The 57,671-nt window shown below is 67.7% G+C and carries 49 protein-coding genes and 1 pseudogene (2 of these 50 cut by a window edge); 29 read left to right on the forward strand and 21 right to left on the reverse strand.

Translation table 11 applies throughout. The features are described 5' to 3' along the window. Nucleotides 1-134, reverse strand: the beginning of a protein-coding gene (locus tag LX16_RS26160) for a RecB family exonuclease (protein ID WP_147144655.1). It extends 727 nt beyond the left edge of the window; the window shows 134 of its 861 coding nt (coding positions 1-134); the start codon lies at nucleotides 132-134; its stop codon lies beyond the left edge, outside the window. A gap of 92 nt (nucleotides 135-226) precedes the next feature. On the opposite strand from LX16_RS26160, the gene LX16_RS26165 reads away from it, so the two are divergent. Then, nucleotides 227-1,429, forward strand: coding sequence for a site-2 protease family protein (locus LX16_RS26165; RefSeq protein ID WP_147144656.1), 1,203 nt, complete (start codon nucleotides 227-229; stop codon nucleotides 1,427-1,429). Beyond that, nucleotides 1,426-2,301: a tRNA (adenine-N1)-methyltransferase gene (locus LX16_RS26170; RefSeq protein ID WP_147144657.1), complete on the forward strand. Its 876-nt coding sequence runs from the start codon at nucleotides 1,426-1,428 to the stop codon at nucleotides 2,299-2,301. The genes LX16_RS26165 and LX16_RS26170 overlap by 4 nt, the downstream gene beginning before the upstream one ends. A gap of 30 nt (nucleotides 2,302-2,331) precedes the next feature. Here LX16_RS26170 and LX16_RS26175 read toward each other — a convergent pair whose 3' ends face one another. Beyond that, complete coding sequence (locus LX16_RS26175; protein WP_147144658.1) at nucleotides 2,332-2,622, reverse strand: ferredoxin; 291 nt, start codon at nucleotides 2,620-2,622, stop codon at nucleotides 2,332-2,334. A 266-nt stretch (nucleotides 2,623-2,888) separates the two neighbouring features. On the opposite strand from LX16_RS26175, the gene arc reads away from it, so the two are divergent. Together arc and LX16_RS26185 are read left to right on the forward strand one after the other, a co-directional pair. Continuing rightward, entirely contained in the window at nucleotides 2,889-4,682 is a 1,794-nt protein-coding gene (gene arc / locus LX16_RS26180) for a proteasome ATPase (RefSeq protein WP_147144659.1), read from the forward strand. Nucleotides 4,683-4,800: 118 nt separating this feature from the next. Next, on the forward strand, nucleotides 4,801-5,538 hold the full coding sequence (locus LX16_RS26185; RefSeq protein ID WP_244615986.1) for a type 1 glutamine amidotransferase: 738 nt from the start codon (nucleotides 4,801-4,803) through the stop codon (nucleotides 5,536-5,538). Between the two features lie 99 nt (nucleotides 5,539-5,637). Here the strand turns inward: LX16_RS26185 and LX16_RS26190 are convergent, their stop codons facing one another. Then, nucleotides 5,638-6,414 (reverse strand): pyridoxamine 5'-phosphate oxidase family protein, encoded by a 777-nt coding sequence (locus LX16_RS26190; protein ID WP_147144660.1) that lies wholly within the window; start codon nucleotides 6,412-6,414, stop codon nucleotides 5,638-5,640. Nucleotides 6,415-6,524: 110 nt separating this feature from the next. Here LX16_RS26190 and LX16_RS26195 point away from each other — a divergent pair, with 110 nt between their 5' ends. Next, complete coding sequence (locus LX16_RS26195; RefSeq protein WP_147144661.1) at nucleotides 6,525-8,264, forward strand: carbon starvation CstA family protein; 1,740 nt, start codon at nucleotides 6,525-6,527, stop codon at nucleotides 8,262-8,264. A 185-nt stretch (nucleotides 8,265-8,449) separates the two neighbouring features. After that, nucleotides 8,450-8,791 (forward strand): hypothetical protein, encoded by a 342-nt coding sequence (locus LX16_RS26200; protein ID WP_147144662.1) that lies wholly within the window; start codon nucleotides 8,450-8,452, stop codon nucleotides 8,789-8,791. On the opposite strand, the gene LX16_RS26205 is transcribed toward LX16_RS26200, so the two are convergent. Next, entirely contained in the window at nucleotides 8,724-9,566 is an 843-nt protein-coding gene (locus LX16_RS26205; RefSeq protein ID WP_147144663.1) for a DUF4352 domain-containing protein, read from the reverse strand. The genes LX16_RS26200 and LX16_RS26205 overlap by 68 nt on opposite strands. A gap of 124 nt (nucleotides 9,567-9,690) precedes the next feature. Between LX16_RS26205 and LX16_RS26210 the strand changes: the two genes are divergently transcribed. Continuing rightward, nucleotides 9,691-10,707: an enoyl-CoA hydratase/isomerase family protein gene (locus LX16_RS26210; RefSeq protein ID WP_244615987.1), complete on the forward strand. Its 1,017-nt coding sequence runs from the start codon at nucleotides 9,691-9,693 to the stop codon at nucleotides 10,705-10,707. Nucleotides 10,708-10,764: 57 nt separating this feature from the next. Here LX16_RS26210 and LX16_RS26215 read toward each other — a convergent pair whose 3' ends face one another. From LX16_RS26215 to LX16_RS26225, 3 genes are all read right to left on the reverse strand, one after another. Continuing rightward, entirely contained in the window at nucleotides 10,765-12,099 is a 1,335-nt protein-coding gene (locus LX16_RS26215) for an ATP-binding protein (protein WP_211354789.1), read from the reverse strand. Nucleotides 12,100-12,229: 130 nt separating this feature from the next. After that, nucleotides 12,230-13,453: a lanthionine synthetase LanC family protein gene (locus LX16_RS26220; RefSeq protein WP_147144665.1), complete on the reverse strand. Its 1,224-nt coding sequence runs from the start codon at nucleotides 13,451-13,453 to the stop codon at nucleotides 12,230-12,232. Continuing rightward, nucleotides 13,450-16,365 carry a lantibiotic dehydratase gene (locus LX16_RS26225; protein WP_147144666.1) on the reverse strand — a complete coding sequence of 972 codons (2,916 nt, stop codon included), beginning with the start codon at nucleotides 16,363-16,365 and terminating at the stop codon, nucleotides 13,450-13,452. The genes LX16_RS26220 and LX16_RS26225 overlap by 4 nt, the downstream gene beginning before the upstream one ends. Before the next feature lie 107 nt (nucleotides 16,366-16,472). Between LX16_RS26225 and LX16_RS26230 the strand changes: the two genes are divergently transcribed. Both LX16_RS26230 and LX16_RS26235 read left to right on the forward strand, forming a co-directional pair. Continuing rightward, complete coding sequence (locus LX16_RS26230; RefSeq protein WP_147144667.1) at nucleotides 16,473-16,661, forward strand: hypothetical protein; 189 nt, start codon at nucleotides 16,473-16,475, stop codon at nucleotides 16,659-16,661. A gap of 115 nt (nucleotides 16,662-16,776) precedes the next feature. Beyond that, a complete protein-coding gene (locus LX16_RS26235) occupies nucleotides 16,777-17,985 on the forward strand; it encodes a cytochrome P450 family protein (RefSeq protein WP_147144668.1) in 1,209 nt (402 codons plus the stop codon). Between the two features lie 24 nt (nucleotides 17,986-18,009). Here the strand turns inward: LX16_RS26235 and LX16_RS26240 are convergent, their stop codons facing one another. The 5 genes from LX16_RS26240 to LX16_RS26255 form a co-directional block, all read right to left on the reverse strand. Further along, complete coding sequence (locus LX16_RS26240; protein ID WP_147144669.1) at nucleotides 18,010-19,530, reverse strand: hypothetical protein; 1,521 nt, start codon at nucleotides 19,528-19,530, stop codon at nucleotides 18,010-18,012. A gap of 276 nt (nucleotides 19,531-19,806) precedes the next feature. Next, nucleotides 19,807-19,980, reverse strand: a complete 174-nt coding sequence (locus LX16_RS26825) for a hypothetical protein (RefSeq protein ID WP_158645751.1) — start codon at nucleotides 19,978-19,980, stop codon at nucleotides 19,807-19,809. Between the two features lie 115 nt (nucleotides 19,981-20,095). Beyond that, nucleotides 20,096-20,290 carry a ferredoxin gene (locus tag LX16_RS26245; RefSeq protein ID WP_147144670.1) on the reverse strand — a complete coding sequence of 65 codons (195 nt, stop codon included), beginning with the start codon at nucleotides 20,288-20,290 and terminating at the stop codon, nucleotides 20,096-20,098. Between the two features lie 5 nt (nucleotides 20,291-20,295). Continuing rightward, nucleotides 20,296-21,501, reverse strand: coding sequence for a cytochrome P450 (locus tag LX16_RS26250; RefSeq protein WP_147144671.1), 1,206 nt, complete (start codon nucleotides 21,499-21,501; stop codon nucleotides 20,296-20,298). Nucleotides 21,502-21,550: 49 nt separating this feature from the next. Beyond that, the gene (locus LX16_RS26255; protein ID WP_147144672.1) at nucleotides 21,551-22,042 is read right to left on the reverse strand and encodes a GbsR/MarR family transcriptional regulator; all 492 of its coding nucleotides are present in this window, start codon (nucleotides 22,040-22,042) and stop codon (nucleotides 21,551-21,553) included. A 587-nt stretch (nucleotides 22,043-22,629) separates the two neighbouring features. On the opposite strand from LX16_RS26255, the gene LX16_RS26260 reads away from it, so the two are divergent. Beyond that, nucleotides 22,630-23,064: a hypothetical protein gene (locus LX16_RS26260; RefSeq protein ID WP_147144673.1), complete on the forward strand. Its 435-nt coding sequence runs from the start codon at nucleotides 22,630-22,632 to the stop codon at nucleotides 23,062-23,064. 35 nt (nucleotides 23,065-23,099) lie between these two features. Here the strand turns inward: LX16_RS26260 and LX16_RS26265 are convergent, their stop codons facing one another. Further along, a complete protein-coding gene (locus LX16_RS26265) occupies nucleotides 23,100-25,196 on the reverse strand; it encodes an AIPR family protein (RefSeq protein WP_147144674.1) in 2,097 nt (698 codons plus the stop codon). A gap of 245 nt (nucleotides 25,197-25,441) precedes the next feature. Between LX16_RS26265 and LX16_RS26270 the strand changes: the two genes are divergently transcribed. From LX16_RS26270 to LX16_RS26280, 3 genes are read left to right on the forward strand one after another with little or no spacing between them, the layout of a single operon-like run. Then, on the forward strand, nucleotides 25,442-28,981 hold the full coding sequence (locus LX16_RS26270; protein WP_211354790.1) for a type I restriction endonuclease subunit R: 3,540 nt from the start codon (nucleotides 25,442-25,444) through the stop codon (nucleotides 28,979-28,981). Beyond that, nucleotides 28,978-30,309, forward strand: coding sequence for a restriction endonuclease subunit S (locus LX16_RS26275; protein ID WP_147144675.1), 1,332 nt, complete (start codon nucleotides 28,978-28,980; stop codon nucleotides 30,307-30,309). The genes LX16_RS26270 and LX16_RS26275 overlap by 4 nt, the downstream gene beginning before the upstream one ends. Continuing rightward, nucleotides 30,306-31,817 carry a type I restriction-modification system subunit M gene (locus LX16_RS26280; RefSeq protein ID WP_147144676.1) on the forward strand — a complete coding sequence of 504 codons (1,512 nt, stop codon included), beginning with the start codon at nucleotides 30,306-30,308 and terminating at the stop codon, nucleotides 31,815-31,817. Before LX16_RS26275 ends, LX16_RS26280 begins: the two co-directional genes overlap by 4 nt. A gap of 62 nt (nucleotides 31,818-31,879) precedes the next feature. Here the strand turns inward: LX16_RS26280 and LX16_RS26285 are convergent, their stop codons facing one another. Then, entirely contained in the window at nucleotides 31,880-32,194 is a 315-nt protein-coding gene (locus LX16_RS26285) for a hypothetical protein (RefSeq protein ID WP_147144677.1), read from the reverse strand. Nucleotides 32,195-32,346: 152 nt separating this feature from the next. On the opposite strand from LX16_RS26285, the gene LX16_RS26290 reads away from it, so the two are divergent. The 6 genes from LX16_RS26290 to LX16_RS26315 all read left to right on the forward strand — a co-directional run bounded on the left by LX16_RS26290 (nucleotide 32,347) and on the right by LX16_RS26315 (nucleotide 35,466). Then, nucleotides 32,347-33,198, forward strand: a complete 852-nt coding sequence (locus LX16_RS26290; protein WP_158645752.1) for a helix-turn-helix domain-containing protein — start codon at nucleotides 32,347-32,349, stop codon at nucleotides 33,196-33,198. Beyond that, nucleotides 33,195-33,392, forward strand: coding sequence for a DUF397 domain-containing protein (locus LX16_RS26295; protein ID WP_211354791.1), 198 nt, complete (start codon nucleotides 33,195-33,197; stop codon nucleotides 33,390-33,392). The genes LX16_RS26290 and LX16_RS26295 overlap by 4 nt, the downstream gene beginning before the upstream one ends. Nucleotides 33,393-33,472: 80 nt before the next feature. After that, nucleotides 33,473-33,898, forward strand: a complete 426-nt coding sequence (locus LX16_RS26300; protein WP_147144679.1) for a hypothetical protein — start codon at nucleotides 33,473-33,475, stop codon at nucleotides 33,896-33,898. Between the two features lie 51 nt (nucleotides 33,899-33,949). Further along, nucleotides 33,950-34,156, forward strand: coding sequence for a hypothetical protein (locus tag LX16_RS26305; protein WP_147144680.1), 207 nt, complete (start codon nucleotides 33,950-33,952; stop codon nucleotides 34,154-34,156). A gap of 19 nt (nucleotides 34,157-34,175) precedes the next feature. Beyond that, on the forward strand, nucleotides 34,176-34,580 hold the full coding sequence (locus tag LX16_RS26310) for a hypothetical protein (RefSeq protein WP_147144681.1): 405 nt from the start codon (nucleotides 34,176-34,178) through the stop codon (nucleotides 34,578-34,580). A gap of 226 nt (nucleotides 34,581-34,806) precedes the next feature. Continuing rightward, entirely contained in the window at nucleotides 34,807-35,466 is a 660-nt protein-coding gene (locus LX16_RS26315) for a hypothetical protein (RefSeq protein WP_147144682.1), read from the forward strand. 27 nt (nucleotides 35,467-35,493) lie between these two features. Here the strand turns inward: LX16_RS26315 and LX16_RS26320 are convergent, their stop codons facing one another. Continuing rightward, the gene (locus LX16_RS26320; RefSeq protein ID WP_147144683.1) at nucleotides 35,494-37,716 is read right to left on the reverse strand and encodes a DEAD/DEAH box helicase; all 2,223 of its coding nucleotides are present in this window, start codon (nucleotides 37,714-37,716) and stop codon (nucleotides 35,494-35,496) included. Nucleotides 37,717-37,855: 139 nt separating this feature from the next. Between LX16_RS26320 and LX16_RS26325 the strand changes: the two genes are divergently transcribed. The 3 genes from LX16_RS26325 (at nucleotide 37,856) to LX16_RS26335 (ending at nucleotide 40,394) form a co-directional block, all read left to right on the forward strand. Next, complete coding sequence (locus LX16_RS26325) at nucleotides 37,856-38,260, forward strand: hypothetical protein (RefSeq protein WP_147144684.1); 405 nt, start codon at nucleotides 37,856-37,858, stop codon at nucleotides 38,258-38,260. 407 nt (nucleotides 38,261-38,667) lie between these two features. Further along, nucleotides 38,668-39,525 carry an ABC transporter ATP-binding protein gene (locus LX16_RS26330; RefSeq protein ID WP_147144685.1) on the forward strand — a complete coding sequence of 286 codons (858 nt, stop codon included), beginning with the start codon at nucleotides 38,668-38,670 and terminating at the stop codon, nucleotides 39,523-39,525. Beyond that, on the forward strand, nucleotides 39,522-40,394 hold the full coding sequence (locus tag LX16_RS26335) for a hypothetical protein (protein ID WP_147144686.1): 873 nt from the start codon (nucleotides 39,522-39,524) through the stop codon (nucleotides 40,392-40,394). Before LX16_RS26330 ends, LX16_RS26335 begins: the two co-directional genes overlap by 4 nt. A gap of 83 nt (nucleotides 40,395-40,477) precedes the next feature. Here LX16_RS26335 and LX16_RS26340 read toward each other — a convergent pair whose 3' ends face one another. The 3 genes from LX16_RS26340 to LX16_RS26350 form a co-directional block, all read right to left on the reverse strand. Then, nucleotides 40,478-40,984, reverse strand: coding sequence for a helix-hairpin-helix domain-containing protein (locus tag LX16_RS26340; protein ID WP_147144687.1), 507 nt, complete (start codon nucleotides 40,982-40,984; stop codon nucleotides 40,478-40,480). An 84-nt stretch (nucleotides 40,985-41,068) separates the two neighbouring features. Then, nucleotides 41,069-43,228: a hypothetical protein gene (locus LX16_RS26345; RefSeq protein WP_147144688.1), complete on the reverse strand. Its 2,160-nt coding sequence runs from the start codon at nucleotides 43,226-43,228 to the stop codon at nucleotides 41,069-41,071. Nucleotides 43,229-43,239: 11 nt separating this feature from the next. Then, the gene (locus LX16_RS26350) at nucleotides 43,240-43,536 is read right to left on the reverse strand and encodes a hypothetical protein (RefSeq protein WP_147144689.1); all 297 of its coding nucleotides are present in this window, start codon (nucleotides 43,534-43,536) and stop codon (nucleotides 43,240-43,242) included. 166 nt (nucleotides 43,537-43,702) lie between these two features. Here LX16_RS26350 and LX16_RS26355 point away from each other — a divergent pair, with 166 nt between their 5' ends. Both LX16_RS26355 and LX16_RS26360 read left to right on the forward strand, forming a co-directional pair. Then, on the forward strand, nucleotides 43,703-47,590 hold the full coding sequence (locus LX16_RS26355; RefSeq protein ID WP_147144690.1) for a hypothetical protein: 3,888 nt from the start codon (nucleotides 43,703-43,705) through the stop codon (nucleotides 47,588-47,590). A 46-nt stretch (nucleotides 47,591-47,636) separates the two neighbouring features. After that, nucleotides 47,637-48,140: a hypothetical protein gene (locus tag LX16_RS26360; protein WP_147144691.1), complete on the forward strand. Its 504-nt coding sequence runs from the start codon at nucleotides 47,637-47,639 to the stop codon at nucleotides 48,138-48,140. On the opposite strand, the gene LX16_RS26365 is transcribed toward LX16_RS26360, so the two are convergent. Both LX16_RS26365 and galE read right to left on the reverse strand, forming a co-directional pair. Continuing rightward, complete coding sequence (locus tag LX16_RS26365; RefSeq protein WP_147144692.1) at nucleotides 48,137-48,481, reverse strand: nucleotide pyrophosphohydrolase; 345 nt, start codon at nucleotides 48,479-48,481, stop codon at nucleotides 48,137-48,139. The genes LX16_RS26360 and LX16_RS26365 overlap by 4 nt on opposite strands. A gap of 70 nt (nucleotides 48,482-48,551) precedes the next feature. Then, nucleotides 48,552-49,517 carry a UDP-glucose 4-epimerase GalE gene (gene galE / locus LX16_RS26370; protein WP_147144693.1) on the reverse strand — a complete coding sequence of 322 codons (966 nt, stop codon included), beginning with the start codon at nucleotides 49,515-49,517 and terminating at the stop codon, nucleotides 48,552-48,554. Between the two features lie 149 nt (nucleotides 49,518-49,666). On the opposite strand from galE, the gene dop reads away from it, so the two are divergent. The 5 genes from dop (at nucleotide 49,667) to pafA (ending at nucleotide 55,022) form a co-directional block, all read left to right on the forward strand. After that, nucleotides 49,667-51,187: a depupylase/deamidase Dop gene (gene dop / locus LX16_RS26375; RefSeq protein WP_147144694.1), complete on the forward strand. Its 1,521-nt coding sequence runs from the start codon at nucleotides 49,667-49,669 to the stop codon at nucleotides 51,185-51,187. Nucleotides 51,188-51,436: 249 nt separating this feature from the next. Continuing rightward, entirely contained in the window at nucleotides 51,437-51,652 is a 216-nt protein-coding gene (locus LX16_RS26380; protein ID WP_147144695.1) for a ubiquitin-like protein Pup, read from the forward strand. A 94-nt stretch (nucleotides 51,653-51,746) separates the two neighbouring features. After that, nucleotides 51,747-52,604 (forward strand): proteasome subunit beta, encoded by an 858-nt coding sequence (prcB, locus tag LX16_RS26385; protein WP_147144696.1) that lies wholly within the window; start codon nucleotides 51,747-51,749, stop codon nucleotides 52,602-52,604. Nucleotides 52,605-52,654: 50 nt separating this feature from the next. Continuing rightward, entirely contained in the window at nucleotides 52,655-53,491 is an 837-nt protein-coding gene (gene prcA / locus LX16_RS26390; RefSeq protein WP_147144697.1) for a proteasome subunit alpha, read from the forward strand. A 172-nt stretch (nucleotides 53,492-53,663) separates the two neighbouring features. Then, nucleotides 53,664-55,022 (forward strand): Pup--protein ligase, encoded by a 1,359-nt coding sequence (gene pafA, locus LX16_RS26395; RefSeq protein WP_147144698.1) that lies wholly within the window; start codon nucleotides 53,664-53,666, stop codon nucleotides 55,020-55,022. Nucleotides 55,023-55,599: 577 nt separating this feature from the next. Here the strand turns inward: pafA and LX16_RS26400 are convergent. After that, nucleotides 55,600-57,671 (reverse strand): annotated as a pseudogene (locus LX16_RS26400) (bifunctional glycosyltransferase/CDP-glycerol:glycerophosphate glycerophosphotransferase) (its annotated part continues 58 nt past the right edge of the window); the annotation flags it as partial.

A 57,671-nucleotide genomic window follows, 5' to 3' on the forward strand; every position in this document is an offset into this window, starting at 1 on the left:
TTCATCATCGCGGGCGTGGTCGGTTCCGGGAGCCGGTCGATCGCCCGGAAACGGTACAGCAGCGGGCACGTCTTGAAGTCCGCCGCGCGCGACGGCGACAGTGTGGTGGGGACGCGAGCCGGGGAGGACGACATCCCGACACGATATCGACGCACTGTGACACGACCGCCCCTCGGGCGGCTCCGTCACGGCAGGCCGTCGTGACGCTACCCGTACCATCGAATCGATGAATGAGGAAACGTCCTCGACCAGGCGACCGGGGTTGCGCATCGGGCGGGTCTTCGGCGTGCCCGTCATAGTCAGTCCGACCTGGCTGATCCTCGCCGTGCTCGTCACCGTCATCTACTCCGACATCGTCCAGGCCGCCGTTCCCGGCATATCCGGCGGGCTGGTCTACGTCGTCAGTTTCGGATTCGTGGTGACCCTCTGCGTCTCGGTGTTCCTGCACGAACTGGGACACGCACTGGTCAGCCGTCACTATGGAATCGAGGTCCGCAGCATCACCCTGGAGATGCTCGGCGGTCACACCGAGATGGCCTCCGAGGCCCAGTCGCCCAAGGTGGAGGCCGCGGTCGCGCTGGCGGGTCCGCTGGTGTCGGCCGTGCTCGGAGTCGCCGGCGTGGCGGCACTGGCGTTGACCCCACCGGGCGGCCTGGCGACCCAGTTCGCGTTCCAGATCGCGGCGAGCAACATCATCGTGGCGGTGTACAACGCACTGCCCGGGATGCCGCTGGACGGCGGACGCGCCCTGCGGGCACTGGTGTGGGCGATCAAGGGCGACCGGCACCTGGCGTCACGCGTCGCCGGATGGACCGGCCGCGCCGTCGCGGTCGCGACCGGGCTGGGCGGCGCGTTGCTGTACTTCTGCGGTGTCGTCACCACCATCGGGATCGTCTTCGCGCTCCTGATCGCCGGCGTGCTGTGGCTCGGCGCGACCCGATCCATCCAGATCGGTCAACTCGGCGCCCGGTTCCACCTGCTCGACGTCCGGTCACTCCTGCGGCCCGCCGCGCCCGTCACCACCGGGACCCCGTTGGCGGAGGCGCTGCGCAGGATGCGGGAGGCCGAGGCCGTCAGCGTCGTCGTGGTCGGTTCCAACGGTGAACCGCTCGCCCTGCTGTCCGGTCCGGCAGCGCGCGCGGTCCCGGAACACCGCCGACCGTGGATACCCGTCGACGACGTGTCGCGCGCCATCACACCCGAGACGGCGTGGGATCCGCGCTGGCGTGGCGACGAGGTCGTGGACGCGATGCGCCGTCACCACGCCCCGGAGTACGCGGTAATGTTCGGCGGCCGGTTCGAGGGCTTGGTCAGGGCGTCCGACATCGCCGACGTCCTCGACCCCCGGCGCCCGGTGCCCACGACCGGCACCGCCGCACCCGCCGACACCGGCACGGTTCCGCATCGACAGGAGGACGACCAGACATGACGGCGCGCAGCGGCCCGTTCACGGCGGGGGACAGGGTGCAACTCACCGACCCCAAGGGCCGGATGCACACCGTGGTCCTGGAGCCGGGCAAGACCTTCCACACCCATCGCGGCGGCATCTCCCACGACGCCCTGATCGGCCTGCCCGAAGGCAGCGTCGTCACCTCCGCCGCGAACACGCAGTACCTGGCGCTGCGGCCGCTGCTGTCGGACTTCGTGCTGTCGATGCCGCGCGGCGCCCAGGTGATCTACCCCAAGGACGCCGCGCAGATCGTCGCCATGGGCGACGTCTTCCCCGGCGCGAAGGTCGTCGAGGCGGGCGCGGGTTCGGGCGCGCTCACCTGTTCCCTGCTGCGCGCCGTCGGCGACACCGGGCAGGTCCACTCGTTCGAACTGCGTGACGACTTCGCCGCCATCGCCCGCGACAACGTCGAGGCGTTCTTCGGCGGACCGCCCAAGCAGTGGACCCTCAGCACCGGGGACGTCGCCGACTGCACCGAGTCCGACGTCGACCGCATCGTCCTGGACATGTTGTCGCCGTGGGAGGTGCTCGACATGGTGGAACGGGTCCTCATCCCCGGTGGCGTCCTCGTCGGTTACGTCGCCACGACCACCCAGATGTCGGAGCTGGTGGAGCGGCTGCGTGAACGCGGCGGCTTCACGGAGCCGCGGGCGTTCGAGACGCTGGTCCGGGACTGGCACCTGGAGGGGCTCGCGGTGCGGCCCGACCACCGGATGGTCGCCCACACGGCGTTCCTCGTCACGACGAGGAGGCTGGCGCCGGGTACGGTCGCGCCGACGCGGCAGCGCAAACCGAGCAAGGGCGCGCAGGCGTACGCGGCGCGGAAGGCCGCCATCGCCGAGCAGGGATAGCCGGAGCCGGGTCTGTCGGAATTCCGACACTCACACCTCGGCCGCGAGCGGTCCCGCCACCGCGCGCCCCGCCCCGTCGGTGACGTGTATGCACTCCCCGGGGCAGTCCTTCGCGGCGTCGAGGACGTCCAGGCGCAGCCGCGCCGGCACCGGTACCCGCGCTCCGGGAGCGGTGCGCAACTCACCGTCCGCCGCCTTCACGTACGCCAATCCGTCGATGTCGAACTCGAAGACCGCGGGCGCGTACTGCACGCACAGGCCGTCGCCGGTGCACAGGTCCTGGTCGATGTGAACGTCGAGTCCGTCGTCGTGGGAGGTCATGCACCCCACCCTATGGGCCGCCTCCCGGCGCGTCCGAGGCGAGCGGTGGCGGATCGGGCCGTCGCGGCGGCCGAGGAGGGCGGGCGTCCCGGCGTCGCGCGCCGGACCTGCGGCGACGCCGAGCCGCGCCGATCGGGCGACGCGCAGTGGGGCGGCGACAGCCCTAAGCGACGACGCGCTGGCGAAACGTCGGTGTCGCGGCTTATCCTGTTCGCTCACAACCGGCTACGGTTAAGGCAGGATCCTCTAGTGAGAGGTGGGACGAAATGCCACGTAACGACGACGAGCAAGCCCGCGGCAGCCGTTGGGAGCGGGAAAGCCAAGACCTCTCCACCCAGGTCGCGTACTTGCAGGAGGAACTGGCGCTCGCGCGCCGGAAACTGACCGAGACGCCGCGTCACGTCCGCCTGTTGGAGGAGCGTCTGGCAGCCACCCAGGCGCAGATCGAGAAGATGTCCGAGCAGAACGAGCGGCTGGTCGCCACCCTGCGGGACGCGCGTGAGCAGATTGTGACCCTCAAGGAGGAGATCGACCGCCTTGCCCAGCCGCCCAGCGGGTACGGCGTGTTCATCGAGATGCGCGAGGACGGCACGGTCGACGTCTTCACCGGTGGCAGGAAGATGCGTGTCGCACTGTCGCCGTCCATCGACCCGGACAGCCTGCGCCGTGGCCAGGAGGTGCTGCTCAACGACGCGCTCAACGTCGTGGAGAACCTCGGGTTCGAGCGCGCCGGCGACGTCGTGACCTTGAAGGAACTGTTGGAGAACGACGAGGGCCACCCCGACCGGGCGCTGGTCACCTCGCACGCCGACGAGGAACGGGTGGTCTTCCTGGCCGACTCGCTCGTCAACGCGCCGCTGCGCGCCGGCGACTCGCTGCTTGTGGAACCCCGCGCCGGTTACGCCTACGAGCGGATCCAGAAGAGCGAGGTCGAGGAACTGGTCCTGGAGGAGGTGCCCGACGTCGACTACGAGTCGATCGGCGGCCTCGACGGCCAGATCGAGTTGATCCGCGACGCGGTGGAACTCCCGTTCCTGCACGCCGAGCTGTTCGCCGAGTACCGGTTGCGTCCGCCCAAGGGCATCCTGTTGTACGGGCCGCCCGGTTGCGGCAAGACCCTCATCGCCAAGGCGGTCGCCAACTCGCTGGCCAAGAAGGTCGCCGAGGCGCGTGGCGACGAGCAGAACGCCGACACGCGGGGGAAGAGCTACTTCCTCAACATCAAGGGCCCCGAACTGCTCAACAAGTACGTCGGTGAGACCGAACGACACATCCGTCTGGTGTTCCAGCGGGCCCGTGAGAAGGCCAGCGAGGGGCAGCCGGTCATCGTGTTCTTCGACGAGATGGACTCGGTGTTCCGCACCCGCGGCTCGGGCGTGTCATCCGATGTGGAGAACACGATCGTTCCGCAGCTGTTGTCCGAGATCGACGGTGTCGAGGGCCTGGAGAACGTCATCGTCATCGGCGCGTCGAACCGTGAGGACATGATCGACCCGGCGATCCTGCGTCCCGGCCGGTTGGACGTCAAGATCAAGATCGAGCGTCCCGACGCCGAGTCGGCGCGTGACATCTTCTCCAAGTACATCACGACGGACCTGCCGTTGAACGACAACGACGTCTCCGAGCAGGGCGGCAGCCGCGAGGCGTGCGTCCAGGAGATGATCCAGGCGGCGGTCGAGCGGATGTACGCCGAGACCGAGGAGAACCGTTTCCTGGAGGTCACCTACGCCGACGGAGACAAGGAGGTCCTGTACTTCAAGGACTTCAACTCCGGCGCGATGATCCAGAACATCGTGGACCGTGCGAAGAAGATGGCCATCAAGGACTTCCTGAACTCCGGCCAGCGCGGCATCCGGCTGCACCACCTGCTGGACGCCTGCGTCGACGAGTTCCGGGAGAACGAGGACCTTCCGAACACCACCAACCCGGACGACTGGGCGCGGATCTCCGGCAAGAAGGGTGAACGGATCGTCTACATCCGCACCCTCGTCTCCGGAGGCAAGGGCGACGAGTCCGGACGCTCCATCGACACGGTCAACAACACCGGTCAGTACCTGTAGAACATCGACGACGGAGGCCGGAACCGTGTGTTCCGGCCTCCGGCCGTGTCCGGCGTTCCGGCGCGCCGGTGAACGGTGGTGGTTACGGGCTTGGACCGGAACCGGTACCTTGACCGACGTGACTGAAGCAGCCCCACCGACCGGCCGAGTGCTGGTCGTCCAGAACACCCCGACCGGTGGCCCACGCCGGGTCGCCGACTGGCTGATCGACGCCGGGCTCACCCTCGACGTGGTCCACGGCTACGAGATGCCGCCGCCCGCGGAACTCGACCACGCCGCGGTGATCGTGCTCGGCGGCGGATTCCTCCCCGACGAGGACACACGGGCGCCGTGGCTGGCCGCCACCCGCGCCCTGGTCCGGCAGGCGCTCGACCGGCAGGTGCCCGTGCTGGGCATCTGCCTGGGCGGGCAACTGCTCGCCCACGTCGCGGGCGGTGTCGTCGAGGGTGACGTCGGCGCACCCGAGTACGGCAGCACTCCGATCCGGCTCCGCGCCGAGGCCTCCGAGGACGCCCTGTTCGGTGGGCTTCCCGACGTCGTGCCCGCCATCGAACACCACGTCGACGCGATCACGAAACTGCCGCCGGACGCGGTGTGGCTCGCCGAGACCGACCGGTGTCCGTACCAGGCGTTCCGGGTCGGACCGGTGGCGTGGGGGGTGCAGTTCCACCCGGAGGTCAATCCCGACCGCATCCTCAGCTTCGACGCCGAACGGTTGGCCGCCCAGGGCTTCGACCGTTCGGAGCTGCACCACGTCGCGATGACCAACGAACCCGCCGCCGGCCTGGTGTGGCGGAAGGTGATCGACCGGTTCGCCGACATCGTCACCGAATCCGCGACTCGTCCGGGTTCCTGAACGTCGCCGTTCGAGCCGGGTGACGTCGCTCCTCACTGGACGGAGACCCGTCACCCGGCTCCGGCACGTCTTCTCGCCCGCTGACGGGTACGGCGCGGGTCAGACCTCCACGGCCGCGAGTTGCCGACGGCAGTCCCGCGACAACCGGTACTGGCGGCGGATCCGGGCGGGCAGGCTCAACGGCCCCGGCAGAGTCGTGTCGCCGTACTGTGCCTCGGCGGTCAGCGCGGTGCCGTCCCAGCGGCCCGTCGCGGTCCACCGGCAGTCGCGTTCCCGGTCCGGTTCGCTGAAGTCGTGGCGCAGCAGCACCGCCTCCCCGGGGGCGGGCGGCGGCCCGTGCGACGGCAGCAGATCGTGGCGGCGACCCGAGGAACGCGCGATCCGTACCGGGCACACCGTCACGCCGTCCCCGAACCGGGCCAGCACCGCGTCGGCGGGTGCCCGGGCCGTCGACGGCGTCACCCGGACGTCCCGCAGCCGCAGCAGCAGTCGCGGCACGAACCACCAGTGCTCCCGCCTGAGCAGCATCGAATCCGCCAGTGTCCGCGACGGCGGATGCTTCCGGAGTTCCTGCGGCAGCAACGGACCGGAGAAGACCACGCCTCTGGGGTCCTCGACCAGTTCGGGACGTCCGGTCATCACCATGGGCCGCCACGCCTCACCGGACAGGCGTCGATCCGTCAGCGAGACGGCGACCCGTGCCGCACCCGCCACCGAACGCGCCACGGCCGCGTCGGCGTAGGTGAACGCGACGGTGGGAAGGTCCTCCCAGATCAGCGGCGTCACCACGCCCGCCTGCGGCGAGCCGGATCCCGGACGCCAGAAAAGTTCCGCCACCGCCGCCGCGTTCAGCGCCGGCCGCCACGACTCGGCCAATGTCCACTCCGCTCGGTAGGCGTTGCGAATCGGATGTGATCTATATTACGATCACGACGCAGTATCGGGGCGCGCTCGCCCGGGTCGCGTCCGATGACCGGAGGAGCGCCATGCCCGCCATCGTCGTCGCCGTAGCCGTTCTCGCGGCATTCGCCGTCGGATACATCTACTACTCGCGCTATCTCGCCGCTCGGGTGTACGGGCTCGACCCGGACTTCATCACCCCCGCGCACGAGTTCTCGGACGGGGTGGACTTCGTCCCGACGAACAAACACGTCGTCTTCGGGCACCACTTCACCTCGGTGGCGGGTGCCGCGCCCATCGTCGGGCCCGCCATCGCGGTCTTCTGGGGTTGGGGACCCGCACTGGCCTGGATCGTGCTCGGCACCATCTTCGCGGCCGGAGTCCACGACTTCGGCGCACTCGCCGTGTCGGTCCGGCACAAGGCTCAGAGCATCGGCACACTCGCCCGCGACGTGATCGGCCGGCGGGCACGCACCCTGTTCCTCCTGATCATCTTCTTCCTGTTGACGCTCGTCAACGCGGTGTTCGCCGTCGTCATCGGCAACCTCCTGGTGGCGAACCCGGGCGCGGTCATCCCGATCTTCGTCGAGATCCCGCTCGCCATCGCGATCGGCCAGTACATCTACCGCAAGCGCACCGCGGCCCTGATCCCGTCGATCATCGGTGTCATCGGCCTGTACCTGCTCATCTGGGTGGGACAGCAGGTACCCGTGGACATCACCCCGCTCGCGGAGGGCCTGGGCTTCGCCCAACCCCGCGACCTGTGGGTGATCATCCTGTTCGTCTACACCCTCATCGCCTCGCGCATACCGGTGTGGATGCTGCTGCAGCCGCGCGACTACATCAACTCCCACCAGCTGTTCATCGCGTTGGGAGTCATCCTGCTCGGCATCATCGTCGGGATGAACACGATCGTCGCCCCGGTGTTCAACGACGTACCCGACGGATCACCCGGTATCTTCCCCTTCCTGTTCATCACCGTCGCCTGTGGTGCGATATCGGGATTCCACGCGCTGGTGTCGTCGGGGACCACCTCGAAACAGCTCGACAAGGAGACCGACGGCCGATACGTCGGTTACATGGGCGCGTTGGGCGAGGGCAGCCTGGCCCTGGGATCGGTCCTGGCGGTGACGGCGGGCGTGGCCGCCACCCAGATCGAATGGGACGCCCTCTACAGCGACTTCGCGACGGCCTCCGGCGGAGCCACCGGCAACTTCGTCAACGGTGTCGCCGTGTTCGCCAACAACCTCGGAATCCCGTTGGACCTGGCGGTCATCTTCGCGGCCGTGGTCGTCATCTCCTTCGCGGCGACCACCATGGACACCGGTGTCCGCCTGCAGCGTTACGTCGTCCAGGAGATCGGGGAGATCCTGAAGTGGCGGTTGCTGGCGAGGAACCTCACCCTGGCGAGCGTCATCGCCGTGGCGATCCCACTCGCGATGGCGTTGCTGCCCGGTGGAGGCGAGTCCGGCTACACCTTCGGCGTGTTGTGGCAGTTGTTCGGCACCACCAACCAGCTCACGGCGGGACTCGCGCTGGCCGTCGTCGCCGTGTGGGTGACCAAACGCCGCCGCAACCCGCTCGCCGTCATGATCCCGCTCGTGTTCCTGCTGATCATGACGTCGTGGGCGCTGGTGGCGAACCTGATCAACTTCATCGAACAGCGGGAATGGGTCCTCGCGCCCCTCGACGCGCTCATATTCGTCCTGGCGATGTGGCTCATCGTGGAGGCCGGGATCGCACTGCGCCGCGCCTTCGCGCGGCGGGGTGACGGTGAACCCGACGTCCCGGCCGCCACCGCGGACGCGCCGGGCCACACCGAATGACCGGCGACGACGAGCCGAGTCGCGGCCCGGTCCGAACCGGGCCGCGACGGCACGTCACGCTGGTCGGTCCATGGCGGGGCACCACGCCCGGTGGCTGCTGCGCCGGTACCGCGGATGCGCTCGGAGTCGGGGAGGAAGACCCCGGCCGCCACCGGCACCCCGCAGCGGATCCGGGCGCCACCGCGGTGACCGCACCGGCGGGGGAACGCCGACAGGTCGCCGACGTCCTGGCCGCCGTACGCGCGGCGGTTCCCGGGGACGTGGACGTGCAACTGGTGGACCCGCGCAACAGCCTCTACCTGCTGCCGACCGTCTACCGGGCGGCCCGCCGCAACGGCACCGGTCCCCTCGCGGCATGCCGGGTCGCGGTGCTCGCCACGACCCCGTGGACCCTGATCGTGGACGGCCGTATCCTGAGCCGTTCCCGCCCACTGACCCCCGCCACCGCCCGTACCCTCCTCACCCCCGAGTGCGATGGTTCCAGACAGCCACGTGACGCGCCGAACGATGGTCCGCGCGTCGCGTGATCGATGCGACTAACTGGGCGATGCTCACCTCGACCCCGTCCGAGAACGTCGAGTCGTGCAGTTCGAGCCGGTCGATGTCGGTTCCCGGCGGTACGTCGTACACCAGCGGCATGATCACCTGGTTGCCGGGATTTATGTCGTTGTACCAGGCCGCCTCGGGATCGACGGCGAATGTGGCGTCGCTGTCGACGTTGTACGTCTGACCCGCGGAGTCGATCAGGTACTGATCGGTGTCGTAGACGGTTGCCGGAGAGTCACCGATGTTGCGGACGTTCAGATCGATGACGACGTACTCGCCTTGCGCGCTGGTGCCGGTGAACTCGTCGCCGACGGAGGGCACGCCGGTCTGTACCTGGTTGACGGTGAACGCGAAGGTGCCGTCCTCGGCCTCTTCTCCGATGCCGGGCAGCTCGGTCGTGGGCACTCGGCCGGCGGGACCCTCCTCGGTACCCTCCTCCGCCGTGTCGTCCGAGGTGTCGGATCCGGTCGTGGCGACCACGACCCCGATCGCCACGATGCCGAGCAGAAGCACGACTCCGACCACTCCCAGCAGCACGAACAGACCGGTGTGGCGCTTCTTCGGCGGCGGTGGTGGCGGGATTCCGGCACCGGGCGGCGGTTGACCCTGATTCCAGTACGGAGGCGGAGCCTGTGGCCAGGGTTGTGCCGGTGGCGCGTACCACCCCGGCGGCTGGCCTGCGGGTGTCGGCGGGGTGGGGTTTGCATCGGGACGAACGGGTCCGTCCGATTCACCGGGAGACGGTTGCGCGGTCATGGCGCACTCTCCGTCAGATAGTGATTACCTTCTCATTCGAGCGTACTCCGGACCGGGGGAGGGATGGGGGCGGACGGGGGATAGCGTGGGGCGGTCGACGAGTGGGACGGAGAAGGGAGTCCGCGTGGTGACGTTCTCGCCGAGTGGCCCGGGAGACGACGAGGTGCTGTTCGCGCGCCACGGCGTCCTGGGGCGCATCCGGTTGCACCGTCCGAAGGCGATCAACGCCCTCACCCTGGGCATGGTGACCGCGATGCGGACACGGCTCGCCGAGTGGGCGGCCGACGACTCGGTGTCCGCCGTCGTGGTCGACGGCGCGGGCGACCGGGGACTGTGTGCCGGAGGCGACGTGCGGGCGATCCGCGACGCCGTCATCGAGGGCACCTCGGCGCCCGAGGAGTTCTGGCGCGCGGAGTACGCCCTCAACCGGGACATCGCCGAGTACCCCAAGCCGTTCGTGGCGGTCATGGACGGTGTCACGATGGGCGGGGGAGTCGGCGTCTCGGCGCACGGATCGGTGCGGCTGGCCACCGAGCGGTCGAAGGTCGCCATGCCGGAGACGGCGATCGGTTTCTTTCCCGACGTGGGCGGCCTCCACCTGTTGTCGCGGGCTCCCGGTGAGGCCGGCACCCACATGGCCCTCACCGGGCTCCCGGTGTCGGGCGCCGACGCGGTGTACTGCGGACTCGCCGACGCCGTCGTGCCCACCGTGGAGGTCGATGGCTTCCTGGACCGGTGGGCCGATGGGGAACCGGTGACCGTGCCCGACCACCCCGTGCCGGCCGCCGACATCGCCGCGGCGCGCGAGTGGATCGACGAGTGCTACCGGGGAGACGACCCGGTGGAGATCCTGTCCCGGCTGCGGGGCAGGCCGGAACCGGCCGCCCGGCGGGCGGCGGACGTGCTGGCGTCCCGGTCGCCCCTGTCGGTGACGGTCACGTTGCGGGCGATACGCCGGGCCGCGACGATGACGCTTCCCGAGGTCCTGGCGCAGGACCTCCGGCTGGGTGCCGCGTTCGCGACGGAACCCGACTTCGTCGAAGGCGTCCGCGCCGTCCTGGTGGACCGGGACTCCCCGGTCTGGCGGCACGGCGACCTGACCGAGGTCGATCGCTCCGAAGTGGACGCGATGTTCGGCTGACGGCGACCGGGCCGGTGCATCCACTGGCCGTCCGCAATCCATGTGGCCCGGCCGGGCTCAGGCCCACAGCCGCTCCATCGCGACGACGTACATGCGATCCTCGTACCGATATGAACGTCGGCCGAGGTTCAGCACGACGCCCGCCGTGAAGTCGTCGCCGAGTCTGTCACGCAGCAGCCGGAGCCCGTCGAAGTCGGAGTCCTTGACGGTCCCGGCGGCTTTCACCTCCACCCCGGCGGTGGTGCCGTCCCGAGCCTCGATCACCAGGTCCACCTCCCGTTGGTTGTGCGTGCGGAGGTGGCTGAAGGTCACCGACGTCTCGGCCCATCCGGCCTGTTTCAGTATCTCGTTGACCGCGAACGTCTCGACGAGATGCCCGAACTCCGACATGGTGGTCGGCTTCCGGAGTTCCAGTTTGCGACGGGTGACTCCCAGCAGATGGGCGGCCAGCCCACTGTCCACGAAATGCACCTTGGGTGACCGGGACAATCTACTGCCCAGAGTGCGGCCGTATGCCTCCAGGCGGTGTACCAGGAATACCGACTCCAGCAGTTGCACATAGTCGTGAAGGGTTCTGGCATCGTGGCCCATCGAGTTCGCGATGTCGGCGACGTTGAGGATCTGCCCCGTTCGTGCGGCTAGGTGGCGAGTCAGGCTTTGCAGGACACCACGTTGTCGCACCCGGCGAATATCCATGACGTCTCGCAACACGATGAGGTCGATGAGGTCGTCGAAGTATCTACCGCGTGCCCGGTCGTTGGCCGCGGCGAGACCGATCGGCATTCCTCCGGCCAGAATCGCTTCGGAGTACCTTTCCCGAGTGGTACCCGCATCCGGTGCCGCCCCCAGCGCCTTCGCGTCCAAGAGCATGGTGTCGATGAAGGACTCCCTTCGGCCGAGTAGCTCACCCTGTGACAACGGCCAGATGTTCATTATGTGGGCGCGGCCGGTGAGTGCCTGTGCGGCACGTGGCAGCATCGTGTACCGGGTCGATCCGGTCAACAGGAACCGTCCGAAGCGAAAGTCCGTATTGAGTTCGGCTTTGATGGCGTACAGCAGATCGGGTAGGTGCTGAAACTCGTCGATACACACCGGTTCCGTCCGTCCGGCGATGTAGGCGCTCGGGTCCGCCCGTACGTGGTCGAGAGTCGCAAGATCGTCCAGGTCGGTCACCGCCACCCCCCGGGTGCGTGCACAGGCATGCAGAAGCGTGCTCTTCCCCACCGTGCGAATGCCGGTCAGGACGACCACCGGAGATTCAGCCAGACGTTCCGTCACGGTCGAAGCGAGGTGTCGATGGATGAGTGCGTCGGGATCACGCATGTCCGGCTCCTGTCGATTCAGCGGCACTATGGCGGATATTCCGCCATAGTATGGCGGAATATCCGCCAAATCATGGCGGATTTTACGGACATCGATATAGGCGTTACTCCGGAGTCGTCGCCGAGGCGGCGGTCGTCGCGCGGAAACCCGGCACCGCGAAGTGGCGAAGGGCGACCGTGGTCCTACGGTCTGCGAACCCTCACAACAGCAGGACGTCGTCCCAGCCGCTGCGGGGCGGCTCCCCGACGGCGTACCGGTGCAGGGCCAAGGCGGTGCCCGCCGCACCCTCCAGGAACCCCGGGTGGTCGAAGTCGCCGGTGTCGCCGTGACACCGGAAACCGAACGCGGCGTCCTCGGTGAACCCGTGCAGCACCCTGTCCATCGCCGTCTCGGTCGTGTCGCGGTACCGGTCGGCGTCGACCCGCCACAGCACGTGGGCCAGGCCCGCCCAGCCGTGACACAGTCCGTTGTCCGGCAACGACACCGGCGCCTCCAGCGCCGCCGCGACCGCCTCGTCGGCGGCCTCCCGCAACTCCGGCCGGTCGAACCGGTCCGCCGCCGACCGCAGAGCGACGGCGATGCCCGGTGCGCCGTAACACCAGGTCGGCGCGGGCCGTACCCGGTCGGTCGCCGAGTCGTCGGTGACGAACATCGGCCACCACGGCCCGAACCCGTCCACCCGCCGGTGCGCCAGCAGCCAGTCCGCCAGCCGGTGGGCGGCCGCACGACCGCCGCCACCGGTACCGTCGGGGGCGCGTGCCAGCGCCGCGAGGATCCCGGCGGCGCCGTGGGCGAGTCCCAGATTGCCGTGGCCGCCGTCGGGTGGCGCGACGTGCGGATTCGGTCCGTGTTCCACCCACCAGCCAGGACGGTCCCCTGTGGAGGTGCACAGCCGGGACAGCCATTCCACGGTGTCGCGCGCCGTCGCGGAACCCGCCTCCACCAACCCCAGCACACCGGACGGTCCCGCCACGGCGTCGTAGTCGGGGAACGCCACGGGGGTGGGAATCGGGCGGCGCACGGCCCGTGCCAGGGCCGTCTCCACGGCGGCGGCCATCTTGCGTTCCGCCGCACGGTAGTCGCCGGTCGCGCGGCGCGCCGCCCGCAACGCGACCAGGGCGGCACCCCTGCCGCCGAAGGCGCCCGGTGTCACGTCGTCGCGCGCGGCGGCGACCACGGCGGTCAAGTGGTCGTGCAGGACGGTACGCCACTCCGGTTCGGTCGCCGACAACTCGGCGTAGAGCAACGCGACCCCCGCGAAACCCGCCGACAGTGACAGATCGCGCCAGGCCGACGTGGCGGCGTCGCCACCGTCACCGGTGGCCGCCACGGTGACCGCCTTGACGTGCGCCGGGTTCCGGAGTCGCTCGGCGACGATCCGGACGACGCGCGCCGCCTCGGCACGGCGGCCCGCCGGGTTCACGACCGCCGCCGGGCGGTGTGACCGTGTACCAGTTCACGCAACAACGACAGCACCCGCCGTTCCGCCGCCGGGTCGGGTCCCAGCATCCGATTGGCGTGCATGTGGAGCAGGTCCAGTGAGACGGTGGCGGGATCCGGGCCGCCCCCCTCCTCCAACGCGTGCCGGTACACGACCAGGGCCGACGCCAGGCCACTCCAGCCCGCCGTGGAACCGGGAACGCCGGCCGGGTCCGGGCGCGGTACCGCCGCCGGGCCGGTCGGCAACCCGCGTACCGCCCGGAGGTCCGCCCTCGGCACGTGCCGCCGGGACTCGGCGGGAATCCACCGCAGGAGGCGACGGTCCCAGTCGTCGAAGTCGAGGGCCGCCAGCACCGCCAGGCAGTTCCACGCGGTCAGGACCTCCCGGGACACCCCCGCCGACCGCCACGTCCCATCCGAGAGCTGACGCACCACCAGGTCCGTGTCGGCGGCGAACACCCGCTCGGCCGCCCGCAACGCCGGACCCGCACCGTACCGGTGGGTCTCCGGCCGGTACTCACCGATCTCGATCTCACCGACCAGGCCAGCCTCCCGTGCCCGCCGAGTCCAGTCCGGAAGCCGGGATACGAGCGCCCCGAGCCGATCCGGCGTGTCGTGGACCCTGACGCGCAGATGGTGACCGGGCGAGGGGTACCGCACGAAGAACCACTCCGGGAAGTCCGGCAACAGCGACGCGGCCACCTCCGACAGCAACGCCTCGACCGCCGCCGCCTCGGTGTACATCCGCAGGTAGAGCCAGTCCCCGCCGGGCGGGATCGGTGTGGGGACCGGTGCGGTCCGTGGACGGGAAGGCCGCGGCCGCCGACGGTGGTCCCGGTCGGCGAACGCCATGGCGGTGACCTCGTGGACCGTTCCGCCGCTCCAACCGAGCCGGCCGTCGGCGGTGAGGTCCTCGAAGACGGCGCCGCCGGGCCGCCGGGTCAGCTCGTCGGTCAGCAGGCGTCGATGCCAGCGGTGTTCCAGGTCCAGCGAGAGGCGTTGGTGACCGCTGTACAGCACGACGTGCCGAGGCACCCGCGACCGCCGCCGCCACTGCGGGATCCAGTCGCCGTCGCGGTGTGGCGGCGGCAGCCACCGCGCCGGGCACAGCACGCTGCGGCCGTATCGCACCCGGGGCAGGTGCGGCAGGTTCTCCAGTCCCCGCCAGCGCCACGGCGTCACCGCGCGCGAGTTCAGCAACTCCACTTCGGACAGGAACCGGGCCGGCATCGGCGCGTACCGGACGGGGTTGGCCATGTGCAGTTGCGCGGGCTCGATCTCCTCACCGGTGGACATCAGCACCACGTGTAGCGAATCCGGACCCGCGTACACGCCGACGTCCGACAGGTCGAGGCCACCCGCGGCCGGATCGTCCACACTCAACCAATGGGAGGTCAGCACCGGCACCCGGCTCACGTTGCCGATACGCGCGTCGTTCGGGCGGTACCGCAACTGCACCTGCCGGACCCCGCCCTCCCGTTCGTCGGCCGCGAACTCCCGCCGCAGCGGGTCCGTCAGCGCGAGGTGGTCGGCGAACCGGCCGAACACCTGGCCCGCGCGGCGGGACAGCGCGTCCGGCGCCGGAATCAGCAGGAAGTCACCCGCCTCCACGGCGGCGGTATCCTCTGCCAACACCTGTACGGTCACATCGAGGGACCGCCACGCCGGTGCGCCGGGATCCTCGTCCAGGCCCGCGACGTCGGAGTCCGTCAGCACCACCTCGCCGGAACCGGACACGACCGCCTCCCACGCCAACCGCGCCACCGCCGCGTCGTCGTCCCGCCCCGCCGGGTCGAGTCGGGGGCCGCCCGGGTAACCCGCCGGTGGCCCTATGCCGCGCACCGGATCCAGCGCGGTCAGTACCGGAACCACCTGGCCCGCCCCGTACCGCTCCAGGAAGTCCGAGTGGAACCGCCACAGTCCCGCCGCCGCCGACCGGGCGGGCGACAGCCGCCACAACACGTCCACCAAGCGACCGATCTCCTCCGCCACTCCGCTCGGCAGCCGGGCCGAACCGTTGAGCACCAGGTCGACCTGTGGTGTCGCGGCCTCCGGGTGGATCTCCCGCATCGCCTCGACCATGCCGTGCCGGGCGGCGCCCGCCTCCTCCGGCGGTGCGGCCCGGTACGTCTCCGTGGCCTCGGCCAGCCGATCCCATCGGGCGTCCGGCGACGGGATGCGCCGAAAGACCGCCAGTGGATCGACATCTGTCGAGGTCCCGGCGGTGTCGGACAGCAGGAAGCCGTATCGGACAAGGCCCGCCACCGCCTTGTCGACCGCCTCGGCCGGAACCCGGGGGAGAGCCGCCACGACGGCGGCGAGGAGGTCCGGTCGCCGAAGTGGTCGCGTCGCGCTGGTCAGGACGGCCGTGACCAGCGGGTTCGCCGAGACCGATGCCTCCCTGCCGTCGGAGGTGGGTGTCACGTACCGATCAGCGCGGCGGCGGCACAACGGATGCGCCCACACGGTGGCGTCGGGGTCGCCGGGAGCCCACCGCGCGGCGACCTCGGCGGCCCACCGACTGTCCGCTCTGACGTACCGACGATGCGGTGCCTTCACCGACCACTCGCCGCCGCTTCCGAAGTCGCCCGCCATGACTCCGGCGAGTTCACCCAGTGGTGTCGCCCTCGACCTGGCGCGCAACAGGTACCGGGACACCGTCATCGCCAACCGGGCCGGCCGCGGCCAACCGCCGGAGGTCAGGGCGTGCGCGGTGTCGGGACTGACGGTCCACAGTGCAGCGACGAACTCGGAGTCCGCGGCGCAGTCGGCGAGTAGACGTCTGCACGCGTCGATGTCGGCCTCCGGATCGGAGTCCGGTTCGGCGGGAAGGCGTCCCGGCTCCCAGGGGGAGGCGCGGACCAGCAGTCGGTCGCCGATGCGGAAGCGTCCCACGACTCACCGTCCATAACGGATGGTGATCGCGCGGTCGCACCGTGGTAGCATCCGCTGGGTAAGCGCTGGGTCACACATCCGCCCAGCTTGCATGATTGGAGTTCCCGATGCAAGACATCGACACCGGACGCCTCGCCGTACTGGAACCCGACGCCCTGACCGACCTCGACTTCGACCTGTCCGAACCCGGCCAGGGCCTCGCAATGGAGACCGGTGACGAGCGCCTCCGCAAGGGAAGCGCGACCTCCACCTGCGTCACCTACTGGAGCGCCTCGCGCTGCCCCTCCTGCTGGTAGGACACCGCCGTGCGGTCCACCGGCCACCGGTGGACCGCACCGCACGACCCGGCACCTCACACCCCCACCCACCGACCCCACCGGTGACCCACCCCCACCCCCGAAGAGGCGAGCCGTGGCGAAGCGCCCCGCCGACCCCACCTGCCCGGTGGACCACCACACCGTCGCATCGGTTCTCGCGCGTTACGGAGAACTCCCCGACACGCTGCGCGCCGACCCGTTCCCCCTGTACGAGGGGTTGCGGAGATCCGGAACCGTCCACGCCGCCACCCTCCCCGACGGCCGCCCGGTGGCGGTGGTGACCGGATACCGGGCCGCCCGCACCGTGTTCACCGACCCGCGCTTCTCCAACGACCCCGGCCACCGTGCCGACCTGCCCCGCTTCGACGGCGACCGCCACATGGGCGTCGCCGACGGCGACGCACACCGGCGGCTGCGCACCGTCGTGGCGAGGCACTTCACCGCCGACCGTGTCCGGGCCGCACGGCCGTGGATCACCGGCGTGACCGACGAACTGCTCGACGGACTGTCCGCTGAGGCCGACCTGATCGGTGAGTTCGCGGGAATCCTCCCACTACGGGTGATCCTGACGCTTCTCGGTGCTCCGCCCGCCCGGATTCCACCGATGGTGGCGGCCCTGCAACGGTTGTCGGACGCCCCGGGCGACCCGGCGGCCGCCGAGACGGTGCGCACCGGCGTGACCGACGCGATCCGCCACCGGGAGCGGAACCCCGGCGACGACGTCCTCACCGACCTGATCGCCGCCCGCGACACCGGCGACATCGACGACGGCGAACTCACCGCGACCGTGTTCCTGTTGCTGTCGGCGGGACACGAGACCACCGTCAACCTCATCGCTGTCGGGGCGCTACACCTGCTGCGGCACCCCGACCAGTGGGCGCGACTGCGAGAGCGGCCCTCGTCGACACCCGGGGCCGTGGACGAACTGCTACGTTACGACGGCCCCGCCGCCCACTCCACCGGCCGTTACACCACGACCGACGTCGTCCTCGACGGTGTGGCCATACCGGCGGGGCGGCTCGTCCTGGTCAACCTCACCGCCGCCAACCGGGACCCCGAGGCGACATCGGACGCCGACCGGCTCGACGTCACGCGGTCCCCGACTCGGCACCTCGCGTTCGGCCACGGCCGGCACCTGTGCCTGGGGGCGCACCTGGCCCGACTGGAGGCCGAGATCGCCCTGTCCCGGTTGTCCACCGGGTTCACCGACATCCGGCTCGCCGTCGACCCGGCTGAACTGGCCTGGAAGGCGAGCCCGGCGATCCGGGGATTGACGAGTCTGCCGGTCCGCCTGACCCGGTGAGCGGCGACCGGCGAAGCCGCACCGTCACCCGGCGGCCCCGCCGTCCAACCCCGGCGGCATCCGGGTATGTGCATACGGCGGCAACGGATCCGTGCCCGCGTTGAGTGCACGGACGTGATCGAACAGGCTCAAGGCGATCTCCGCGAACTCCGGCGCGGTCCGGTTCGGACGGATCCGGCGCAGTTCGAACACCGGAGCGGCCACGTTTCCACTGGGCCCCACCGAGTCGTGCGTATCGCGTAGGCCGCCCATGCCTTGAAGCGTGGCCCGTCGTGCGGCGGTCTTGAGGTGGTCCTCACCCGGACGGGCTGCCGGGAACCGGTGCGAGGTCAGCAGGTCCATACCGCGCGCGATCTGCGCGAGCCAGTGCCGCCGCGTCAACTCCAAGGTGAACCCGGCACGCTCGGTGTCGCCAGGCGTGTGAGCGAACACCTCGGAGTCGAGATCGCCGGGGACGCCCGCCAGCGCGTGGGAGAAGATCCGAAGCCAGCGGCCGGTGATGTCACCGCGAAGCCACGCCGCCTCCGCGCGCGGCAGGTCGCCGACGAACATGCTGCCGAAATCGGTGCGGGCCAACAGTGGCGCGACCTGCTTGGCGTACTCCATGTTGTATCTACCGGCCTTCTGCAGGTAGACCAGGATCAGGCCCGCCAGCCCGACCAGGCTTCGGCTCGGGAAGCCCTGCGGCACAAGGCGTTCGGCGGCGAGCGCCTGACAGGCCGCCTCGATGAGTCCTGGCGCGTCGCCCATCCGGTGGGGCTCGGCGGGGCTACCGATCCATCCCGGTTCCAGGCGCGTGGGCGAGCGGGGCCGCCCCGCCGCGTCGTCGGCGGCCTTGGCCGCTCGGGAATACCCGACCGTCTGCTCCATGAACGTGGCCAGCCGGTCCAGCCGGATCCCGGCGGTGGCCTGCGGATTGCCCTCGGTGACGTCACCGGACACGTACATGTGGCGTAGCGGCGTCGGTGCGTCCCCGCCCATCACCTCCGCCATCGCGCCAGCCGACACGTGCCGTTCCCCGTCCCGGAACCGGGCGTCCAGCAGGGCACAGAACTGGACGACACGGAACAGCCGGGTCACCAGCACACGCCGCCCCGCCGAGGTCTCCGGAACCGGATCGATCTCCAGTTCGAGATTCGTGGTTCGCCACAGTCCGCCCTCGTCGACCTTCGCGTGCACGCCGCCCATACCCCCGACGATGACGTCCCCCTTGCCGAGGGCGCCGGGCACCGCCCACGGGGGAAGCTCGGCGCAACTTCGACCCCGGTCCGACCCCCGTGGCGAAGTGGCCGCCTGGTACGTCTCCCGGTTCACCTCGTACTCGAACCCGATGTCTCGTTGCGCCACGACGGGACGTCTACCGGGCAGGACGTTGTCGGCCGCATCGACCGACTCGGTTCGCGTCACCGCCCGTGCGACCGCCGCGTTGCCCGCGAGTCGCTGCCACCGCAGCATCCCGGCGGCCTCAGGCGTCTCCGCGCGACGAGTCCCCCGGGCGCCGTGCGCGGCCGGGGCGCGGGCACCGGGACGGGCATCGAAATCCATCACGCCACCTTCGTTCCGGACCGGTTCCGAACATCCCAGCCACCACCATCGGTACGCAAGGGCTTTAGGGCATCCACGGGGGCACGCCGGCCCGCCCGTTCGGGCGGCGGTGGCGTGTCAGGTGTCCGGCGTGAGCATTGCTTGAATCGCCGGGGCGTACCAGTCGGCGATCAGTTCGGGTGTGGCGAATCCGGACGCGCCGTCGTGCCGGTGCAGGGCGAGGGCCGCGCTCAACCCGAGCAACCGACCGGCGACCAGTTCGGCGCGGAGCCCTCCTTACTGCCGAACCGCGGCCCCGACCTCCTGCCCGGCCTTGATCAGCCGCATCGGTCCGCCCTCGGTGGCCGGAAGCCTCGTCAACGCCGCGGCCATCACCGAGACCATCCACAAGGAGATCAGCGGTTCCAGCCCCGAAGCGGTGTTGCAGGGCTTGAAGACCGCCCTCGACAAGGTGTGGAAAGAGGTCGAGGGGGAGCAGCAGAGCCTCGTGCAGCGGATACAGGCGGCCGGGGGCGGTGAATCGTGTGTGTTCCGGCCCGTCCACCGTCGGACGGGCCGGAACCGTTCAGCCGGTGATACGCAACGCCCCCGAGGGACACAGTTCCACGGCCTCGTGAGCCGCTTCGACGTCGTGGTCCGTGAGGTCCGAACGCAGCACGATCACCCGCCCGTCGTCCTCGTCCTGATCGAACAGGTCCGGCGCGGTGAGGGCGCACATCCCCGCCGCGACGCACACTTCTCGGTCGGCGTGGATACGCATCGCGCTCACCACGTGACCGGAAGCGAGTGGACGCCGTAGATCCCCATGTCGGTGCGCAACGGCACCTCCTCGGCCGGGACCGCCAACCGCAGCGTCGGGAAACGGCGCAGTAGTGCGTCGAACGCCGTCCGCATCTCGATCCGGGCGAGCTGTTGACCGAGGCATTGATGGACACCGTGTCCGAACGCCAGATGACCGGTGGCGTTACGGGTGACGTCCAGGACGTCGGGATCGTCGAACTTGGCCGGGTCCCGGTTGGCGGCGGGAACGGAGATCAGGACCTGTTCGCCCTTCTTGATGTGATGGCCCGCCAACTCGATGTCCTCGATCGCCTCGCGCCGCGGCCCCAGGTGGATGACCGACAGGTACCGCAGTAGTTCCTCGACCGCCTTGGGCATCAGTTCGGGTTCGGACCGCAGCAGTGCGGCCTGTTCCGGGTGTTCCAGCAGGGCGAACGTCCCGAGTCCGAGCATGTTCGCGGTCGTCTCATGGCCGGCCACCAGGAGCAGGAAACCCATGCCGGCCAGCTCGTCGTCGGTCAGGTCCTCGTCGCGGGTCAGGTCGCTGAGCAGGTCGTCGGCGGGGTCGCTGCGTTTGCCGACCGCCAGCGCGGCGATGAAGCCCTGGATCGCCTTCATGTGCGAGAGCCGGTCCTCCGGCTTGGTACTGAGGGAGAACATGTGGCGGGTACGGGCCTCGAACTGCTCACGTTCCTCGTAGGGCACGCCGAGCAGCTCGCAGATCACCATGGAGGGGATCGGCAGCGCGAAGTGTTTCACCAGGTCCACCGGTCGTGGCTGCGACTCCATGGCGTCGAGGTGCAGGTCGACGATCTGGGAGACGCGGTCCTCCAACTCGTTCATGCGCCTGACGGTGAAGACGCCGGTGAGTTTGCGGCGCAGTCTGGTGTGGTCCGGTGGGTCCATCCGGATGAACGTGCCGGGGTCGACGGGTACCTTCTGCACCTTGTTGAACAGGAAGGGTGCGTCGACCGGCGATCTGGGGGTCAGAGAGGCGGAACTGAACCGGGTGTCGGCCAGGACCTGCCTGGCGAGGCCGTGGTCGGTGACGAACCAGCCGAGGTGTTCGTCGGGGAAGAAGATCATCCGGCTGACGGGTCGGGTGGCGCGGATCTCCGCGAGGGAGGTGGAGGGGTCGAACGGGTTGGGACGGTCCAGTGGGACTCCACGAGGGACGTCGACGGTCGACATGGCGACTCCAACATCTGCGGCTCGGTGACCGGACGAAGCGCCGTTGCCGCTATCGCGGCGCTTCGCGTTCTGCCTTTCGCTTGGCTTGGTAGGCCTCCCAACGGGCGGTGAGGTCATTGCCGAGTTCCTCGACCAGGAAGGACAGGAAGTCGGCGAAGTCCCGCATCCGCTCACGCCGCCGGGGATCGTCCGCGACGACGGCCATTCCGGCTTCGGCGAGGTCGCGTCCCGCGTCCAGGAACCTCCACCGGGCCCGGATCATCTCGATCCAGTTGCCGGTGAGGCGGTAGTAGTGCTGCCGGGAGTCGGCGACCGGGACACGTTCGACTGCGCGCACCTGTTGCAGTTGCCGCATCACGGTGCTCACCGATGCCTTACTGACGTTGAGGGCGGTGGCGATCTCGGTGATGGACTGCTCCTCGGGTGCGCAGATGAGCAGATAACCGACCAGCATCCCGGGGATGCGTTGTCCGCCGGTCATCTCGGTGAACAGGCCGAATCGCCCGACCAGTTCGCGTTCCCGGATCGACAGTTCCGTCATCGTATTCCGCCTTCAGTACGTTCAGTGCCTACTGAACGTACCACACGATAACGCACGGTGCCAACAGCCGCAAGTGGAATGCCGGTTCGCGGAAGCGTTGTCCGACAACCATCCCCTTGTGTTGACGGCCACTTCTCCTTCCTCATCGCCTTCGGGCGAGTGCAATCGACTTCCCCAAGTGGAGCGTACTGTCATTGATCCGACACGATCGAGGGTGGACTCGCGACGCCTCGATGTGTTGCCGTATATGGATGGTCGGAAAGGGAGCCGACCGGCGACGCAGGATCGACTGTCGCCGGGTGAAGCCGAACGGGTATGCCTGTAAGAACCGCGTGACGTGGCAGAACGCAGAGTGCGACAAACATGAGGGTAAGGGCCTGCCACGTCTGCCGGAGGGCGAGCGCGGCCCGGTCAGGATCCCGGGGTACAGCGACAAGCCGCCGCGCCGTCGGACACGGACGGCGCCGGCCGGGTCCTCGCGAAAGGCGGCCACGCCGCGGCCGCCCAAGATACCGAGCCCGCGCAGGTCGCCTGAAGAGGAGGCACGGGCGCGCGAGCTCAAGCTGGCCGTCGACCAGGTTCGACGGATGCAGCGACGCGACCTGATCCCGAAAGTCCAACGACAGGCGGCCTTCGCCACCACCGGCGAATCCTGGATCCGTGTCGTTCACCAGCCGATCCCGCGGTGCGAGGGGATCGCCAAGACGGCGCGGTCACTACTCCGCGGGGCGGAGATCGTCAACACATGGCTCACACGTGCGACGGGATTGACCGGGGTGGAACGAGAGTTCGTCCGGCAACTCGTCGGGTCGCTGCCGGTTCCAGGCACGACGGACATGGTCATGGCGGCACGGGCACTACAGGTGGTCGGCGTCATGATGTGTCTGGGCAACGGCGTGCGGTTGCGCGACTGCCCCACCTTCGTCGACATCGTCCGCGTCGACGGCCGCCCCTTGATGAAACACCTACTCACCACCGCCGCCCAGGACTGGACCACCCTCGCCACGACCCCCGCCGCGTGACGGGTTCGCAGTTGCAGCCGTGCGTTGTGGACGGTTCAGCCGGTGACGTCGAGGTCTCCTTGATGCGAGGCGGCGAGGTCAACGAGAGATCCCCGGCCGGATAGATACCAGTACTTCGTGCCCTGCAGAGCCGGAGGCTTTCCCTGGCCGGCCTCTTTGAGCATGTGCTGGACCAGTCCTGTTGGTGCGTAGTTTCGTCCGTCCACCTCCCAGATGAGGGGTCGTGCTTTGTCGTTGGTCCAGGTGGCGCGTGACCGTGCTGGATCCTGTGCCAGCCATCGTGTAAGGATCTGACGTTCGCGCTTGGTCTGGGCACGGAATTCGAGCCGGGTACCCTCCTCGATCAGGCCGTGCTGGATGAGAAGAGTGGTGGCCTTGGCCTGGCGCTTCGGCCGCTGCTTCTTTCGCGACGCGAACACGGGGGGTATGGGAGTTCCCTTCCCCATGCGTTGGTTCACATATTCAAGGATCGAGGCGCAGCGGTCTTCACGCCTGAAGACCACTGACGGATAGCTGCCTGGGCCGCATACTTCATCAACGCCTTGGATGACGTGGCTCAACACGGCGTCCGTCAGTTCGGGTACCCGAGTGAGTACCTCGGCGTCCCAATCGAAGCCTTCCTGGTCGATCTTGCTTTGGTCGAGGAGACCGGCGACCAGATGCGCGGTGAGCAGGTCGCCGTGTCGTGCAAGCGATTCGCCCCGATGATCGAGATCGCCCAACCGTTGTTTGATCCGCGCCAGCACATCGCGATAGAGTTGGACGGAACGCCACAGCTTGAGCTCGGTGATACGGCTGGGGAACAACCGACGATAGGCGCCGTTGCCGGAGCGGTCCCACAGGCGATCCGGATTCGACTTCGCCAGGCACACGAACTCGATGCTGTTTCCGGTGCAAGCCAGCGCCAATAGGGCCTCTTCGATGTTGCATCCCTCGGCGTCGGCCGGTGTCTGCTCGCCGCGTCGCACCAGGTACACCAGCCCCCGTGATTCCAACGCGACTTTGAGGTTCTGTTGGGTCTGGTCCAGAGCGGCGAAGTCCTGTTCGAGCACTCGATTCTGTGTATTGGTGGCTTCGGTGACCCTGGTGGCGAACGCGGTACCGTTCTCTGCGGTCTCGATGATCCGGATCCACACCAGCGCGTTGCGCGCATCCTCGGACTCCTGGCACGCGCTATGGATGGCGGTGACGGTTTGAGCGCCGTTGACGATCGAGACGTTTCGGAGCATGATCTCCCCGAATCCGCCGACCGCGAGCCGTCCACGTCCGGTGCGTTCGATCTGCTCGCAGAGCATCGTGATGCCGTTGTTGAAGTACCAGAAATGCTGCGGTTCCTCGGTCAGCGTCTGGATCAGATTCTGGTTGACGGAGGTCCGGCCGAGTCCGGTGCGGATGTTCTTCTTGAACAACCGCTCGCCGTGCTCCGTGAACCAGACGGCCACCTGATCGGCGGAAACCGAACCGTAGTAGGCGGCGTAGGGGGCGGGCACCTGTCCGCAGTTTTCCAGCAGGACCTTGAGGTCGATGGGTTGGCCGTCGATCCCGGCACGGACGATTCCATGCAGTTCGGGCAACCGTAGAACGTGGATGTCGGCACGTGGATCGTAGGAGAAGGTGTTGAAATCGTCGCGGACCCGTTCGAGTGGGCGTAGTGCGGCGTCCGCGACGCTGGCATCGCCCATGAGCGCGAGCACGAAGCTCACCTTGATGTTCGGATCGTCCACCACCTGGTCGATTCCGTTGACCAACTTCTGATAGCGGGAGTTGAAGGCCTGATGCTTACCGTCGCTCAGCAACCGGAACCCCTCGGCGAGCTTCATGGCCGCCTCCTGTTTGAGGCTCGCGGTACCGCCGTCGCTCCACTTGGTCTGCACCAGCCAGATGTGCGCAGTGTCTAGATCGATCGCGACCGCATCGATTCCGTTGTCGTCGTTGCCGTCGATCACGTAACTGGCGGCGACCTCTGGTGTGCATCCCAACAGGTGCTGCACGGTCAGGGCAGTCAGCGCGCGGGTTCGGAAGTGCTGAACCTGCTGCTCGGCAGGGAGCGGTTTGACATCCTCGAGATGGATGAGGTCGGTGAAGTCCTTCTCCAGTGCCTGACGAACTTGCCGCACGAACATCTGCTTCATCGCAGCCCCTTGTATCCGCTGTGCCCCAAATGAACGAGCGCCGCCGCATCGCTCAACCCCAATGTTCACCCTGAGGTGGTTCGGTTCGCAACCCCTGAAACGACTGAAGCGTGATCACCTGGTGGCGGGCCGCGACCTACCTCGCTGTTCACACTCGGGCGTTACCGTATTGTGACGTGACGAGGGGGTCTGCCTCACATATGATTGAAGGCTTTCGATAGACACGGGTAGACAGGTGTTGGGGCTTGCGTAACGACCGGATCAGGCTGCTTGCCGACCACTCTCAGAACTTCGGGTTCCTGTACGACCATGAGCCGCTGCTCGTGCTCGACGGTGCGGCGGCCGAGTCGTACGTTTATAGCGATCCGGACGCCGCGATGGGTAAGACCCGCCGGTTCAGTGAGACCGCGGCGAAGCTGCTCTTGCAGCGGCTTCGAGTTCCGGTTAAGCCGAAGGCCAGCCAGGTCGAACGCATTCACCTGTTGAACAAGGCGGGCGTCCTTGGTCGCGACATCTACGACGCCTTCAACGTGGTCCGGAACGATGGCAATCAGGCGGTTCACACCCACTACGGCAACGTCCGTGCCGCACTTCGCTGCTTGAAACTGTGTTTTGAGATCGGCACGTTCATCGATCGGGCACTGCGTGCTGAGGACGACCAGACATATGCCTTCGTGCCGCCGGCCGAACCGGTCAGCGGCCCGCAGCCGACGGATGACGCGGACCGGCTGGCGCTGGCCGAACTCCGGGACGAGCTCGCCAGGTATGAAGACCGTCTGGCCGAGGTCTTGGAGACGTACGACCAGAAGACCAGCCAACTCGAAGCGGAGACCCGGGCGCTCCGGGAAGCCCAACACGCCCTGGAACAGGCGGAGCGTGACCGGGCGAGATTGATCGCTCTGGCTCAAGAGGCGGAGGAGCGCGCACAGGAACTGAGTGACTCGTTCGACGCGAAGCTGGCGGCGGCGAAGCAGCCGACGGTCGAGGAGCGAGACACCCTCATCCATCGTGGCCAGATCGCGTCTCGGCAGCCCCGCACCGAACGGGAGGTGCGCCGGGAGGTCGACGCGATGCTCCGGGCCGCCGGCTGGCAGGTGAAGGACGAAGATGAAGTCAACATGTTCGCCGCAGACGGGGTCGCGGTTCGTGAGGTAAACACCGCCAGCGGCCCCGCCGACTACCTACTTTATGTGAACCGCAGGCTCGTCGGTGTGGTCGAGGCCAAGCGCGAGGGCACCACCCTCAGTTCAGCTGAACAACAGTCCGGTCGATACGCCAGCACGCTGAAGGCCTCTCAGCGGAGGCAGGCATGGCGGGACCCGCTCCCATTCCGCTACGAGACGACCGCGGTGGAGACCCGGTTCACCAACCGCCTCGACCCCAAGCCACGGGCACGCAACGTGTTCTCCTTCCCCCGGCCTGACACGATCGCCCGTTGGATGCGTGAGGCGGACAAGGCGGCGACGGATGAGCAGACCATGCGAGCTCGGCTGTACAAGGGGCTGCCCCCGCTGGTGCGTGAAGGTCTGCGTGATGCCCAGGTTCGCGCGGTAACCGGATTGGAGGCTTCGCTTCGGCAGAGCAAGCCGAGGGCGCTCATCCAGATGGCCACCGGCGCAGGCAAGACCTACGCCGCCATAACCGCGACTTATCGCCTATTGAAGTACGGTGGCGCCAAGCGGGTGCTGTTCCTCGTGGACCGCAACACCTTGGGTGAACAGGCCGAAACGGAGTTCCACACCTACCAGACCCGTGACGACGGCCGGAAGTTCACCGAGTTGTACAACGTACAGCGGTTGACCGGGGCGGACATGCTCGAGTCGTCCAGCGTCGTCATCACCACCGTCCAACGGCTGTACTCGATGTTGAAGGGTAGGCAGCTCTCCCCGTTGGATGCGGTTGACGACGAGGAGTCCTACGAACGCGACAGTGCCGCCGAGGTCGGGTACAACGCCTCGGTGCCACCTGAGACCTTCGATGTGGTGATCATCGACGAATGCCACCGCTCGATCTACGGTCAGTGGCGGGCCGTCTTGGAGTACTTCGACGCCTTCCAGGTCGGGCTGACGGCGACGCCGGTTGCCCAGACCTTCGGATTCTTTCAACGGAACCTGGTCAGCGAGTACTCCTACGCCGAGTCGGTCGCTGACGGCGTCAACGTCGACTTCGAGGTGTACCGGATTCGCACCGAGATCGGTGAGAACGGCGCGCAGATTCCGCCGGGTGTGGTCGTGCCGATGCGCAACCGCACCACCCGGCGGCAACGATACGAACAACTTGACGACGCATTCGACTACACCTCCAGCCAGCTCGGCCGCAAGGTCGTGAGCAAGGGGCAGTTGCGCACCGTCATCGAGACGTTCCGCGAACGGTTGTTCACCGATATCTTCCCGCCGGTCGCGGGGCGGCCACCGAGGACGGTCGTTCCGAAGACCTTGATCTTCGCTGTGGATGACAACCATGCTGAGGAGATCGTCGGCATGGTCCGTGAGGTCTTTGACGAGAGCAACGAGTTCTGTCAGAAGATCACCTATCGGCAGAAGGACGCGCAGAGCCTCATCAAGCAATTCCGCAACAGCCCGGAATTGCGGATCGCGGTGACGGTCAACATGATCGCCACCGGCACCGACATCCGGCCGCTGGAGTGTGTGTTCTTCCTCAACGAGGTGAAGAGCTGGGCACTGTTCGAGCAGATGAAGGGTCGTGGCACCCGTACGCTCGCCCCGGCCGAGCTGCAGAAGGTCACCCCGGACATCGATGTCAAGGACCACTTCGTGATCGTGGACGCCGTCGGCGTCACCGATTCGCCACGGGTCGATGCCAGGCCGATGGCCAAGCACACCGAGAAGCAGATCAGCTTGAAGGCCCTACTGCGGAAGGCGGGCACCTTGACGCTGAGCCTTGACGAGGCGACGACCCTTGCCAGCCGAATCAGCCGGCTCGACCGTCGACTCACCCCTGACGAGCGCACCGAGTTGGAGGACCTGGCGGGTCACAGTCTCGCGGAGGTCGTGACGAGCTTGAACCGTTGTGACGACGCCGAGGAGGTCGATCGCGCGCGGCTGGCGGGTGCCGATGGGGAGCAGGATCTGATCACGGAGGCGTCGCGGCCGTTGGCCAACCCGGAGTTCCGAAATCGGCTGCTGGAGATCCGGCAGTCCAAGGATGTCGTCTACGACGAGGTCAACTTCGACCGGTTGCTGGACGCCGGCGGTGTGGAGCGGGGTTCGGCGCCGGAGCAGATCGCGGATGGGTTCAGGGCGTATGTCGAGGAGAATCGGGATGAGATCGCCCTGCTTGAACTCACCTACCGGAAAGGTACCCAGGGCAAGGTGGTGCGGCAGCAGTTGAAGCACTTGGCCACTCGGATCGCCCGCCCACCGCATCGATGGACGCCGGACGTGATCTGGTCGGCGTACGAGCAGCTCGGCAAGGTCGCGGTGCGACCGGGTGTCCGGCACGGCCCGGCCGATCTGATCATGCTGATCCGCCATGAACTGGGCTTGACGGACGGGCTGCCCGTGCCGCACGCCGAACTGATTGACGACAGGTTCGTCAACTGGCTTGCCCGGCAGGAACAGGCAGGCGTGACCTTCACCGAGGAACAGCGGTGGTGGCTGTCCCGTATCAAGGACGTCATCGCCCGGGATGCCGGTTTCGATGAGGGAACCCTGGACGAAGTACCCTTCTCCGAGCGCGGTGGCACCGACGGATTCCTGCACGCCTTCGGTGACGATCGTGCCGAAGCCGTCATCATCGAGCTGAACAGGGGACTGGTCGCGTGACCGAGCTGCCACCGGGATGGGCACGAACGACACTGGGGGAGTTGGGAGCTTACATCAACGGAAGGGGGTTTAAGCGCTCAGAATGGTCACGCCAAGGAAGGCCAATCATCCGCATACAGAACTTGACGCGGACGAATTCTCAGTTCAATCATTTTGATGGTGAAATCGAGAGTCGTTACATTGTCAGCACTGGGGCGCTGCTGGTTTCCTGGGCTGCGACTTTGGACGCCTTTATCTGGCGTGGGCCGGAGGCAGTGCTGAACCAGCATATTTTCAAGGTCGATTCCAAAATTGACGAACGGTTTCACTACCACTTGATTAAATATTTGTTGACTAAGTTGGCCGAAACGGCCCACGGCTCCGGAATGGTGCATGTGACCCGAAGTAGGTTTGAATCGGTTGATGTCGCGCTTCCGCCATTGGCTGAACAGCGGCGGATAGTCGAGGTTCTGGAGGACCATCTCTCGCGGCTCGATGCAGCAGTGTACGGCCTCGATAAGGGGGTCAAGCGGGTTGAGAAGCTCCGCAAACGAATCATCGTATCGGCTATTCCAGTTGAGTTGCCCTCTGGCTGGCGAATGATTACTACTGGTGAAGCCGGGAAGGTGGAGCTGGGGCGAGCAAGGCACCCGGACTGGCATACCGGCTCGCACATGAAGAAGTACTTGCGTGTGGCGAACGTATTCGAGGACCGGATTGATGAGACCGATCTCATGCAGATGAACTTCCCGCCGGAGGTTTTTGAGAAGTATCGGTTGCTGCCCGGGGATGTGCTGTTGAATGAGGGGCAGAGCCCGGAATATCTTGGCCGTCCTGCAATGTATCGAGGATCCCCGCGTGAAGTGGCATTCACGAACAGTTTGATTCGATTCCAAGCCGGACCTGACGTCTTGCCGGAGTGGGCGCTATTGGTTTTTCGGCGCCATATGCACGCCGGTCGGTTTCTGCGGGAAGTCCGAATCACGACCAACATCGCTCACCTTTCGGCTACCCGCCTGAAGTCGGTAGAGTTTCCTGTGCCGCCAATCGAAGAACAGCGCAGGATCACCGCTGAGGTGGCAACGCGATTGTATGAGGTCGAACATTTCAGGGCTGCGCTTGACATGGCTCGCCGACGGTCGGATTGCCTTCGCCGCTCACTTCTCACCGAGGCCTTCGCCGGGCGGCTCGTGCCGCAGGACCCGAATGATGAACCGGCGTCGGTGTTGTTGGATCGTATTAAAGCTGAGCGTGCCGCCACAACGAAACCACCTCGTGCACCAAGGAAACCGAAGCGTCCGGCATCCGACTACACCGTTGGTGTTCCCGAGAAGGAGACCCTGTTTTGAGCAGCGACACCCGCAGCCTGGTCGCGAAGCTGTGGAACTACTGCGATGTGCTGCGTGACGACGGTGTGTCTACGATCGACTATGTCGAGCAGTTGACGTACCTGTTGTTCCTGAAGATGGCGCACGAGCGGGCCGAGCGAGTAATCAATGCGGACGAGTCGCTGAGGCCGGTTGCCGACCGTTGGCAGCAGTTGTTGGACGCGGACGCTCAGGAGTTGGAGAACGTCTACCGTGACACCCTGGCCGAGCTCGGGCGTGAGCCAGGTACGATCGGGGTCATCTTCCGCAAGGCCCAGAACAAGATTCAGGATCCGGCGAAACTCAAGCGGCTGATCGTCGACCTGATCGGTAAACAGAGCTGGTCTCGGCAGGGCACCGATGTCAAGGGCGACGCCTATGAGGAGTTGTTGGCCAAGAGCGCCGAGGACATCAAATCCGGTGCGGGCCAGTACTTCACGCCACGGTCGTTGATCGCGGCCATCGTCGATTGTGTGCGGCCGGGCCCGGATGACACAATCGCCGACCCTGCTTGCGGTACTGGCGGCTTTCTGCTTGAGGCACACGAGTACATCGCGAGGCATCACGACGATCTGACCGCCGATCAGCGGGAGCATTTGAACACGACGGCGATTCACGGCACCGAGTTGGTCGACGGCACCGCCCGGTTGGCGGCGATGAACATGCTGGTGCACGGCATCGGTAAACCCAACGGCGCCACACTGATCGACGTCAAGGACGCGCTCGCAGAGCCACCGACTCGTTACGCCTCCATCGTGCTGGCGAATCCGCCGTTCGGTAAGAAGTCCTCCATTACCGTGATCGGCGAGGACGGCAAAGCCGATCGGGAATCGATCTCCTACAACCGCAACGACTTCTGGACCACCACTACCAACAAACAGCTGAACTTCGTCCAGCACATCGCATCGATGTTGGACATACAAGGCCGGGCGGCCGTGGTCGTGCCCGACAACGTGCTGTTCGAGGGCGGCGCCGGCGAGAAGGTCCGGCGGCAACTGCTCAGCCAGTTCGACGTCCATACCCTGCTGCGGTTGCCGACCGGGATCTTCTACGCCGGCGGCGTCAAAGCCAACGTGTTGTTCTTCGACAAGCGGCAGGCCCGGCCGGGCAAGCCGTGGACCGAGACGCTCTGGGTCTACGACTTCCGGGTCGGACAGCACTTCACCTTGAAACAGAACCCGTTGCGGCGTGAACACCTGCAGGACTTCGTCGACTGCTTTCGGGCCGATGATCGGTCCAAGCGGGTCGAGTCGGATCGGTTCAAGCCGTTCGGTTACGACGAGCTCGTTGCCCGTGACAAGGCCAACCTCGACATCACCTGGCTGAAGGACCCGTCACTCGACGACGCCGACAGCCTGTTGCCGCCCGAAGTGATCGCCCAGGAGATCGTGGAAGACCTGGAAGCGGCGATCAGCGAGTTCGCCGCCATCGCCCAGGCCCTGCAGAAGGCCAAAGCGGATCGCGGCGAGATGTCGCCCGCTGAGGAATGAAGCCTTTGCGGCTTGGGTGGTTGGCGGCCCGGTGGAGCTGGGCCGCCAACCACCCAAGCCCGTCAGTCCGTCGGTGGGTCGATCCAGATGATCTGTAGGCCGTCGGTGGGTGCGCGGGGGAAGTACTTGAAGACGGCTTCGGGGTCGGTGACGGACCAGCGGCGGTCGTCGCGGGCGGAGTCCACGATCACCTCACCGTCGCCGTAGTCCAAGCCCCACGCCAGGACCGTGGAGTCCCGTTTCGCCGGATCGTGCCCCACCACCGAGAACCGTGCCGGCGCCGCCCGCCGCACCATCCGCTCCACCTCCACATCCCACGCAGAACTCCGGAAAGCTGGGATTTGGTTGGGTATCGGCATCCGCTCAAACTCAGACATGGCTCCCCCTCTTGAGTGTAAAGGCGTGATAACGAGCATAGGCTAGATGTCTAATGAGCGCGCTAAGCACACTGTCGTGTTGGCGACAGTGGTCCACTCCGATCGGCGCGTTGCGCGTGGTGAAGGATGTACTTTCGAAGGGAGGCCTTGGTATGGCGATACGTCGTGATCCTGCCGCGCAACGATGGTTGTTCGGACGTGAACTCGCTCGGCTCAGGGAGCGAACCGGTAGGACGCTTGCAGATATCGCCAACTCCGCTGGCTTGACCCGCGCCAAGGTCGGCCATTGGGAGACGGGAAAGCATGCTCCTTCCTCCACGGACCTTCAGCGCGTCCTCGACGTGTTGAAAGTGACCGAAGCGGAACGGGGCTTGCTGGAAAGCCTTCTGCTCAATGCACAGGGCCAGCCTTGGTGGGCGGAGTGGAGCGCAGTGGTCACGGATTGGCTGGCGCTCTACCTCGGGCTTGAAGGCATGGCACAGTCGGTCTTCGCCTACGAGCCGGTACTTGTTCCAGGCATGCTGCAGACCGCTGCCTATGCCAATGAACTGACGTCACAAGCACTTCTCGTGCGTAGTGACGACGTAGAACCCTTCGTTGAACTCAGGATGGCGCGAGCTGCTCGACTCACCCAAGAACCACTTCTTGACTACCATGTCGTGATCGAGGAGGCGGCCTTCCATCGGCGTGCTCAACGTTCAAGCACGATGATTGAACAGTGCGATCACTTGCTGGAACTCAGCCAGCAAACCAATATCCACCTGCAGGTCCTGCGGTCCGACCGTAGATTGCATCCGGCGACGTCGATGGGACAGTATGCGATTCTGGATTTTGCGGGTTCGTTTGGAGTCGCATACCGCGAGCTGTATGACGAAGCCGTCTTTATTCACGATGAGACGAAGATTCGATCGTACAAGCTTGCGGCCAGTCATACCGCGGCCGAAGCGCTTACCGCTGAAGAGACCAGGGAGTTCATCGCTCGCTTGAGGAAGGATTTGAAGTGAGATTCCACGTGTCGCCCCACCACCCGGATGTTGCCTGGCGCAAGAGCAGCTACACCGCCGAAAACGGAACATGTGTCGAGGTTGCCGCGTACTCCACCCAGATCGCCGCCCGTGACAGCAAGTTTCCGGCCGGTGGCATGCTCGTCATGGATCGCACCGACTGGCAGGGTCTCCTGGCTTCGCTCCGAGCCTGAGAGACTGTTGCGATCTCGCGTAATCGACAGTGGTGGCTACGGTGTGGTGCCTACCCCCTACGCGAGGAGACCACTATCTGATGGCCTCACTGGACGAGCTCATTGACCACGCGCAGGGCAACCTGTCCCAGATCGACGAGGTCGCCGGCTCGATCGATGCCACGAAGGCGATGGCGGACGAGTTGTCGAGCCTGTTCGCCGCATTGACGGTTCACGGGCTGGCCGAAGGATCGCAGCGGTTGAAGGCGATGGCGGAACAGGCCCAGCAGCAGCTAGCGGCAGCAAAGCTAACGCTGGAGGAACTCATTACCGCCGCTGAGGGGCTGAAGACTTTAACGTCCGGGTCTGGACCTTCGGGACCCTCCGCGACGGTCGCGATGGTGGGTGCGCCCTTGACGGCGCCCGGCGAAGCGCCGAAGGACTATCGCGCGGAACTCGCCGGTTCGGACGACGATGACAAGTCCCGGAACCGATTCGCCAGAGGTGCTCGCGCGGCCATCAGGTAGGCCGGCGACCTCAAGAAGCAGGCAGAGACCACCACCAAGGCGCATTCCGGCATGGGCGACGCCTATCGGCCTCCGCCTGGCGGCACCTACGAGACCGTCGGTGTGCCGCCACCGATAACGTCGTCCTTCAAGGGCGCGGCTTCAGGCAAGGCCGGTGCCAATGACGAAGTCGGTACGACCGTCATCGTGACCACGCTCGTGGTCGAGTGGGGCTCGCGGATGTTCAACAACCGGAAGGCACGGAGAGATGGCAAGTGACGTGAGATGCCGCGAGATCATGAAGAGTGCGGCCCTCGGAGAATCGGCGCGTGCGAATCAGTTGTATGAAGAACTCGACGAGTCCGGCCGAGAGTCGTACAACATCTTCGTCATCGCCACCTTCGCGACCGTAATGGGTGTGCGGTTCGAGTCCGATCAGAGTCTTGAGGCGGTGCGGACATTCTCCGCCGAGATGGCCTACGACTATCGGGACGCCGAACCCGCCGTCACGGCCACCACTGTGGAACTAGTGCTCCGCGCGATGATGGGGGAGGAGGAGTTGTTCGCCGAGATCCCGGCGGAGGAACTACAGCGCATACAGCTCTACTCCATCCGCAAGGTCGTCGACCAGACGCCACAGGTCCGCGAACGTCTCGACGAATACCTGACCGAAGCCGAGGCGCTTGCGCAGACCTGGGTGTGAGACCGGCACCACGGCAGCCCCCTCGATGCGGCTTGGTTGGCCGTACGACGATCGACAGGCCCCGAATAAGCCCTGATGTCCGTTTTTGGCCGTCGTGTGCCCAACCAAGCGCGTCGTGTGGCCAACCGGCCAAGGGGAGTGGTCCGGCGGGTTCCACGTATGGCGTTCGGCGGTGTGGGGCACGGTTACAGTTGCCCGCGACCAACGGACCAGCGGGAGGAGCCAGATGCATCGGGGACCGTACAACGCTCCCGGCGGTGTGCCGCTTGCCCGGCTCGCCGACATTCACGACGAGTCCATGGCGCGGCGGGCGAAGGGGATACTGGCGGCCGTGTTCCTGGTCCTGTTGGGCGTCCCCATGATCCTGGCGGTTCCCTACCTGTTGGTCCACACCGTCGGTATGCAGGTGTGGCTGGGTGTTCTCGCAGCGACCTGTCCGGCGTTGGTCATCGGTCTCTGCCTGTGGTTCACCATCGGCACGGTGAGACGGGCCCGCCGGGAAGGTGAACCCCGGCGCGGTGTCGAGCGGCTCATGGCGGACCACATCGACGTCGAGTTCGCCGACGGCACGCGCCGGTCGCTGCCGCTGCACGCGCCCGACCTCAGGCTCGAGGAAGTCGCCGGTACGCACTCGGTACCGGCGGATCAGCACGTACTGGGCGCCACCGGGTACGACGGCCATCCGGTTCGCGTCCTCATCGTCCACACCTCGTGGCGTTCCCGGAGGCGCGGGTACCGCTCGATGGCCGGCCGGCAACCCGACCAGGTGTTGGAGGCGATCGCGCGGGTGGCGGCGGATTCACCCCACTCCGCCGGACACGAGGTCGCCCGCCGCCTCCGATGGTTCATCGGCACTCAGGTGACCACCAAGGGCTGGCGACACTGACGGGCAGCAGACGGTGAGGTCGTCCGGCTATGAACGGGATTCTTCTACACCCAGTCGGATCCGTTCGGCGACGATGACTCGCTCATGTTCCGGAATGGAGGTGTCGTCCAGCGGGGTCGGGCGGGCATCGCCGAGTGCGGTGGCCATTCCGTCGGAGTCCTTGGCGTCGCTCCGACGTGCGAAGTGCTCGAACAGCAGCTCCTTGTTCGCCTGGATCTCGCGGATCCGCTCGTCGACGCTCTCCTTCGCCAAGAGCCGGTGGACCTGCACGACCCGCACCTGACCCATCCGGTGTGCCCGCGCGATGGCCTGTTGTTCCGTACTCGGCTTCAACTGTGGCTCCGCGAGGATCACCACGGAAGCCGCCTGGATGTTGAGACCTACGCCGCCGGCCTCGATCTGCGCCACCAGAGTGGTCGGTCCCCGGAAAGACGTGAAGTCGTCGATGACCTTCTGTCGGGCGTCGGACGTCACCTTGCCGGTGATCTCGCCGCTGACTCGCGAGCCCAGTCGTTCGCGGACGGCGGCGAGCACGTCCAGGAAGTTGGAGAACACCACCACCTTGTGGTCCTCCAGATGGGCCTGCTCCACCAGTTCGACGAGTCGGTCCAGTTTCGCCGAACCCCGGACGGCCGAGGCGGTGCGTCGCATTCCCATGAGATTGCGACCGATCACCGCGTCGCGGTAGGACCGGTGGTCGGTGTCGTTGAACTGCACCCAGTCCTCGACCTCGATCTTCTCCGGTAGCTCGGTGAGGACGTCCTCCTGGTTCCGGCGGAGGTAGACCGGGGCCACCGCGCGCCGGAACGCCGCGGCACTGAAAACGGAGTCCTCGATGTCGAGACGGCCGGACAGGCGCGGATTCAGGTGATGCACCAGGTTCCGGAACTCTTCGACACGATTCTCCATGGGCGTACCGGTGAGGAACATGGTGCGTTGCGCCCGTTCGTTGAGCGCCGCCACCGCCATGGACCGTTTGGCCTTGGGGTTCTTGATGTAGTGCGCCTCGTCGACGATGAGCAGCGCGGGTTCGAGATCGGGGTGGCGTTTGAGGAAGTCGAGCCGGTCGAGGGTGTTGAAGGTCGTGACCGCGACGCCACCTCGGCGCATCCACTGCCGCCCCTGCTGTTCGCGTTCGCGCCCGTGAAGGTTGAACGACCTCAGGTGGGTGTGCCGGGCGGTCTCGGCCACCCAGTTGGCCTGCACGCTGGCCGGGCACACCACCAGGAAACGCTGTTGCCCCTTCGCCGCCAGGTGGGCGCACACCGCGAGCGCCTGGATCGTCTTGCCCAGGCCCATCTCGTCTCCCAGGATCACCCGTTCCTGATGGATGGTGTACTTCGCGCCGAACAGTTGGTACATGCGCAGAGTCGACTTGAGCAGACTCGCGTCGAACGGCGTCGCCTCGATCCGCTGTCGTAGTTCCGCACCGATGAAGTCCTCGAGACCGTCCGCGTCCGCCGCGTCGGTGCCGGTGATCCGTCCCAAGGCGGTGTTGAACGCGGCCGCCTCACGCTCGTAGTGGTGCCACAGCTCGTCGGTGTCGTGGAAGTCGGGGTCGGCGCGCTCGGTGGCGTCTTTGAGGCTCTGGGCCAGTGACCGGCTCTCGACACCGTCGACGACCGAGGTCAGTTGTTCCACGGCGTCGATCGCCGTGGCCTTGCCTCTGCGGCCGGACCAGAACATGCGCCACCGGCTGGCGGCTTTGCGTGCCCCCGGCAGGTGCGGGCCGATCCGTTCGTCGTATCGGCGGAGCGGGTCGCCGAGCGCGTGAACGGCCGCCTGGGCACTGCGTTCGGCGGCGATCGTCGCCAGCAGGCGACGCTCTCGCGGATCCCGGCGATCCGGTTCGAACCGGAACCGGCTGTCCGACCGGACCTGCCGTACCGCGGCGGCGGCGGCTTCCTTGACCGCGTATACGGTCTGCGGTCCGATTCCGGGCAGAGCCGCGAGAGCCTGGTAGGGAGCCGCGTGGACCTTTGCCACGGTGTCGTAACCCGCCTGCTCCAGGCTGCCCAGACGCATGCCCTTCGGCACGGCCTTGCGGAGATCGGTGACCGGCATCTGGGACAGTCGCATGCCGGCCTGCTCGTGGTTGAACACACCGACCTGGATCTGGATCGACCTGACCAGTTCTTCCGCCTGCGTGGCGAGCCGTTGTCCCGCCCGCTGAACGGCCTCGGCGCGATGAATGACCGCCCGGGCCGGTTCGCCGACCTTCTTGCCGGCCCGAGATGGTTCCGCTGTCATCCTGTCCCGCGTCTGTCCAAAGGGTTTTCACCAGTATGCCCGACAACACGGTCCGCCTGGGTGCCCGAAGGCCGGTCGCAGATCGGGGAACGGCTGTGGATTCCGGACAGGGTCGCATGGTCTGACTAGCATCGCGGGGGTGGGCTACTTCGGGTTGTACTTCGCGGCGGAGACCGACGTCGCGAAGCTGGTCGCCGCGGTGGTCGAGGTATCGGGAATCGATCCCGAGCTGATCTACGTCGGGCCGCCCGACGGCCTCGGGCCGCACCCCGGCCCCGACCCGCATGTCGTCGTCTTCGTCCGTGACGAACCCGGGTTCAGCATCGAGTTCGGCGCGGGTAAGAGCTTCCCCGAACGGGTCGGCGGTATTCCGCAGACCGAGCTGGCGGCGCGACTCTGCCGTGCCGCCGACACGCGTGCCCTCACCGACGGCGGGAGCGACGTGTTGGGCGAGTGGCTGCTGGTCACGCCGACGGGCTCGGCCACCGTCACCGTCGACGACGACGCCATCGACGAGGGCCGGCTCCTCATCGCCGACCGTTGACCGACCGCCGATGCCTGGCACCCACGACGATGATCGATCGGTCGCGACGATTCACCCGCGTCGAATCGACCGAGGCGGCTCATCACAGTCCCTTGAACGGCACGCGAGCCGATTCCCCGCGACACCGACTGTTGCCCTTGGGTTCTAGCATTGCCGCACAAACGACCACTGTGCACGCAGCGCCGAGAGTGAGTTACCCTCAACCGACGGTCGTCGACGGGTGAGCGCCGGCTTCGACCGCACATCCGTGGCCGATTCGGCGATAGCGACATGTGACTGCCGCGGGCTCGGTGCGGGTCCACACTTCGAGGGGCGAATCGGCCGACACGCACGACGGCGAAGGCGCCTCGGTCGTCAGGCCGGGCGGCTCGACCCGGCTCACGGTGCACAGCAACGGGAGGAGAACAATGCCGGTACCAGACTCGGACGTCGCCGCGTTGGAGACCATCGCGCTCGACAAGCGTTACCGGCGGGTGCACGCACTCTCGGAGTGCAGCTTCAGTCTCCCGAGCGGCCGGATCGCTGCTTTGGCGGGTCCGAACGGCGCCGGGAAGAGCACACTCATGGACCTGATCGCGGGAATACGACGGCCCACGGGTGGAGAGATTCGCGTGCTGGGTACATCGTCACGGTCGTTCTCGGGCATACACCCCGACGTCTCCTATCTGGCGCAGCGGAAACCGTTGTACCGGTCGTTCACGGTCGAGGAGATGCTGAAGGCCGGTCACAAGCTCAACGATCGATGGGACGCGGAATACGCACGCCGGCTCGTGGAGCAGGCCGGGCTCACCCCGAAGGCCAAGGTGTCGACATTGTCCGGCGGGCAACGTAGTCGGCTCGCGATAGCGATGGCGCTGGGGCGGCGACCGGCCGTGCTGCTCCTGGACGAACCGCTGGCGGAACTCGATCCGTTCGCCAGGCGCGAGGTGTCGCACGCGCTCCTCGACGAGGTTCGGAACCAGGGAACGACCGTATTGATGAGTTCTCACATCGTTGCCGACCTGCAAGGCATGTGCGATTACCTGCTCTGTCTGGTGTCGGGTCGGCTCGTGTTGGACGGCCCGGTCGAGGAACTCCTCGGCGCCCATCGGGTCCGACGTGAACCCGACCTCGACGGGGCGGCCGGGTCGACCGTGTCGCCGGTCGTCGAAGCCGCGCCGGCGAGCCCGGAGACGGAATGGCGAGCCCCGACTCTGGAGGAACTGGTGTTGAGCCGAATGGCACCGCCACCGCACGGGACGTATGTGAGGGCGGTGTCGTCGTGACCTGGCTCGCATTCCGTCAACAACGCCTGTCGCTCATCGTCTCCGCGATGATCCTCGGCCCGCTTCTCGTGATCTCGGGACTGATCTGGTTGTGGCCGGCGACGGTGCCCGAGGCCCTGACCGAAACGCTCGCCGTCGACTACGCGTACGTCAGTGTCTTCATGCTGATGCTGCCGCCGCTGCTCGGCACATTCACGGGTGCGCCGTTGTTCGCCCGGGAGTTCGAACAGGGAACGTTCGTTTTCGGGGTCACGCAGTCGGTCTCGATCCACAGATGGGTCTGGACCAAGGTCGCGGTTGCGGCGGTCCCCTTCCTCGCCCTTCTCGCCGTCGTCGGCGTCACGTCGGCATACGCACGAGACGGGTTGCCGGTTCGGGGGTTCGGCTTCTTCAGCACACCGGGCTTCGAGACCCACGGCGTCATCCTCGGTGCGTACGGGTTCATGGCGTTCGGTCTGGCCGCCGCGCTCGGAATCGTACTGAGGAACACCGTCGCCGCGATGGCGTTGACCGTGCTCCTCTACGTCGTCATCGCCTTGGTCGTCGGAGGAATGCGGTCATACGACATCGACACGCGGACCGTGACAGTGCCCTTCACCGAGGCGTCCGAGAACCCGGCCGCGACTGCGTTCGCACACGCCGCCAGATCCACCGGCGGGGTCAGCTTCCTGGACGAGGAGGGACGCGAGGTCACCGGCCGGTACTACGAATGCGGCACCGCATGCGTCATGCCCACCGAGGTCAGCATCAGTTACACCTCGATGTCCTCGTACTTCGCGCTCCAAGCACAGGAAGCCCTGGTGTACACCGCCGTGGGTGGTGCCGCCCTCGCCGGCGGAGTCATCGTCCTTCGCCGCCGTCTCGACTGACCGGGGAATCTGCCCGGCGGTGTCGGACCGGAGGACCGCGTGGCGGCCATCCGAGGATTCACGCGGTCGCCGTCGGAGGCGCGTCAGCGGGTGGCGAGTGCGTCGCGGAGGATCTTCACGGCCTTGGGGCCGACACCGTGCAGGGCGTTGAGTTCGGCGTCCGACAACGCGGCGACCTGGTCGAGGGTGGTGATGCCCGCGTTGGCGAGTGCCCGGGTGGCGGGCTTGCCGATCGCCTTGGGCAGGTCACCGACCCCACCCGCGGCGGCCAGGTCGGCCTCCATTGCCCGCGCGGCACGCTCCGGTGGCGCGCATGACAACCACGCCCGCCTCACCCAGTAGTTGAGGGCCTGGCCGTTGATGTCCTTGATCGGGACGCGCACGCCGTGTTCGACCCGTTGAGCGGTCTCGTGCCGGCCGGTCATGTCCTCCGCCTCGGACGCCGGCAACCGAAGGTGCACGAAACCCTCGGCGTCGAGCGAGGCGAACTCCTCACCGGCGACCGAATACGTCCGGGCACCTCCGGCGGTGTCCTCGACAACCTCGGGATCGGTCTGCGCGGCCTTGCGGAGCTGAGCGGAAGTCGTCATACCGTCCATATTGTCATGGTGTCGCCGCTGGTGACGAGACCCGTCGGACGATGACACTGTGTGCCCTCACATGAACGAGCCGTATCACCCCGCGGGTGGTGGATCATCGGAATCCCGGTTGGGCGGATTGATCGTCTGGTAGCCCTCCACGTCACGGTTGGTTATCGTCATCCTGTACTCGCCGAGGAACAGTGTGACCGCATTCCCCCACAGCCTTGCGCGATCTGCTTCTGGTATCGGTTTGAGTAGACCGATCTCGGGATTCGTCTCGGCTTTGAGCAGCTGTTCCCACTGATCGTGGAGTTTCGTTTGAGCGGCCGTGATGGCGTCCGACGGGTCCGGTTCGGTAACTTTATCCACTATGTCTATACCTGTGCCGTACAGGTAACCGCCAACCATTCCTGGAATGGCCCCACCTGCGAACTTGAATGTCTCGAAAATGGGCCCGCGCCACCAGTATTTCGCGTTGCTCTCACGGATCTCGTCATCTCTAGCGGCTTCGAGATTTCCATACGTCAACTCGCCGAATATCCGGCCCAGCGGTTGGAATGCAAAAAGGATCTCATCGCCGCCGTGGAGCTTCGCCGCCTTCCCGACGACCTCACCGGCGACCTTGTCCGCCTCTGCTGCGATTCTGCCAGCCAAATCGGGGTTGTGACCGATGATCTGCAAGAGTTGGTAGAGGCTCTCCTGTGAAGTAAGGGCGCGGCCCTCAGGATGCTTGGCCGCCTCGAGACGGAGGGAGTTCGCATCTAACTGAGGTGCCCAGGGTTTGGACGAGGTGGGTCCGAGCGCGACGTGGTAGAGGTCGCGCATGTATACGCTGGTGATCTCAACGAGGTTGTCGAGCATGTCACGCGCGCGGCCGGTCGGACTCTCGAAGCGGGCGGGGTTCTCGACTGCGAGTTTGATCAGGCGAGCGGCGACGCGGGCCGTCTCATCGGTCGGCGACGACGTCGGCGTGGTCGAGCCGGGCGTCATGGAGGTGTCTGCCGCCTGCAGGACGTCACCGAGCAGGTTGGCGTCATACCTGACGGGACCCGTATTGAGCAACTTGACGAGCTGGTCGATCCGGTTGAGGTCGGTGTTGAAGAAACGGGTGGCTGCTTCGGGGTTGTCGCGTAGGGCGAGCAGCCCCGATTCGAACACGGAATTGTCGACCGTCGCGTCTAGGACCTCTTCGCGGTGATGGCGGCTTCCCGGCTTGTACAACGCGCCGACCGCATCAGCCAAGAAGATCGGATCGAAATCACCGTGCTCCAGAAGTGGAGCCCCGATTGAGGAACCATGCTTGAAGCCCATGCCCGCATTGATATCGATGTTGTCGCCCAGCGCTGCCGTGAACTCATTCTTCCAGGCTTCGGAGAGAGGGTATCGGCTTTTGGGGTCGGTCCCAAGCGCCAACAGGTTCGAGGATGCGGGTTGTAGCACATTCACGTCACCATCCTGGAAAACGACGTTCGCATACGCCTGAAGGAAACCGCGGGCACCGAGCTTGGTCAGGAGCGTGTCGGCGAACTGGTTGTCGTGTTGGTTCTCCTTCAGCAGCTCCTGGAGCCTCAGCATGTCGTCTTTGCCGAGCTTGTCCTTGTGTGCCTTGGCGAGTATGGCGGCGGCCTCCTCGCCGTCGCGGACGTCGCCGTCGACGATCCCGGGCCGAAGCCGTACGTCGCGTGGCTCGCCTCCGGTGTAGAGCTCGGTGGCGGCGAGCCGGTCGGCGTCGGTCGCGCGTTCCAGGATGGCGTCGATGCGATCGCGGACCTCCGCGGGCCGGTGGGGATCGGAGACCCTGGGATCGTTGGGGTTGGGGAGTCCGCTGAGTGCCGGTCCGAACGGCCCCGACTTGAAACTGGCGTCCAGGGCCGCGTCGTCCCAGAACACCGAGTACCCGGCATCCCCCGGTCCGGCGTTCTCCGCGACCTTGAGCCAGTTGCCCTCCGCCCACGCGACCATGTGCTGAAGGTTCGACTTCTCCCGGGCCAGGGTCTCGGCCAACTGATCGAGCACCTGGTCGGCGCGGCGGAAGTTCTCGCCCTGCACCTCGATCGGGTCGGCGGTGGCGGCGAGCGTCCCTCCGGAGGCGACGGCGTCGTCACCCGCCGGCCAGTACTTGGTGCGCTGCCGCGCGTGGTCCCGGATCAGGTCGGCCTGCAGGTCGAGCCCTCTTCCGGTGTTGCGGGCCGCTTCGGCCGCGGTCGCGAGCGCGGAGCGCTGGAAGTTCTTGAGTTCGCCGTAGGAGACCATGGATCCGCCTGTCAGTCCCGGTACTTGCCGGCGTCGTTCGCTTCGTGGTCGGCGTGGTGCCCGGCGGCGTTGACGATGGTCTGACCCACCTCGATGACGGTGCTCGCGGCGGCACGCGCCCGATCGGTCCACCGGGGAGCCAGGTCGGTGAACGCCTTGGTGACCTGGAGACCGGGCGCTCCCTTGATGACGAGTTCACCGTTCTGCCGGTCGATCACGCGATTCACCTCCTCTCCGAAGCCTGTCGCCTTCGCGCCGTACGCCCGGATCTGCGCCGGCGTGGCCGCCACGTCCCGGTTGTAGACCATGCGTGACGCTAACCCGGCCGGTTTGCAGAAACGTTGCACAAGGGTCCCGCCCTGCGGAACGGCCCCAGCGGGCAGACTCGACTGCCCGGATCGATTCCCCCGCAACGTTTCCAGAACGCTCCACTGAGACCGATGATTCGGTCGACGGCCGGACAGGGAGTCGCGGGTGAGTGATCAGGCGAGGGCGACGGCCGCCGAGGCGGCGAACGCGAAGGCCGTTCCCGTGCCCGCCGATCAGCAGCGGACCACCCCCGAGACCGAGGCCGTTCCCCGGCTCCACGCGCCGTTGGCCGCCCGCAACGTCATCGCCCTGCAACGCAGCGCCGGAAACGCCGCCACCGCCCGGCTGACCGGGCAGCGGACCCGCACCGATTCCGGCCGGCCTGAGACTGCTGAAGTGCCCACGCCCTTCGGTGTCCCGGAGACGGCGCCGGAGCAGACGTCGCCCGCCTCCCCGGCCGCTCCACCGGTGGCCAGGCGGAGGCCGGGTGTCGCCGTGCCGCTCCAGCGGGTCCCCGTCGACACCGACGACCCGGTCACCACCGATGCGCCGGAGCGGACCCCGACGGCCCCGCCGGAGACCGCGCCCGGATCCACGCGCGGCCCGAGGACGGCCGAGACGCCGGCCACCGTCGCGGCGGAGCCGGACGGATCGGAGAGTCGGCCCGCCGACTTGCCGGCTGCCCCGCGCGAAACCCGGTCGGCCACACCGGTTCCAGACCCCGGCGAAAGCGGGGCCGCCGCGCCGCGCGACACCGCCGGGGCGCCCGGTGCCTCACCCGACCATCCGGCGGCAGCCGGGGCGCCGCAGACCGAACCGGCCGCCACGGCGCAGGATCGTGCCGCATCACCTCCCGACGCGGAACAGACCGTCCCGGTCGGTGGCCGATCGGGCGCGGCCGACGCTCACACCGCTCAAGCCGGCGAACCGGGCACCGCTGCCGACCGACCCGCCGCGACCTCCGGCGACACCGGTGGCGCCGGAGGAGCCGCCAACGACGCTTATGCCGCCTTCACCACCGCGCACACCGCCCACCGTGCCGTCCTCGCCGCCGCCGCACAGCGGGAGGGCGCCCGGATCGACGCCGCGACCACCGCCCGCAAGTCCGACTTCACCGCCGCCGTGACGGCCGCCGTCGGCCGGGCCGAGGAGGCGCACGACGCCGCAGTGGCCAGGGTCCGGCGTGACGCCGCCACCGGAAGGGCGGCGGTGTCGGCCCGGCTGCGGGACCGGCTCGCGCAGGTCGACGCCACCGCCGCCACCGAACTGGCCGCCTTGACCGCCGCCGTGACCGGACGCAAGACCCAGGTCCGACGGAACGCCGCCGACCGCGCCACCGACGCCACCACGATCGGACGTGACCAGGCGCGCCGCGCGGTGGACGGCAGCGCCGAACACGCCGCCGGGGCGCAGGCGATCGGCAGGCGCAAGATCGCCCAGTACCGCGACGGCGAGAACGGCGCCGAGATCGTCGACGGCATCCGCGCCGAGGTGGGACGGATCACCGGCCGTTTCACCGCCACCGGCCGGGAGGTCGCCGCCGGACTCCGTGACCAGGCGGCCGACCTGGCGGGACGGTTCCACTCGGAGGCCGCGGACGTGGCGACCGAGATGGACCGGTCCCGCGACGACGCCCGCGCCGAGATACTGCGCCGCCGCGACGAGACCAAGGCGGCCCTCCGTGAGGGGGCGGCCGAGGCGATCGGTCGCATCGACGCCGACGGCACCCGGATCGTCGGGGAGCTCCACCGGCAGCGCGCCACGGTCGCCGAGCGGCTCCGGCAGTCGATCGCACCCGTCCACGCGGCGCTCGACCGGGGCGCCCGCCAGGCCCGCGACCGGGTGACGGGGCACGCGACCGCCGTGACCGCCGATCTCGACACCGCCGCCGCCCAGGTCGCGGAGGGGTCCTGGTATCCGCCGTTCGTGACCGAGGCCGCCGGACAGATCGCCGCCGGCGTGGCGGAGGAGGAGACCGCCCTGACCGGCTTCACCGACCGGGTGGTGGCCGGACTGGACACCGCCGGGACCGACGCCCGGGCGGCGCTGGACGGGCAGGTGTCGGACGTCGTCACCGCCGCCACCCGGCTCGGGGACGAGGCCGGCGCCGGACTGTCCACTATCGAGTCCGACACGACCGGGGCACTCGACACGGCGGCCGAATCCGGTGAGCGGGCCATGTGCCTGATCACTCCGGAGGCCGACCGGGAACTCGCCTCCGGTGTCGCCGAGGTGGACCAGGGGTGGCGGCAACGACTCGACGAGAACCGCGACCTGTTGGGCGGGCGGGTCGACGAGGCGCTGTCGGGCGAGCGGGAGGCCCTGGACTCGTTGGAGTCCTCTCTGGACGAGGGCGCCGCCGAATCCCGGGACGCCGGTTTCTGGGACGGCCTGTGGGACTTCGTGGTGGGCGTCTTCGAGGGTATCGCCTCGGCCGCGTGGCGGATGCTGACCGGACTGTGGGAGGCGATCAAGACGCCGCTGTTCTGGATCGTCGTCGGCGTCGTGGTCCTGGTGCTGGTGGTGGCCGTGATCGTCCTGGTGATCAAGGGCGCACTCGTCCTCGCGGCGATCGGCACGGTGCTCGCGTTCGCCGGAAAGGTCCTCCTGGTCATCGGCGTGGTCGCCGGGGTCATCGCGGCCGCGTGGGCGTTGTACCGGATGTTCGCCACGCCCGGCCTGAGCTGGCGGGAACGCGGCAGGCTGTTCGGTGAGGCGCTGCTGGAACTGGCGCTCGCGTTCGCCGGGACCGGCGTCCTGCGACGCATCGGCGCGTTCGTGCAGTTGGAACGGATGCGTCGCCTGGTCGCCGCCGTGGGCGGCCTCGGCAAGGCGGTACGACTGATCGTCTACGTCGGAGACCTCGACAGGGCGTTCCTCCTGCTGGCACGGGTGCGCGACGTCGAGAAACTGTTGATACTGCTGGAGAGGGTCCGTGACGTCGACCGGGTCGTCGCCCTGCTCGACAAGATCCACGACGTCGACCAACTGCTGCGGTTGCTGACGAGGGTCGGGGACGCGGCCACACTGCTGAGGCTCGTCTCGAACGCCAAGATCGGATCGGTCGTGGCGCTGGAAGCCGTACTCGGCAACGCGAAGGTCACCTCGGTGGCGGCGTTGGAACGGTTGCTGGCCGGCACGAAGGTCGGCGACATCGGTGAGATCGCCACCCTGCTGGCCAACCCGAAGATCACCGACATCGTCGAGTTGGAACGCGTCCTCGGACACGCGAAGGTCGGCGGCGCGGGCGAACTGGCACGGCTCCTCGGCCACCCGAAGATCCAGACCCTCGCCGACTTCGAGTCCCTGCTGGCCGACGCGAAGATCGCCGACGCCGCGCAACTGCTTCGCCTGGTGAACGACGCCAAGATCACCGACGTGGCGCAACTGCGGCGACTACTGGCCCTGGTCGACCACGGCGCCCGGCTGGAGAACCTGCTGCAGGTGTGCGACACCGCGCCACAGCTCATCGATTTCCTCACCAAGGCGGGCGGTGCCGGACACGCCGCCAACCTGGAACGACTGCTGGTGGCCATCGGCATCAAGTGGGGCGCCGGTCAGTCCGCCCGGGCGCAGAAGCTGCTCGATCAGGCCGCCGGCAACGGTGCCCGCTTCGACGAGCTCATGGAGTGGGTCACGATCCTGTCGGCGCGGCGGCCGCCGCCCACTCCGGCGGCCCCGCCGCAGGTCGCCGCGAACGGATTCACCGGTGGTGCGAGCACCGCCCACTTCCTCGAACACACCTGGGAGTTCCTGGTGATAAAGAACCGCGTCAACAAACCGTCCACCACGATGTGGCCACGCGGGACCCCGCCGTCGGAGGTGATGCGCGCACTCGGTGAGGCATTGGACCACCTGCGCGGCAACGGTCTGATCCCGAGCCCGATAACGCAGTTCCAGCAGGTGCCCGTACCCACCTCGATGGGGGCCACCCAGATCGGCTCGTTGGGTGGCGCGACGCCCCGTGTCGGCCAGTTCTTCCCGGTCGAGGCGTCGTTCACCAGCATCTCCAAGCCCGTGATGCGGGCGATACACGCTATCCTGGGCGACTGATCCGGATGGCGCCACGACCGACCACCGGCCCGGACAGGGGAACGACATGACCACTGTGACCTTCGCGCTCAGCCTGCCCGGAGACACCCGATCACTGCCGGAGGCGGAACTCGGCGACGCCTCCGCGCGGATCGACGAGGACGTCGACTTCGAGAACGTCGACGGCGCTCTCACGGTCGCGACCGGAGCGGCGGAACTCGTCGTGGAGGACGAGTTGTCGGCCGCCGTGTCGGGACTGTGCTTCGAGGCCGTCACGCGGCTCCTGGACACGCCGGAACTGCCGTACGCGTACCGGTGCGCCTATCAGACCGCCCACGTCGTCCTCGTGCCCATGATGGACACGATCCGGCTGTTCGGTGAGGGCACGCCGGTCGTGGACGCCCCCCGGCGGGAACTGCTACCGGCCATGTACGACTGTGGAATGCGTTATGTCCGGTTCCTCTCTGGACGAGACGACCACTGGGCGGGTTACGTTGTGGAGACCCTGCGCTCCCGCGCCGAGGTGACCGCGGAGGCGTTGGCCCGGCACGGTCTGGGGCCCGACCGCTAACGTTTCTCGGCGTTGCCCCGCGCCGTCTCGACCGGGTAACGCACCGCGTTGCGGGCGATCTTGGCGTCCGCCGCCGCCAACAGGTCGACGTCGAGGACGTCGGCCAGCCGCACCAGGTAGTTCAGTACGTCGGCGAGCTCGTCCGTCACCCGTTCCCGCTGCGCCGGCGTCAACGACTCCGACTCCTCGGGGGTGAGCCACTGCAGCTCGGCGAGGAGTTCACCGGCTTCGCCCGTCAGGGCCATGGCCAGGTTCTTCGGGGTGTGGAATCGTTCCCACTCCCGTTCGGCGGCGAACTCGCGCAGTACCGCGCCGAGGTCGTCCAGGCTGCGAATCGTCATGCCGCCGGATGTTAGAGGCCGTCTTCAAACAGCCGCTGAGACCGGCGGCACGTCGCGTCCGGAGTGCCGGTCAGCCGTCCTGCTGGGCGCGCCACATCCGCCAGGCGCTCTCGACCATCTCGGTGAGGTCCCGCTCCGCCCGCCAGTTCAGGATGCTCTCCGCGCGGTCGACCGCGGCGGCCGCACCGTCGGGGTCACCGGGGCGGCGTTCCACCACCCGGTGGGGGACGGGCAGGCCCGTCACCCGTCGCACCGTGTCGAGCAGTTCGAAGACGGTGTAGCCGCGCCCGGTCCCGACGTTGACCACGTCGCCCCGGATGGAGCCGGTGACCTGGTCGACCGCCGCCACGTGCGCCGCCGCCAGGTCCAGGATGTGGATGTAGTCGCGCAGCCCGCTGCCGTCACGGGTGTCGAAGTCGTCGCCGGTGACCGTGAACGCCTCTCCCGCGTCGATCGCCCGGAACAGGATGGCGAAGATGTTCGTGCCGCCCACCTCGGCGAGTACCGGCTCCGCCGCGCCGACCGGGTTGAAGTACCGCAGCGCCAGGTACGACAGCTTGAGCGACTCGGCGGTGTCGGCGAGGATCTGTTCGGCCATGAGCTTGGTGTGACCGTACGGGCTGACCGGGGTCACCGGGGTGTCCTCCGACAGCAGCGGGCCCGGCGCGACGCCGTACACCGCCGCGGAGGAGGAGTGCACCAGGCGGCGCACCCCCGCGTCGTCCATGGCGGCCAGCAGCGTCGTGAAGCCGCCGACGTTCTGCCGGTAGTACCACAGCGGCCGCGCCACCGACTCCGGTACCGACTTGCGGGCGGCGAAGTTGACCACGCCGGTGACGTCGTGGTCGCGGAACGCCTCTGCCAGCCGGTCGCCGTCGGTGATGGAGCCCTCCACCAGGGGCACACCGTCGGGTACGCGGGTGGCCTCACCGGCGGTCAGGTCGTCGTAGACCACCACCGAGTGCCCCGCCGCGATCAGCCCGCGCACCACGTGGGCACCGATGTATCCGGCGCCGCCCGTCACCAGCCATGCCATAGTCGAGGGTCTCCTGTCATGTGGGAATGCCACGCAACGGTACCCAACCCCGCCCGGCGGCGGCCTTTCGGGAAGAAACCCGCCGATTACGCGGGGATTCTGGTCCCGCGCCGCCGCGTCGGGGGTGGATGGCGGATAGGCTCACAGACATGACCGTTCGTCGCATCATGGGCACCGAAGTCGAGTACGGCGTGTCGGTGCCGGGCCAGCCGGGCGCCAACCCGATGGTCAGCTCTTCGCAGATCGTCAACGCCTACGGCGCCCGCCCGGAACTCACCAAGGGGGGCCGGGCGCGCTGGGACTACGAGGAGGAGTCCCCGCTCCGGGACGCCCGGGGGTTCACCTACAGCGGAGCCCTCTACGACCCGGCGGAGTCCCTCGCCGACGAGGACTCCGGCCTGGCGAACGTCATACTCACCAACGGCGCGCGCCTGTACGTCGACCACGCGCACCCGGAGTACTCGACGCCCGAGGTCACCAACCCGCGTGACGTGGTGCTGTGGGACAAGGCCGGCGAGGTGGTCATGGCGGAGGCGGCGCGCCGGGCCGCCTCGGTGCCCGGGAGCCCCCCGATCAACCTGTACAAGAACAACACCGACAACAAGGGCGCCAGCTACGGCGCCCACGAGAACTACCTGATGTCGCGGTCGACGCCGTTCACCGACATCGTCCAGTACTTCACGCCGTTCCTGGTGAGCCGCCCGGTGGTGTGCGGCGCGGGTCGGGTCGGCATCGGCCAGGACGGCGCCAAGCCCGGCTTCCAACTGTCGCAGCGCGCCGACTACTTCGAGGTCGAGGTCGGCCTGGAGACCACGCTGAAACGGCCGATCATCAACACCCGCGACGAGCCGCACGCCGACGCCGACCGGTACCGGCGGCTCCACGTCATCATCGGCGACGCGAACCTGTCGGAGATCTCGACGTACCTCAAGGTCGGCACCGCGTCGCTGATCCTCCACATGATCGAGGCCGGCGCGATGCAGGGCGACCTGGCGATCGCCGAACCGGTGAACGAGCTCAAGGCCATCAGCCACGACCCGTCGCTGTCGCACCTGGTGCGGCTGCGCGACGGTCGCCGCATGACCGGACTGGACATCCAGCGGGCGTTCCACGAGCGGGCCGCCGCCTACGTGGCCGACCGGTACGGCGACGACGTCGACGACGAGACCGCCGAGGTCCTGTCGTTGTGGGGGAGCGTCCTCGACAAGCTCGCCCGCGACCCCATGGAGTGCGCGTCCGAACTCGACTGGGTCGCCAAACTGCGTCTGCTGAACGGCTACCGCGACCGCGAGAACCTGGACTGGGACTCCTCGAAGCTGGAACTGGTGGACCTCCAGTACTCCGACGTGCGGCCCGGCAAGGGCCTCTACCACCGCCTGGTGGCCAAGGGCGCGATGAAGACGATGTTCACACCCGAGCAGGTGCGCGACGCCATGGTCGACCCCCCGACCGACACGCGGGCGTACTTCCGGGGACGCTGCCTGGCGAAGTACCCCTCCGAGGTCGTGGCGGCGAGCTGGGACTCGCTCATCTTCGACGTCGGCCGTGAATCACTGGTCCGGGTCCCCATGATGGAACCCGAGAAGGGCACCAGGGAGCACGTCGGGGCGTTGTTCGACCAGTGCCCCAGTGCCAAGGACCTCCTCGACATCATCACCGGCGGCAATTGACCGGTTGCCCAGTGGCAGGGAATGTCGGGTATACGGGGTAACGTTTGACCCGGGAGACGGTGGTTCCGGGTTGCCGGGGCCACCGTCGGCGGCCGGTGGTGCGCCGTGGTGTCGCGACCGTCGGAGCCCCTCGGGTCGCCACCCGTGCGGTAGGACGTCGCCCGGCACCGCTCGCCGGGCGCGGGTTTAATGACAGCTCACAGGATCGCACCGTCGCGACAGCGACGCTTCAGTTAGGGATGACGCACGATGGCAGATAAGGACAGCGGCGGGCAGTCTCAGTCACAGCGCGCCAAGCAGCAGGCCGACGAGGAGACCACCGAAGCGGTCGTCGATCCCGAGGTCGCGGCCCGCCACGAGGAGATCACTGAGGACGTCGACGACCTGCTCGACGAGATCGACAGCGTGTTGGAGGAGAACAGCTCCGACTTCGTACGTTCCTACGTGCAGAAGGGCGGCCAGTAGCCGTCCACAGGGTGTTACCGGCCGGGTGAGGTCCGTCAGGTCCAAGAGGGCCGATCCCGTCCGGGGTTTAGGGTTGCCCCATTGAAGACATGGGATGTGGAAGGGTGATCATGTGAGCGGAGACCTGAGTTTTCCGGGACGGCTGACCGGGGCGTACACCGCCATCGGCTCGTCGTCGTTTACCGAGTTCCTCTCCCAGGCGGCACCGGAGCTGCTGCCTGGACGGCGGCCACTGCCGCCCGGCGACTACACCGACGCGGTGCCGCACGGCACCACCATTGTGGCCATCCGCTGCGAGGGCGGCGTCGTCATGGCCGGCGACCGCAGGGCCACCCAGGGGAACATGATCTCCAGTAGGGACATCCGCAAGGTCCACGCGGCGGACCCGTACTCGTTGATCGGCATCGCCGGCACCGCCGGCATCGGGTTGGAACTGATCCGGTTGTACCAGGTGGAGCTCGAACACCACGAGAAGCTCGACGGGGAGCCGCTGAGCCTGCACGGCAAGGCCAACAAGCTGGCCAACATGATCCGGGGGAACCTGGGTATCGCGATGCAGGGTCTCGCGGTGGTGCCGCTGTTCGCCGGTTTCGACCTCGACTCCGACGAACCGGCCGAGGCGGGACGCATCTTCAGCTTCGACGTCGCCGGCAGCATGAACGAGGAACGCGAGTACGACGCGATCGGCTCCGGTTCCATCTTCGCCAAGGCGGCGCTCAAGAAGCGGTTGCGGCCCAACCTCTCGATCGACGAGACGATCCGGCTCGCCGTGGAGGCCCTGTACGACGCCGCCGACGACGACACCGCCACCGGCGGTCCGGACCTGAGCCGGAGGCTGTTCCCGATCGTCATGACGGCCACCGCGGAGGGGACCCGCCGCATCGCCGACGAGGACGTCGAGACGGTCGCCCGCGCCGTCGTGGAGTCCCGGCTGAACAACCCGGGCGGCTGACCGCCCGTCATGAGGAGACGTTGCCCGATGATTGAACGGAGTCGCTAGCCGTGGCCATGCAGTTCTACACCTCACCCGAGCAGATCATGCGGGACCGCTCGGAGTTCGCGCGCAAGAACATCTCGCGCGGCCGCAACACCGTGGTGCTCAGCTACGCCGACGGGGTCCTGTTCGTGGCCGAGAACCTGTCGACCACGCTGCACAAGATCAGTGAGCTCTACGACCGGATCGGTTTCGCCGCGGTGGGCCGGTACAACGAGTTCGAGAACCTGCGGGCCGCCGGGGTGCGTATGGCGGACCTGCGGGGTTACGCGTACGACCGCCGTGACGTCAAGCCGCGGCCGCTCGCCAAGGCGTACGCCCAGACGCTCGGCGCCATCTTCACCGAGCAGACCAAGCCCTTCGAGGTGGAGATCTGTGTCGCCGGGGTGGCCGCCAGGCCCGAGGACGACGAGCTCTACCGGTTGACCTATGACGGTTCCATCAACGACGAGCCGGGTTACCTGGTCATGGGCGGTCAGTCCGACCGGGTCGGCGTCGTCCTGAAGGACGGGCACCGGTTCGACGCCGGTCTGCAGGAGGCGTTCGACCTGGCGTTGCGCGCGCTGGGCAGTGTCGGTGGTGAGGGCGACAAGCCGCGCACCATCGGCGCCGAATGGCTCGAGGTGGCGGTGTTGGACAGGTTCCGGGAGGGCAGGACGTTCCGCCGGATCCGGGGTGCCGCGCTGGCGGCCCTGTTGCCCGAGGACACCGGCGGCAAGGCGCCGTCGGGCGCCACCGCAGACACCCGCGACGAACCGACCGGCAACACGCAGGACCCGCCGCCGGCCAAGAAGACCACCCGGGCCCGCAAACCGAAGACACCACCGGAATCCACAGAGGAGTAACGCGCTCGGACTCCCGCCCCCGGACCGGCGGTCGAGTGGCACCGGAGAAGATCCATCGGTGCCGTGCGACCGCATCGGTTCGGGGGTTCGTCGTGTGCGGGCGTGCGACACCACGCCGGATTCGCCCGGTTCGACACCCCCGACTGTCGGCCACAGGCGGTAGTGTCATGACATGGATCGGCGGATATTTGGACTGGAAACCGAGTTCGGGGTCACCTGTACGTTTCGCGGTCAGCGGAGGTTGTCGCCCGACGAGGTCGCGCGTTACCTGTTCCGGCGGGTGGTGAGTTGGGGGCGTTCCAGCAACGTGTTCCTCCGCAATGGAGCGCGGCTCTACCTGGATGTCGGTTCGCACCCCGAGTACGCGACACCGGAGTGCGACTCGGTGTCGGACCTGGTGCGGCACGACCGGGCCGGGGAGAGGGTGTTGGAGGGGCTGCTCATCGACGCCGAGCGCCGGTTGCACGACGAGGGCATCGCGGGAGACATCTTCCTGTTCAAGAACAACACCGACTCCGCGGGCAACTCCTACGGATGCCATGAGAACTTCCTGGTGTCACGGCACGGCGAGTTCGGCAGACTGGCCGACATCCTCATCCCGTTCCTGGTCACCCGGCAGCTCATCTGCGGCGCGGGGAAGGTCCTCCAGACGCCGCGTGGCGCGATCTACTGCCTGTCGCAACGCGCCGAACACATCTGGGAGGGGGTCTCCAGCGCCACGACCAGGTCGCGTCCCATCATCAACACCCGGGACGAACCGCACGCCGACGCCGAACGGTACCGCCGGCTGCACGTCATCGTCGGCGACTCCAACATGAACGAGGTCACCACGATGCTGAAGGTCGGCAGTGCCGACCTCGTGCTGCGGATGATCGAGACGGGCGTCGCGATGCGCGACCTGACTTTGGAGAACCCGATCCGGGCGATCCGGGAGGTCTCCCACGACATCACCGGACGCGCCAAGGTGCGGCTCGCCAACGGCAAGGAGATGAGCGCCCTCGAGATCCAGCACGAGTACGTGACCAAGGCCCAGGACTTCGTCGACCGGCGAGGCGCCGACGCCACCACCAAGCGCGTACTGGAACTGTGGACCAGGGTGCTGACGGCCGTGGAGGACGGCGCGCTGGACCGGATAGAACGCGAGATCGACTGGGTCACCAAGTACCGGCTCATCGAGCGGTACCGCGCCAAGCGGGACGTGCCGCTGTCGTCGTCGCGGGTGGCGCAGTTGGACCTCGCCTACCACGACGTCAGGCGCGGCCGTGGCCTGTACAACCTCCTGGAGCGGCGGGGATCGGTCGATCGTGTGGTCTCCGACGTGGAGATCTTCGAGGCGAAGGAGAAGCCGCCGCAGACCACCCGCGCGAAGCTGCGCGGCGAGTTCATCCGCAAGGCGCAGGAGAAGCGCCGCGACTTCACAGTCGACTGGGTGCACCTGAAGCTCAACGACCAGGCGCAACGCACCGTGCTGTGCAAGGATCCGTTCCGGTCGCGCGACGAGCGCGTCGACAAGCTGATCGCCTCGATGTGACACACGCGGGTGGCCGGTCCGGAGACGGGCCGGCCACACCCGTGTCGGGGGAAGTCACACCGGGTGTCGCCGGACGATGTGAGACAGTGACCTGGTGAGCCACGACGCCTCCAAGGACGACACCGGCCGGTCCGGCGACGACACCCCCGACACCGACCCGGCCGCCCCCGCGCCCGAAGGCGCCACCGACGACGGCGACTCCGGTACCGCGGCACCCAAGCGCAAACCCACCCGGCTCGAACGGCGGCGTCAGAAGATCCGCGACGAGATCGAACGCAACCGGCGCGGCGAGTACACCGTTCCCACCTGGGTACTGGTGGCCGCGTTGGTCGCGATCGTCGTCGGGTGGGCGTTGTTGATCATCCTGGCCTGAACCGGCGCCGCCGCGGGCGTCACCGGCCTCTGCTCCGATGACGACCGCGGCGGCGTGCGACGCTCCGGGTAACGCCCGGGTCAGCTCGGCGGGCGGGTCCTGCTCCACGAGCACGTCCGGGATGACCACCGGTGTGGCCGGTCCGGTCACGGCGGGCGGTTCGGGGTCCGCCGGGCGGGCCGGGGCGAGCCCGAAGACGTGCCGTATCACCGACTCCGCGGCGTCACGGGAGGTCCAGTCGCCGAACCGGTGGAGGAAGCCGGTGTCCGGTGGCACCGGGACCGGGTCACTCAGGTACGCCGTCAACGCGTTCCAGTCGCGGCAGACCGGGCCGGGGGGCTCGGCGACCAGGTCGGCGGTCACCGCGCCCGCGGCGCGCATCCGCTCCCAGTCGGGCACGTACAGCACCGTCGCCGCACCGGCCGTCGCCCGATCGACCAGCGCGCCCCGGTAGTCGCCGACGGCGATGTCGGCCGCCCGGTACAGGTCGTGTGGGCTCACCTCGGCCGGCAGCGGCGCGGCCGTCACGTTCCCGTCGGCGTCGCTGCGGGAGAGCCGGCCTGTCTCGTCCAGGGCCAGCACCGTCGTCGTGGGTGTCGCCCGTTCCAGCGCGACGAGATCGAAGGTCGGCGTCGCGAGGCCGCCGGGCCGGGCGGCGGGGTGGTAGAACACCAGACGGTGACCGGACGGGACACCCAGTGACCGCCTCACCTCGTCCGTGGCCTCCTGCGACCACCGTGAACGTGGCAGACCGTACTGGACTTCGGCGGCGCGCACCTGGAACGCCCGGTCCACGACCTCTGCCGCGTGCCGGTTGGGGGAGACGACGTAGTCCCAGCGGTCGGCGACGGTGAACCATCCCTCGACATCGGGTGAACCGTCCAGGCGGCGCCTGTCGAGTCCGACGACCTCGACCGGCGTGTGCGCCAGGGCGCGCACGTGTACGGCGCCCTGGCGTTTCGGTCCCAGGTCGGCGTCGAAGTCGGTGATCACGTACTTCGCCCGGCCGATCGCCCGCGCCGCCGCCGACGAGCCCGGCGCGGCCGTCTCGTCCCCGGGCCGTCCGGTGGTGGTGAGCCATACCCGTCGCCGCCCGGGCAGCAGCGTCGCCACCGCCTCGTCCAGGGCCGCGCACACCCCTTCGGGCCGGCCGTATCCCTCGGTGGCGAACACGACCAGGTCCGGCCGGATCGGGCGCCGCCGATGCCACAGGGATCGCAACGCCGCCACGTCGGTGAGTCGTCGCCGCCACCGGAGTGCCGTGGTGGCGAGGGCGTGACGGAGGCCGCGACTGGAGTACCCGCCGTGCGGATGTCCCCATCGGAGCCGGTTGTAGGTGCGCCGGGCCAGGCGGGTGAGTAGATATCCGCCGTACCAGCGGTACCGCAGCAGCAGGTGCTTGGAACCCTCGCCACCGGACGGTCTGCGGTAGGAGGCGCCCGGGTGGTGGCGCCGGAACACGTCGGCGGCGTGCCGGAAGAACCGCCGCCGGGTGCCCGAGGTGACGCGGCCGTCGTTGCCCAGCACCTGCATGCAGTGCCAGATCATCCGGTTGTAGAGGATCGCGCGAACCGTCTCGTCGTGGTCGTCGCCCAGGTGACTCCAGGCGCGTTCCCACTGGGTGAAGACGTCGAAGTGCCGGTCGCTGGTGGTGCGGGTGACCGAGCCGGCCCGGCGCTGCCGGTACAGGTAACACGGTGCGTCCAGCAGCGAGAGCCGTCGCGCGTTCATCAGCACCGGATAACTCCACGGCACGTCCTGGTACCAGCCCGCGTGGAACCGCAGGCCGAGTTCGGCCAGGTAGTCGCGTCGCACCACCTTGTTCCAGCACGTGTGCGTGTAGCGAGCGACGGTGGGCCAGGTCGCGAAGGTGAACTCGGCGGGAGGGCCGCCCGCCGCCAGCAGGCCGGGCAGGTCGCTGTCGGCGAGTTGACCGTCCTCGGTGAGGCGCCGGTAGTCGAACAGCAGGACGTCGGGCCGTTCCTGCGGTGTGAATCGGTCCAGGGCCGCCACGATCCGCTCGATCGCGCCGGGGGCGATCAGGTCGTCGCTGTCGGCGAACCACACGTAGTCCCCGTCGGCGGCGTCGAAGCCGAGATTGCGGGCGACACCGCTGCCGGAGTTGTGTGGCGTCCGCAGCATCCGCACCCGTGGGTCGGTGCGGGCGTATTCGGCGAGTATCTCGCCGGACTGGTCCGGAGAACAGTCGTCCACACCGATCACTTCGAGATGCGGATACGGCGAAGCGAGAATTGAATCAAGGCATTCCCTGAGGA

Origin of the sequence: Stackebrandtia albiflava (assembly GCF_007994225.1) — a bacterium.
In the GTDB taxonomy this organism is placed as follows: Bacteria; Actinomycetota; Actinomycetes; order Mycobacteriales; family Micromonosporaceae; genus Stackebrandtia; species Stackebrandtia albiflava.

Bases quoted from the DNA above. Each gene is read 5' to 3' on its own strand.
- LX16_RS26260 (WP_147144673.1), top strand. From the start codon at position 22,630: ATGCAGCGACGCGACCTGATCCCGAAAGTCCAACGACAGGCGGCCTTC.
- LX16_RS26205 (WP_147144663.1), bottom strand. From the start codon at position 9,566: ATGACCGCGCAACCGTCTCCCGGTGAATCGGACGGACCCGTTCGTCCC.
- LX16_RS26240 (WP_147144669.1), bottom strand. From the start codon at position 19,530: ATGGATTTCGATGCCCGTCCCGGTGCCCGCGCCCCGGCCGCGCACGGC.
- LX16_RS26290 (WP_158645752.1), top strand. From the start codon at position 32,347: ATGGCGATACGTCGTGATCCTGCCGCGCAACGATGGTTGTTCGGACGT.
- LX16_RS26360 (WP_147144691.1), top strand. From the start codon at position 47,637: ATGACCACTGTGACCTTCGCGCTCAGCCTGCCCGGAGACACCCGATCA.
- LX16_RS26340 (WP_147144687.1), bottom strand. From the start codon at position 40,984: ATGACGACTTCCGCTCAGCTCCGCAAGGCCGCGCAGACCGATCCCGAG.
- LX16_RS26315 (WP_147144682.1), top strand. From the start codon at position 34,807: ATGCATCGGGGACCGTACAACGCTCCCGGCGGTGTGCCGCTTGCCCGG.
- LX16_RS26365 (WP_147144692.1), bottom strand. From the start codon at position 48,481: ATGACGATTCGCAGCCTGGACGACCTCGGCGCGGTACTGCGCGAGTTC.
- LX16_RS26165 (WP_147144656.1), top strand. From the start codon at position 227: ATGAATGAGGAAACGTCCTCGACCAGGCGACCGGGGTTGCGCATCGGG.
- LX16_RS26170 (WP_147144657.1), top strand. From the start codon at position 1,426: ATGACGGCGCGCAGCGGCCCGTTCACGGCGGGGGACAGGGTGCAACTC.
- LX16_RS26380 (WP_147144695.1), top strand. From the start codon at position 51,437: ATGGCAGATAAGGACAGCGGCGGGCAGTCTCAGTCACAGCGCGCCAAG.
- LX16_RS26245 (WP_147144670.1), bottom strand. From the start codon at position 20,290: ATGCGTATCCACGCCGACCGAGAAGTGTGCGTCGCGGCGGGGATGTGC.
- pafA (WP_147144698.1), top strand. From the start codon at position 53,664: ATGGATCGGCGGATATTTGGACTGGAAACCGAGTTCGGGGTCACCTGT.
- LX16_RS26230 (WP_147144667.1), top strand. From the start codon at position 16,473: ATGCAAGACATCGACACCGGACGCCTCGCCGTACTGGAACCCGACGCC.
- galE (WP_147144693.1), bottom strand. From the start codon at position 49,517: ATGGCATGGCTGGTGACGGGCGGCGCCGGATACATCGGTGCCCACGTG.
- LX16_RS26195 (WP_147144661.1), top strand. From the start codon at position 6,525: ATGCCCGCCATCGTCGTCGCCGTAGCCGTTCTCGCGGCATTCGCCGTC.
- LX16_RS26300 (WP_147144679.1), top strand. From the start codon at position 33,473: ATGGCCTCACTGGACGAGCTCATTGACCACGCGCAGGGCAACCTGTCC.
- arc (WP_147144659.1), top strand. From the start codon at position 2,889: ATGCCACGTAACGACGACGAGCAAGCCCGCGGCAGCCGTTGGGAGCGG.
- LX16_RS26350 (WP_147144689.1), bottom strand. From the start codon at position 43,536: ATGGTCTACAACCGGGACGTGGCGGCCACGCCGGCGCAGATCCGGGCG.
- LX16_RS26345 (WP_147144688.1), bottom strand. From the start codon at position 43,228: ATGGTCTCCTACGGCGAACTCAAGAACTTCCAGCGCTCCGCGCTCGCG.
- LX16_RS26330 (WP_147144685.1), top strand. From the start codon at position 38,668: ATGCCGGTACCAGACTCGGACGTCGCCGCGTTGGAGACCATCGCGCTC.
- LX16_RS26255 (WP_147144672.1), bottom strand. From the start codon at position 22,042: ATGACGGAACTGTCGATCCGGGAACGCGAACTGGTCGGGCGATTCGGC.
- dop (WP_147144694.1), top strand. From the start codon at position 49,667: ATGACCGTTCGTCGCATCATGGGCACCGAAGTCGAGTACGGCGTGTCG.
- LX16_RS26285 (WP_147144677.1), bottom strand. From the start codon at position 32,194: ATGTCTGAGTTTGAGCGGATGCCGATACCCAACCAAATCCCAGCTTTC.
- LX16_RS26175 (WP_147144658.1), bottom strand. From the start codon at position 2,622: ATGACCTCCCACGACGACGGACTCGACGTTCACATCGACCAGGACCTG.
- LX16_RS26305 (WP_147144680.1), top strand. From the start codon at position 33,950: ATGGGCGACGCCTATCGGCCTCCGCCTGGCGGCACCTACGAGACCGTC.
- LX16_RS26320 (WP_147144683.1), bottom strand. From the start codon at position 37,716: ATGACAGCGGAACCATCTCGGGCCGGCAAGAAGGTCGGCGAACCGGCC.
- LX16_RS26310 (WP_147144681.1), top strand. From the start codon at position 34,176: ATGAAGAGTGCGGCCCTCGGAGAATCGGCGCGTGCGAATCAGTTGTAT.
- LX16_RS26250 (WP_147144671.1), bottom strand. From the start codon at position 21,501: ATGTCGACCGTCGACGTCCCTCGTGGAGTCCCACTGGACCGTCCCAAC.
- prcB (WP_147144696.1), top strand. From the start codon at position 51,747: ATGTGGAAGGGTGATCATGTGAGCGGAGACCTGAGTTTTCCGGGACGG.
- LX16_RS26265 (WP_147144674.1), bottom strand. From the start codon at position 25,196: ATGAAGCAGATGTTCGTGCGGCAAGTTCGTCAGGCACTGGAGAAGGAC.